Origin of the sequence: Cryobacterium sp. 10S3 (assembly GCF_034344045.1) — a bacterium.
Classification (GTDB): Bacteria; Actinomycetota; Actinomycetes; order Actinomycetales; family Microbacteriaceae; genus Cryobacterium; species Cryobacterium glucosi.
On the sequence record NZ_CP133773.1, the window covers coordinates 973,089 to 1,030,759 of the forward strand.

The 57,671-nt window shown below is 67.9% G+C and carries 47 protein-coding genes and 3 rRNA genes (2 of these 50 cut by a window edge); 44 read left to right on the forward strand and 6 right to left on the reverse strand.

The window, feature by feature from the left end; genetic code table 11:
• The 10 genes from RHM57_RS04490 to dapF all read left to right on the forward strand — a co-directional run.
• Nucleotides 1-1,728: the 3' portion of an FtsK/SpoIIIE family DNA translocase gene (locus RHM57_RS04490; RefSeq protein ID WP_134559741.1), read on the forward strand. The gene continues 1,269 nt to the left of window position 1, outside the view; the window shows 1,728 of its 2,997 coding nt (coding positions 1,270-2,997); its start codon lies off the left edge, out of view; its stop codon occupies nt 1,726-1,728.
• Between the two features lie 2 nt (nt 1,729-1,730).
• Nucleotides 1,731-2,330: a CDP-diacylglycerol--glycerol-3-phosphate 3-phosphatidyltransferase gene (pgsA, locus tag RHM57_RS04495; RefSeq protein WP_134446947.1), complete on the forward strand. Its 600-nt coding sequence runs from the start codon at nt 1,731-1,733 to the stop codon at nt 2,328-2,330.
• 69 nt (nt 2,331-2,399) lie between these two features.
• The gene (locus RHM57_RS04500; RefSeq protein WP_134447028.1) at nt 2,400-2,912 is read left to right on the forward strand and encodes a CinA family protein; all 513 of its coding nucleotides are present in this window, start codon (nt 2,400-2,402) and stop codon (nt 2,910-2,912) included.
• 170 nt (nt 2,913-3,082) lie between these two features.
• Nucleotides 3,083-3,391 (forward strand): helix-turn-helix domain-containing protein, encoded by a 309-nt coding sequence (locus RHM57_RS04505; protein WP_134446949.1) that lies wholly within the window; start codon nt 3,083-3,085, stop codon nt 3,389-3,391.
• A gap of 46 nt (nt 3,392-3,437) precedes the next feature.
• A complete protein-coding gene (locus RHM57_RS04510; protein ID WP_134446951.1) occupies nt 3,438-3,659 on the forward strand; it encodes a DUF3046 domain-containing protein in 222 nt (73 codons plus the stop codon).
• Nucleotides 3,660-3,930: 271 nt separating this feature from the next.
• Nucleotides 3,931-5,082 (forward strand): recombinase RecA, encoded by a 1,152-nt coding sequence (gene recA / locus RHM57_RS04515; protein ID WP_134446953.1) that lies wholly within the window; start codon nt 3,931-3,933, stop codon nt 5,080-5,082.
• 2 nt (nt 5,083-5,084) lie between these two features.
• A complete protein-coding gene (locus tag RHM57_RS04520) occupies nt 5,085-5,789 on the forward strand; it encodes a regulatory protein RecX (RefSeq protein ID WP_134561837.1) in 705 nt (234 codons plus the stop codon).
• 44 nt (nt 5,790-5,833) lie between these two features.
• Nucleotides 5,834-7,555, forward strand: a complete 1,722-nt coding sequence (gene miaB, locus RHM57_RS04525) for a tRNA (N6-isopentenyl adenosine(37)-C2)-methylthiotransferase MiaB (RefSeq protein WP_166790680.1) — start codon at nt 5,834-5,836, stop codon at nt 7,553-7,555.
• Entirely contained in the window at nt 7,530-8,465 is a 936-nt protein-coding gene (miaA, locus tag RHM57_RS04530) for a tRNA (adenosine(37)-N6)-dimethylallyltransferase MiaA (RefSeq protein WP_134446960.1), read from the forward strand. Before miaB ends, miaA begins: the two co-directional genes overlap by 26 nt.
• A 64-nt stretch (nt 8,466-8,529) precedes the next feature.
• Complete coding sequence (gene dapF / locus RHM57_RS04535; protein ID WP_134446962.1) at nt 8,530-9,411, forward strand: diaminopimelate epimerase; 882 nt, start codon at nt 8,530-8,532, stop codon at nt 9,409-9,411.
• A gap of 139 nt (nt 9,412-9,550) precedes the next feature.
• Here dapF and RHM57_RS04540 read toward each other — a convergent pair whose 3' ends face one another.
• On the reverse strand, nt 9,551-10,174 hold the full coding sequence (locus RHM57_RS04540; RefSeq protein WP_134559737.1) for a class I SAM-dependent methyltransferase: 624 nt from the start codon (nt 10,172-10,174) through the stop codon (nt 9,551-9,553).
• A 41-nt stretch (nt 10,175-10,215) separates the two neighbouring features.
• Between RHM57_RS04540 and hflX the strand changes: the two genes are divergently transcribed.
• From hflX to metE, 3 genes are all read left to right on the forward strand, one after another.
• Nucleotides 10,216-11,766 (forward strand): GTPase HflX, encoded by a 1,551-nt coding sequence (hflX, locus tag RHM57_RS04545; RefSeq protein WP_322189598.1) that lies wholly within the window; start codon nt 10,216-10,218, stop codon nt 11,764-11,766.
• A gap of 205 nt (nt 11,767-11,971) precedes the next feature.
• Nucleotides 11,972-12,961: a methylenetetrahydrofolate reductase gene (locus tag RHM57_RS04550; protein WP_134559734.1), complete on the forward strand. Its 990-nt coding sequence runs from the start codon at nt 11,972-11,974 to the stop codon at nt 12,959-12,961.
• 173 nt (nt 12,962-13,134) lie between these two features.
• Nucleotides 13,135-15,474, forward strand: coding sequence for a 5-methyltetrahydropteroyltriglutamate--homocysteine S-methyltransferase (gene metE, locus RHM57_RS04555; RefSeq protein WP_134561838.1), 2,340 nt, complete (start codon nt 13,135-13,137; stop codon nt 15,472-15,474).
• A 112-nt stretch (nt 15,475-15,586) separates the two neighbouring features.
• Here the strand turns inward: metE and lexA are convergent, their stop codons facing one another.
• On the reverse strand, nt 15,587-16,210 hold the full coding sequence (lexA, locus tag RHM57_RS04560; RefSeq protein ID WP_241975417.1) for a transcriptional repressor LexA: 624 nt from the start codon (nt 16,208-16,210) through the stop codon (nt 15,587-15,589).
• A gap of 418 nt (nt 16,211-16,628) precedes the next feature.
• Between lexA and RHM57_RS04565 the strand changes: the two genes are divergently transcribed.
• The 8 genes from RHM57_RS04565 (at nt 16,629) to RHM57_RS04600 (ending at nt 26,859) form a co-directional block, all read left to right on the forward strand.
• A complete protein-coding gene (locus RHM57_RS04565) occupies nt 16,629-17,003 on the forward strand; it encodes a LysM peptidoglycan-binding domain-containing protein (protein WP_134446971.1) in 375 nt (124 codons plus the stop codon).
• Between the two features lie 117 nt (nt 17,004-17,120).
• Nucleotides 17,121-18,200 carry a histidinol-phosphate transaminase gene (locus tag RHM57_RS04570; protein WP_370294541.1) on the forward strand — a complete coding sequence of 360 codons (1,080 nt, stop codon included), beginning with the start codon at nt 17,121-17,123 and terminating at the stop codon, nt 18,198-18,200.
• Between the two features lie 25 nt (nt 18,201-18,225).
• Nucleotides 18,226-18,864 (forward strand): imidazoleglycerol-phosphate dehydratase HisB, encoded by a 639-nt coding sequence (gene hisB / locus RHM57_RS04575; RefSeq protein WP_134446973.1) that lies wholly within the window; start codon nt 18,226-18,228, stop codon nt 18,862-18,864.
• Nucleotides 18,861-19,493 carry an imidazole glycerol phosphate synthase subunit HisH gene (gene hisH / locus RHM57_RS04580; protein WP_322136131.1) on the forward strand — a complete coding sequence of 211 codons (633 nt, stop codon included), beginning with the start codon at nt 18,861-18,863 and terminating at the stop codon, nt 19,491-19,493. The genes hisB and hisH overlap by 4 nt, the downstream gene beginning before the upstream one ends.
• Before the next feature lie 61 nt (nt 19,494-19,554).
• The gene (gene priA, locus RHM57_RS04585) at nt 19,555-20,295 is read left to right on the forward strand and encodes a bifunctional 1-(5-phosphoribosyl)-5-((5-phosphoribosylamino)methylideneamino)imidazole-4-carboxamide isomerase/phosphoribosylanthranilate isomerase PriA (protein ID WP_322189599.1); all 741 of its coding nucleotides are present in this window, start codon (nt 19,555-19,557) and stop codon (nt 20,293-20,295) included.
• Nucleotides 20,279-21,109: an SseB family protein gene (locus RHM57_RS04590; RefSeq protein WP_322189600.1), complete on the forward strand. Its 831-nt coding sequence runs from the start codon at nt 20,279-20,281 to the stop codon at nt 21,107-21,109. Before priA ends, RHM57_RS04590 begins: the two co-directional genes overlap by 17 nt.
• 51 nt (nt 21,110-21,160) lie before the next feature.
• Nucleotides 21,161-26,071, forward strand: a complete 4,911-nt coding sequence (locus RHM57_RS04595) for a DEAD/DEAH box helicase (RefSeq protein WP_322189601.1) — start codon at nt 21,161-21,163, stop codon at nt 26,069-26,071.
• A gap of 8 nt (nt 26,072-26,079) precedes the next feature.
• The gene (locus RHM57_RS04600; RefSeq protein ID WP_322189602.1) at nt 26,080-26,859 is read left to right on the forward strand and encodes a DNA-formamidopyrimidine glycosylase family protein; all 780 of its coding nucleotides are present in this window, start codon (nt 26,080-26,082) and stop codon (nt 26,857-26,859) included.
• 82 nt (nt 26,860-26,941) lie between these two features.
• On the opposite strand, the gene RHM57_RS04605 is transcribed toward RHM57_RS04600, so the two are convergent.
• The gene (locus RHM57_RS04605) at nt 26,942-27,289 is read right to left on the reverse strand and encodes a DUF1844 domain-containing protein (RefSeq protein ID WP_134446984.1); all 348 of its coding nucleotides are present in this window, start codon (nt 27,287-27,289) and stop codon (nt 26,942-26,944) included.
• Nucleotides 27,290-27,566: 277 nt separating this feature from the next.
• Here RHM57_RS04605 and infC point away from each other — a divergent pair, with 277 nt between their 5' ends.
• The 3 genes from infC to rplT are packed head-to-tail and all read left to right on the forward strand — an operon-like array spanning nt 27,567 to nt 28,752.
• Nucleotides 27,567-28,151 (forward strand): translation initiation factor IF-3, encoded by a 585-nt coding sequence (infC, locus tag RHM57_RS04610; RefSeq protein WP_134446986.1) that lies wholly within the window; start codon nt 27,567-27,569, stop codon nt 28,149-28,151.
• Nucleotides 28,144-28,338, forward strand: coding sequence for a 50S ribosomal protein L35 (rpmI, locus tag RHM57_RS04615; RefSeq protein WP_134446988.1), 195 nt, complete (start codon nt 28,144-28,146; stop codon nt 28,336-28,338). Before infC ends, rpmI begins: the two co-directional genes overlap by 8 nt.
• Nucleotides 28,339-28,365: 27 nt before the next feature.
• Nucleotides 28,366-28,752 carry a 50S ribosomal protein L20 gene (rplT, locus tag RHM57_RS04620; protein ID WP_134446990.1) on the forward strand — a complete coding sequence of 129 codons (387 nt, stop codon included), beginning with the start codon at nt 28,366-28,368 and terminating at the stop codon, nt 28,750-28,752.
• 123 nt (nt 28,753-28,875) lie between these two features.
• On the opposite strand, the gene RHM57_RS04625 is transcribed toward rplT, so the two are convergent.
• Entirely contained in the window at nt 28,876-31,083 is a 2,208-nt protein-coding gene (locus tag RHM57_RS04625) for a glycosyltransferase family 39 protein (RefSeq protein ID WP_322189603.1), read from the reverse strand.
• Between the two features lie 135 nt (nt 31,084-31,218).
• Between RHM57_RS04625 and RHM57_RS04630 the strand changes: the two genes are divergently transcribed.
• The 15 genes from RHM57_RS04630 to RHM57_RS04700 all read left to right on the forward strand — a co-directional run bounded on the left by RHM57_RS04630 (nt 31,219) and on the right by RHM57_RS04700 (nt 48,095).
• The gene (locus RHM57_RS04630; protein WP_134446993.1) at nt 31,219-32,019 is read left to right on the forward strand and encodes a TrmH family RNA methyltransferase; all 801 of its coding nucleotides are present in this window, start codon (nt 31,219-31,221) and stop codon (nt 32,017-32,019) included.
• A gap of 70 nt (nt 32,020-32,089) precedes the next feature.
• Nucleotides 32,090-32,878 carry an amino acid ABC transporter ATP-binding protein gene (locus tag RHM57_RS04635; RefSeq protein WP_134446995.1) on the forward strand — a complete coding sequence of 263 codons (789 nt, stop codon included), beginning with the start codon at nt 32,090-32,092 and terminating at the stop codon, nt 32,876-32,878.
• 71 nt (nt 32,879-32,949) lie between these two features.
• On the forward strand, nt 32,950-33,816 hold the full coding sequence (locus tag RHM57_RS04640) for a glutamate ABC transporter substrate-binding protein (RefSeq protein ID WP_134559719.1): 867 nt from the start codon (nt 32,950-32,952) through the stop codon (nt 33,814-33,816).
• Between the two features lie 106 nt (nt 33,817-33,922).
• Nucleotides 33,923-34,570 carry an amino acid ABC transporter permease gene (locus RHM57_RS04645; protein WP_134446999.1) on the forward strand — a complete coding sequence of 216 codons (648 nt, stop codon included), beginning with the start codon at nt 33,923-33,925 and terminating at the stop codon, nt 34,568-34,570.
• Entirely contained in the window at nt 34,567-35,391 is an 825-nt protein-coding gene (locus RHM57_RS04650) for an amino acid ABC transporter permease (protein WP_134447001.1), read from the forward strand. Before RHM57_RS04645 ends, RHM57_RS04650 begins: the two co-directional genes overlap by 4 nt.
• Before the next feature lie 11 nt (nt 35,392-35,402).
• Nucleotides 35,403-36,461 carry a phenylalanine--tRNA ligase subunit alpha gene (gene pheS / locus RHM57_RS04655; protein ID WP_134447003.1) on the forward strand — a complete coding sequence of 353 codons (1,059 nt, stop codon included), beginning with the start codon at nt 35,403-35,405 and terminating at the stop codon, nt 36,459-36,461.
• A complete protein-coding gene (gene pheT, locus RHM57_RS04660; RefSeq protein ID WP_134559717.1) occupies nt 36,461-39,040 on the forward strand; it encodes a phenylalanine--tRNA ligase subunit beta in 2,580 nt (859 codons plus the stop codon). The genes pheS and pheT overlap by 1 nt, the downstream gene beginning before the upstream one ends.
• A gap of 231 nt (nt 39,041-39,271) precedes the next feature.
• Nucleotides 39,272-40,318 (forward strand): N-acetyl-gamma-glutamyl-phosphate reductase, encoded by a 1,047-nt coding sequence (gene argC / locus RHM57_RS04665; protein WP_322189604.1) that lies wholly within the window; start codon nt 39,272-39,274, stop codon nt 40,316-40,318.
• Nucleotides 40,315-41,487 (forward strand): bifunctional glutamate N-acetyltransferase/amino-acid acetyltransferase ArgJ, encoded by a 1,173-nt coding sequence (gene argJ, locus RHM57_RS04670; RefSeq protein WP_134561846.1) that lies wholly within the window; start codon nt 40,315-40,317, stop codon nt 41,485-41,487. The genes argC and argJ overlap by 4 nt, the downstream gene beginning before the upstream one ends.
• Nucleotides 41,488-41,627: 140 nt before the next feature.
• Nucleotides 41,628-42,479: an acetylglutamate kinase gene (argB, locus tag RHM57_RS04675; protein ID WP_241984934.1), complete on the forward strand. Its 852-nt coding sequence runs from the start codon at nt 41,628-41,630 to the stop codon at nt 42,477-42,479.
• A 40-nt stretch (nt 42,480-42,519) separates the two neighbouring features.
• Complete coding sequence (locus RHM57_RS04680) at nt 42,520-43,782, forward strand: acetylornithine transaminase (protein ID WP_134447013.1); 1,263 nt, start codon at nt 42,520-42,522, stop codon at nt 43,780-43,782.
• Nucleotides 43,783-43,817: 35 nt separating this feature from the next.
• Nucleotides 43,818-44,750, forward strand: a complete 933-nt coding sequence (gene argF, locus RHM57_RS04685; protein WP_134447015.1) for an ornithine carbamoyltransferase — start codon at nt 43,818-43,820, stop codon at nt 44,748-44,750.
• Between the two features lie 33 nt (nt 44,751-44,783).
• Nucleotides 44,784-45,983 (forward strand): argininosuccinate synthase, encoded by a 1,200-nt coding sequence (locus RHM57_RS04690; RefSeq protein ID WP_134447017.1) that lies wholly within the window; start codon nt 44,784-44,786, stop codon nt 45,981-45,983.
• Between the two features lie 10 nt (nt 45,984-45,993).
• Nucleotides 45,994-47,430: an argininosuccinate lyase gene (argH, locus tag RHM57_RS04695; protein ID WP_322189605.1), complete on the forward strand. Its 1,437-nt coding sequence runs from the start codon at nt 45,994-45,996 to the stop codon at nt 47,428-47,430.
• Nucleotides 47,431-47,483: 53 nt separating this feature from the next.
• A complete protein-coding gene (locus tag RHM57_RS04700) occupies nt 47,484-48,095 on the forward strand; it encodes a DNA-3-methyladenine glycosylase (protein ID WP_322189606.1) in 612 nt (203 codons plus the stop codon).
• A gap of 61 nt (nt 48,096-48,156) precedes the next feature.
• Here the strand turns inward: RHM57_RS04700 and RHM57_RS04705 are convergent, their stop codons facing one another.
• On the reverse strand, nt 48,157-48,756 hold the full coding sequence (locus RHM57_RS04705) for a hypothetical protein (protein ID WP_322136125.1): 600 nt from the start codon (nt 48,754-48,756) through the stop codon (nt 48,157-48,159).
• On the reverse strand, nt 48,753-49,436 hold the full coding sequence (locus RHM57_RS04710; protein WP_134559704.1) for a winged helix-turn-helix transcriptional regulator: 684 nt from the start codon (nt 49,434-49,436) through the stop codon (nt 48,753-48,755). Before RHM57_RS04710 ends, RHM57_RS04705 begins: the two co-directional genes overlap by 4 nt.
• A gap of 166 nt (nt 49,437-49,602) precedes the next feature.
• On the opposite strand from RHM57_RS04710, the gene tyrS reads away from it, so the two are divergent.
• The 5 genes from tyrS to RHM57_RS04735 all read left to right on the forward strand — a co-directional run.
• Nucleotides 49,603-50,904 (forward strand): tyrosine--tRNA ligase, encoded by a 1,302-nt coding sequence (gene tyrS / locus RHM57_RS04715; RefSeq protein ID WP_241975411.1) that lies wholly within the window; start codon nt 49,603-49,605, stop codon nt 50,902-50,904.
• Nucleotides 50,905-51,612: 708 nt separating this feature from the next.
• Nucleotides 51,613-53,132 (forward strand): 16S ribosomal RNA (locus RHM57_RS04720).
• A gap of 446 nt (nt 53,133-53,578) precedes the next feature.
• Nucleotides 53,579-56,707 (forward strand): 23S ribosomal RNA (locus tag RHM57_RS04725).
• A 123-nt stretch (nt 56,708-56,830) separates the two neighbouring features.
• Nucleotides 56,831-56,947, forward strand: a 5S ribosomal RNA gene (gene rrf, locus RHM57_RS04730).
• The 16S, 23S and 5S rRNA genes sit together here, the layout of an rRNA operon.
• A gap of 115 nt (nt 56,948-57,062) precedes the next feature.
• Nucleotides 57,063-57,671: the 5' portion of a primosomal protein gene (locus RHM57_RS04735; protein ID WP_322189607.1), read on the forward strand. Its footprint extends 1,572 nt past the window's final position; 609 of the gene's 2,181 nt are visible here — the first part of the coding sequence; it begins with the start codon at nt 57,063-57,065; its stop codon lies beyond the right edge, outside the window.

Below are 57,671 nucleotides of genomic sequence, written 5' to 3' on the forward strand. Positions count from 1 at the left end.
CTGGGTGCCGCAGGGGCGACCGGTGCGGTGCCCGGCGAGGACGGGCATCCGCTGCACCCGGACACCGGCGATCACCCGGCCGTGCCGTACGAGCTGCCGTCGAACACGACCCTGACCGCCGGACCTCCCGCGAAGGCGCGCTCGGCGGCGAACGACGTCATCGTCACGTCGATCACCGAGGTGCTCACCCAGTTCCAGGTCGACGCCCGGGTGACCGGGTTCTCCCGCGGCCCGACCGTGACCCAGTACGAGATCGAACTCGGCCCCGGCGTCAAGGTCGAACGGGTCACCGCCCTCAGCAAGAACCTCTCGTACGCGGTCGCGTCCAACGAGGTGCGCATCCTCTCGCCGATCCCCGGCAAGAGCGCGATCGGCATCGAGATCCCGAACACCGACCGCGAGATCGTCACCCTCGGCGACGTGCTCCGCTCGGCGGCGGCCACGAACAGCACCCACCCGATGACCATCGGCGTCGGCAAGGACGTCGGCGGCGGATTCGTCGTGGCCAACCTCGCCAAGATGCCCCACCTGCTCGTCGCCGGTTCGACCGGTTCCGGTAAGTCGAGCTTCGTGAACTCGATGATCACGAGCCTGTTGATGCGCGCCCAGCCGAGCGACGTGCGCATGGTGCTGATCGACCCGAAGCGGGTCGAACTCGCCGCATACGCCGGCGTGCCCCACCTCATCACGCCCATCATCACGAGCCCGAAGAAGGCCGCCGAAGCGCTGCAGTGGGTCGTCAAAGAGATGGACATGCGCTACGACGACCTGGCCAGCTTCGGCTTCCGCCACATCGACGACTTCAACAAGGCCGTCGTCGGCAACGAGATCGTGCTTCCGGCCGGGAGCGCCCGCACCCTCAAGCCGTACCCGTACCTGCTCGTCGTCGTCGACGAGCTCGCCGACCTGATGATGGTCGCCCCGCGCGACGTCGAAGACTCGATCGTGCGGATCACGCAGCTCGCCCGTGCCTCCGGCATCCACCTCGTGCTCGCCACCCAGCGTCCGAGCGTCGACGTCGTCACCGGCCTGATCAAGGCCAACGTGCCGTCCCGCCTCGCGTTCGCGGTGACGAGCGTCACCGACTCCCGGGTCATCCTCGACCAGCCGGGCGCGGACAAGCTCATCGGCCAGGGCGACGCGCTCTTCCTGCCGATGGGCGCATCCAAGGCCATCCGCGTGCAGGGCGCCTGGGTCAGCGAGGCGGAGATCGAACGGGTCGTCAAGCACGTCACCCAGCAGGCCCGCCCCGACTACCGGCCGGACGTCTCGATGGAGGCGCCGCGCAAGGAGATCGACTCCGACATCGGAGACGACCTCGAGGTGCTCCTCGCCGCCGCCGAACTCGTCGTGTCGACCCAGTTCGGCTCGACCTCGATGCTGCAGCGCAAGCTGCGCGTCGGCTTCGCCAAGGCCGGCCGGCTGATGGACCTGCTCGAGTCCCGCGAGATCGTCGGCCCGTCCGAGGGGTCGAAGGCCCGCGACGTGCTCGTCACCGTCGAACAGCTCCCGAGCGTGCTCGCCCTGCTCCGCGGCTCCGACGACGAGCACCACGCCGCAACGGCGGCCCGCCAGGCCAACGCCGCCCACGAGGCGGATGCCCGCCGCGATTCCCAGCCCGACCCCCGCTACGCCGGCGACCCGGTCGCGAAAATGAGCGAGGGCTACCCTGAGGAAGAGGCGTCGTCAGCAGACGAGGATGCCTGGAACCTCACCGGCAGGGACTGATCATGGCCACAGCATCCGAACCCGTCGCACACCCCAGCAACTGGAACCTGCCCAACCTCATCACGGTCGTGCGGATCCTGCTCGCCCCGCTGTTCATCTGGATGCTGCTCGCCGACGCCGGCCAGGACGGCGCGCTGCGCTGGGCGGCCGCCGTGCTGTTCATCCTCGCGATCGCCACCGACGGGATCGACGGAGCGATCGCCCGCAAGTACAACCTCGTCACCGACCTCGGCAAGCTGCTCGACCCGATCGCCGACAAGGTGCTCACCGGGGGAGCGCTCGTCGCCCTCTCGATCCTCGGCGAACTGTGGTGGTGGGTCACGATCGTGATCCTGGTCCGCGAGCTCGGCATCACGGCGTTCCGCTTCGTGATGCTCCGCGACCGGGTCATCCCGGCCTCCCGCGGCGGCAAGCTCAAGACGATCATGCAGTCCGTCGCGATCTCGCTCTTCCTCGTGCCGCTCTGGCTCGTGCTCGGCGACTGGATCCACTGGGTCAACTACGCGGCCATGGCCGTCGCGCTCGTGCTGACCGTGTCGACCGGCATCGACTACCTCGTCGCCGCCCGGCGTGTCTCGCGCCAGTCCCGGCACGACGGCTGACCTGCCGTGACCATCCATACGACCGATGTGCCCGATCCGACTGATGTGCCCGAGCCGACCGATGTGACGGTGAATGCGACCGAAGCGGATGATCCGACCGCGGCCCTGATCTTCGAACTCACCAGCCGGGGCCTCACCATCGCCGTGGCCGAGTCCCTGACCGGGGGAGCACTCGCGGCCGAACTCATCAGGATCCCCGGGGCATCCGTCGTCGTCGCCGGCGGCATCGTCGCGTACCAGACCGAACTCAAGCACACCCTCCTCGGCGTCGACCCCGCACTCCTCGCCGCGCACGGCCCCGTCGATCCGGAGGTCGCGCGCCAGATGGCCGCGGGCGCGCGCAGGCGGCTCACCCTCGGCGGCCGCGGCGCGGATATCGGGGTCGCGACGACCGGTGTCGCCGGTCCGGACCCCCAGGGCGACCGGCAACCGGGGACGGTCTATCTCGGCCTCTCAATCGGAACCGAATCCTCGGCGGTCCTGCTCACCCTCACCGGTGACCGCGCCGCGATCCGGGCGAAAACGGTCCGGGCGGCCGTCGAAGCTGTGCGTGGGCTGATAGCCACGTTACCGACGGAATAGTTCGCGTAAACGCTGGGTTACGCAGTACATATTCACAAGCAAACCCCAGTCGTTCTGGGTAGTCTGCAGGAGTCGGGTGGATGTAGTACTGTTATCCATCCGCCACCGGCATGACCGAAGTAGCTTTACTTGATAAGGCTGCACTTGATAAGTAATAGAAGGAGGTTCCGATGATTCTTGTACGACAGGAAATCGGCGATGTGCTCAGGGACTTCCGACTTCAGAAAGGGCGCACACTGCGTCAGGTCGCCAGCAAGGCCAGCGTGGCCCTGGGTTACCTGAGCGAAGTGGAGCGCGGCCAGAAGGAAGCGTCATCCGAGATTCTGGCGTCCGTCGCTGACGCGCTGGACACCCCGATCTCGGTCATCATGCGTGAGGTGGGAGACCGCCTCGCCGTCATCGAGGGAATCGATCGTTTCCCCGACACCGTTCCCGACGAGCTCGTCGCGACGTACGACACCGGCATGATGGTTCGTTGACCCCGGCCTTCCCCATCCCCTCCTTCCCCGCCGTTGAGGTGGCTTCGTGAGACTCAGTGAATTCCGTCAGGCGTTGAAAGACGAATTCGGCGAGTCGTACGGTCGTGTGCTGACCCGCGACCTCGTGCTCACCTCGCTCGGGAACACCGCCGACCAGGCCCTGGCCGGCGGTGTTCCGGCGCGCGACGTCTGGCTCGCGCTGTGCGCGGAGACCGACGTGCCCAAGAGCCGTTGGTTCGGCGCAGGGGTGCCGGCGCCGCGCCCGTAGTCTTCCTCCGGACTTCGACGACGCACCCGTTTCGGCGCGTCGGTGCTCGAATACGTGTTCGACCTTTGGTAGGCTCCTCACCAGCAGGAGTCAGTGCAGAAGTGTCCACCGTCGTAGCGCTTCCCGATCAATGTCGGGGGTGCGGCGTACAGTCGCCTTCGTCAGTGACAGACAGCGAATGCCTTGTCCCAGAGCACGCACCGGGGTCCTCCCGGTGAGTGTTTCGCGACAGCCTATAGGCGCCGAAACGCACGACCGAAGGAGACCCACCATGGCATCAGCAGCAGACCGCGAGAAGGCGCTCGACACCGCGCTCGCCCAGATCGACCGCCAGTTCGGCAAGGGTTCGATCATGCGCCTCGGCAGCGACGACCGGGCACCGGTCGAAACCATTTCCACCGGTTCGATCGCACTGGACGTGGCCCTCGGCATCGGCGGGCTCCCGCGCGGGCGCATCGTCGAGATCTACGGTCCGGAGTCCTCCGGTAAGACCACGCTCACCCTGCACGCCATCGCCAATGCCCAGAAGGGCGGCGGCATCGCCGCGTTCATCGACGCCGAGCACGCGCTCGACCCTGATTACGCAAAGAAGCTCGGCGTCGACATCGATGCCCTCCTCGTCTCCCAGCCCGACACGGGGGAGCAGGCGCTCGAAATCGCCGACATGCTCGTGCGCAGCGGCTCGATCGACCTCATCGTCATCGACTCCGTCGCCGCCCTCGTGCCCCGCGCCGAGATCGAGGGCGAGATGGGCGACTCCCATGTCGGCCTCCAGGCCCGGCTGATGTCGCAGGCCCTCCGCAAGCTCACCGGCGGGCTCAGCCAGACCAACACCACGATGATCTTCATCAACCAGCTCCGCGAGAAGATCGGTGTCTTCTTCGGCAGCCCGGAAACCACCGCGGGCGGCAAGGCACTCAAGTTCTACGCCTCGGTTCGCCTCGACATCCGCCGGATCGAGACCCTGAAGGACGGCACAGAAGCCGTCGGTAACCGCACCAGGGTCAAGGTCGTCAAGAACAAGATGGCGCCGCCCTTCAAGCAGGCCGAGTTCGACATCATCTACGGCATCGGCATCTCCCGCGAGGGCAGCCTGATCGACTTCGGTGTCGAACAGGGAATCGTGAAGAAGTCCGGCGCCTGGTACACCTACGACGGCGACCAGCTCGGGCAGGGCAAGGAGAACTCCCGGAACTTCCTGCTGAAGAACCCGGACATGGCCAACGAGATCGAGAGCAAGATCCTCTTCAAGCTCGGCATCTCGCCGGAAGGCGCAGCCGCCAAGAAGGCCGCCGCCGCCGCGGAAGCTGCGACGGAGCTCGCCGCGAAGGAGGCCGCGACCGCTGCCCGCGCGGCGGCAGGGGACGACGTGACTCAGCCGAAGACCACCCAGGCCAGGCTCGCCGCCCGGAAGGGCGCGTAAGCATGGTGCACTTCGAACCCAAGGCCGAGCCGGACATCAAGCCGGCCGCCGCGGCGGCCACCGGAGCCCCGGCCAAGCGTCGGGGCACTCTCGCGACGGTGAGCTACCTGCCGGGCGCCCAGGCATCCTCCTCTGCCGGGGACGTCTCCGAGGTTGACTCCGGCGGGGTCGCCTCGGGTGCGGTCGATACCGGAGACCTCGACCACGCCGTCGACCCGGACAGCGAACACGCCGAGCAGGTCCTCCTGCAGCGGCTTCGCGGTCGCTCGTTGTCCATCTCCGAGGCCCGCGGCGTGCTCGTCGGACTCGACCTTCCGGAGAGCGAGATCGAAGAGATCGTCGAACGGTTCATCCGCCTCGACTATCTCGACGAAGCGAAGCTCGCCGAGCAGATCGTTTACAGCCAGCACGAGCGCAAGGGCCTTGGGCGCTCCGGCGTCCAGGCCGAGATGCGCCGCCGCGGCCTCGACAAGGAGCTCATCGCGGAGACGCTCGACGCCATGCCCGACGACGAGACCGAACGGGCCATCGAGGTCGCGATCAAGCGCGTGCAGCAGCTGGGCCGCCTCGACGATCGCACCATCGATCGCCGGCTCAATGCATTTCTGATGCGCAAGGGTTACCCGTCCTCGGTCGTGCGCGAAGCGGTCCAGGCCGCGCTCGACTCGCGCAACGGCGGCGGCTCGTCCGGCGTGCGGTTCCAGTAGCCGAATCGGGAAGGTCCGGCGCGGTCGCGTAAACTGGAGTCACTATGACCCTGAGCACGAAGACCCTGATCGCCCCGTCGCCGGCGGCCCGCGACGACGACGGCCGGGCACGCACCTATGAGGTGCGCACCTTCGGCTGCCAGATGAACGTGCACGACTCCGAACGGCTGAGCGGTTCCCTCGAGGCGGCCGGGTACGTTCCCGCCGACGGGGCCGAAGCCGACATCGTCGTCCTCAACACCTGCGCGGTGCGCGAGAACGCCGACAACAAGCTCTACGGCAACCTCGGCCAGCTCGCGTCGATCAAACGGCGCCACGCGGGCATGCAGATCGCCGTCGGCGGCTGCCTCGCCCAGAAGGACAAGGACGTCATCCTTGGGAAGGCGCCGTGGGTCGACGTCGTCTTCGGAACCCACAACATGGGTGCGCTGCCGAGCCTGCTCGAACGCGCCCGGCACAACGGCGAGGCCCAGCTCGAGATCCTCGACGCCCTCGAGACCTTCCCCTCGACACTGCCGACCAAGCGCGACTCGAGCTACAGCGGCTGGGTCTCCATCTCCGTCGGCTGCAACAACACCTGCACCTTCTGCATCGTCCCCGCCCTGCGTGGCAAGGAGAAGGACCGTCGGCCGGGCGAGATCCTCGCCGAGATCCAGGCCCTCGTCGACGACGGAGCCATCGAGGTCACGCTGCTCGGCCAGAACGTCAACTCCTACGGCGTCGAATTCGGCGACCGCCTCGCCTTCGGCAAACTTCTCCGCGCCGCCGGGAAGATCGAGGGACTCGAGCGCATCCGCTTCACGAGCCCGCACCCCGCCGCGTTCACCGACGACGTCATCGAGGCCATGGCCGACACTCCCGCCGTGATGCCGCAGTTGCACATGCCGCTGCAGTCCGGTTCCGACCGGGTGCTCAAAGCCATGCGCCGGTCCTACCGATCCGAGCGTTTCCTCGGAATCCTCGACCGGGTTCGTGCGCGGATGCCCGATGCGGCGATCAGCACCGACATCATCGTCGGCTTCCCCGGCGAGACGGAGGAGGACTTCCAGGAGACCCTCCGTGTCGTCGAACGGGCACGGTTCGCGACGGCCTTCACCTTCCAGTACTCGATCCGCCCGGGCACACCGGCCGCGGAGATGGCCGACCAGGTGCCCAAGGAGATCGTCCAGGATCGGTACGAGCGCCTCGCAGTGCTTCAGGAACGCATCTCGTGGGAAGAGAACCAGGCCGTGATCGGCCGGGAGCTCGAACTGCTCGTCGCGAACGGGGAGGGCCGCAAGGACTCGGACACCCATCGGATGAGCGGGCGTGCGCCCGACAGCCGCCTCGTGCACTTCGACGTGCCGGACGGTTCGGAGCGCCCGCGTCCCGGGGACCTCGTCACGGTGACGGTGACCCAGGCCGCACCGTTCCACCTCATCGCCGACTCCCCGGACGGGGCGCCGCTGCGCATCCGCCGGACCACGGCCGGCGACGCCTGGGACCGTGCCGAGGCGGATGCCTGCGGCGTGCCGAGCCACGCCGGCACCTCCGCTGCTGGTTCCGTCTCGCTCGGGATGCCCACGCTCGGCCTTCGTCCCGCGGCCCCGCACGCCGCGTCGCACTCTGCCACGCCGCACTCTGCCACGCCGCATCCTGTTGCGGCCTCCGCCGCGGCCCAGGGCCCTGCTCCGGTGCCCGCCGTTCCGACCGCTTCCGGCCGGATCCCGGCGGTCAATGCCAGCTCGACGGTACCGATCTATGCCGTCGACGACGGTGAGCGCTAACCGGGTGCTTGTCGTCATCGTCGGACCGACCGGCACCGGCAAGAGCGAGCTCTCGCTCGACCTCGCCGAGAGCCTCAGGGCAGAGGGCACCCCGGCCGAAATCGTCAACGCGGACGCCATGCAGCTCTATCGCGGCATGGACATCGGCACCGCCAAGCTTGGAGCCGACGAGCAGCGGGGGATCCCGCACCACCTGCTCGACGTGCTCGCCGTGACCGACGAGGCCGCGGTCGCCCGTTACCAGACCGAGGCCCGTTCGTCGATCGAGGACATCGCCGCCCGCGGGGCCGTGCCCATCCTCGTCGGCGGATCCGGGCTCTACGTCTCCTCCGTGGTCTTCGACTTCCAGTTCCCGGCGACCGACCCGGTACTGCGCGCCCGGCTCGAGGCCGACCTGGTCGAGCAGGGCCCCGGCGTCCTCTATGCGCGCCTGAAGGTCGTCGACCCCGGCGCCGCCTCCCGGATCGGCGCGAGCAACGGCCGCCGCCTCGTGCGCGCGCTCGAGGTCGTCGAACTCACCGGAGCGCCGCACCTCGCCGCCCTACCGGGGGAGCCCGTGTACTGGCGTCCGGCCGTGACCCTCGGCCTGAGGGCGCCGCGCGAGGAACTCACCGCGCGCCTCGATGCCCGTGTCGACCGGATGTGGGCCGGCGGTCTCCTTGACGAGGTGCGGGGCCTCATCCCGGCCGGCCTCGAAACCGGGGTGACCGCGAGCCGCGCCATCGGCTACGCGCAGGCGCTCGGCCAGCTCAGCGGCCGGCTCAGCCAGGCCGAGGCGATCGAGCAGACCCAACAGCTCACCCGTCGCTACGCGCGCAGGCAGGTCAGCTGGTTCAAGCGCTCACAGGACACGCACTGGATCGACTACGACGCCCCCGACCGCGTCGAGGCTGCCCGCTCGCACCTCTGACCCGGAACCGATTCGACGGGGAGTGTGGGTCTGTGGTGCCCGGTCTGCTCCCTACACTGGTCTGATGGGCATCGATCTCAACTTCACCAAGGGCCAGGGCACGGGCAACGACTTCGTGTTGTTCGCCGATCCGGACGGGGAGATCGAGCTGACCCCGGCGCAGATCCGCGCGATCTGCGACCGCCGCTTCGGCATCGGCGCCGACGGCATCATCCGCGCGGTCCGCTCGCGCAGCCTCGAGGCCGGCGCCCCAGCCCTCGCGGAGGACGACCAGGCCGAGTGGTTCATGGACTACTGGAACGCCGACGGGACGCTCTCCGAGATGTGCGGCAACGGCATCCGTGTCTACGCCCGGTTCCTCGCCGAACAGGGCCTCGCCGACGTGCCCGGCGGGGACACCCTCGTCGTCGGAACGCGCGCGGGCGTCCGTGACGTGCAGCGGAACGCTGCGGGCTACCAGGTCGACCTGGGCCGCTGGCGGCTCGACGGCGGCGAACCGCTCGTCCGTGCCAGGAACCTCGCCGTCGCCCGGCCCGGTCTCGGGATCAACGTCGGCAACCCGCACGTCGTGGTCGCCCTCGCGGACCTCGGTGAACTCGAGAGCGCGGACCTCGGCTACATCCCGCAGCTCGACCCCGAACCGGCCGACGGGGCCAACGTCGAATTCGTGGTGCCGGGCGACCCCCTGGTCGTCGACGGCGTCGGACACATCCGGATGCGCGTCCACGAACGCGGCAGCGGCGAGACGCTCTCCTGCGGCACGGGAGCCGCAGCGGCCGCCCTCGCGACCCGGCACTGGGCGGGCGCGGGAGCCCCGAACCAGTGGCGCGTCGAGGTGACCGGCGGCACGCTCGGCGTGCGGATGTTCCCTGCAGAGGACGGCGAGCACGTCGCGCTCTCCGGGCCGGCCGAGCTCGTCTACGACGGCGTCTTCCGCCTCAACTGACCAAGGCCCCCAGGTCGGGGATTCGCCCGTCCCTGCCGCGAGAGTACGAATATGGCCCCTTCGCGGTCCGCGAAAGGGCCATATCTCCGCTCTCGCGGAACCTTGCGGGCGCGGGCTCAGCGGGGGAGTGCTCTCGCGGTTAGAGGGTGGGGTCGCCGTGGCGCTTGACGCGGAGGACCCGGAAGCCCTTGCTGATCGCGAAGCGGGAGACCGCGAAGTCGTGGGGGAGTTCGCCGTCGAGCCAGCGCTGCAGGGAATCGGACCCGAGGTTGCGCTGCACGACGAGCCAGGCATCCGAATCGGGCTCGAGGCGCGGTAGCCAGCTACTCAGCAGGTTGTGCAGCTCGTTCTTGCCGACCCGGATCGGCGGGTTCGACCAGATCGTGCGGAACTGCACGTGCGAGGGAACCTGGTCGGGTGTGACGGCCGTGATGTTCGTCAGCCCGAGCTTCTCGGCATTCAGCCGTACGAGGTCGAGGGCGCGCTCGTTGACGTCGACCGCCCAGATCGTGGCGCGCGGCGAAGCGAGCGCGAGGTGGAAGCTGATCGGACCCCAGCCGCAGCCGAGGTCGAGGAAGTCGCCCCCCGGCGGCGGCGCCGGCGTGTTCTCGAGGAGCACCTTGGTACCCGTGTCGATGTGGTCGGGACTGAACACCGAATTGGCGGTCGTGACCTCCCGCGCCTGACCGCCCAGGTGCACGGTCACCTGCTGCAGCCTGAGCTTGCTGTCGGGGGCAGGGGTGAAGTAATGGTCGGAGGGCATAGAGGGAACCTACCGCTCTTCGAGGAAGTAAGGTTAAAGGAATGATTGAACCAGTTGAAACGCCGGACGACGACGTTGTGGCACGGGTCCTTGCCAGTGCCGATTCCAAGGCCGCCGGCTACTCCCTGTTCCGCAGCGGGAGCGCCCAGGCCCTCGACGCCGAGCCCCGCTCCGACGAACACGATGACGGCCATGACGGCGCCCAGCTCGACCGCGAAGACCGCAACGCCCTCCGCCGCGTTCCCAGCCTCTCCACCGAGCTCGAGGACGTCACCGAGGTCGAATACCGGCAGCTGCGCCTCGAGAACGTCATCCTGATCGGCCTCTACACCCAGGGCACTGTCGCGGACGCCGAGAACTCCATGCGCGAACTCGCTGCCCTCGCCGAGACCGCGGGCGCCACCGTGCTCGACGGCCTCATGCAGCGCCGCGCCACCCCGGACACGAGCACCTACCTCGGCAAGGGCAAAGCGCAGGAACTCGCCGGCATCGTCAAGGCGCTCGGCGCCGACACCGTCATCGCCGACACCGAACTCGCGCCCAGCCAGCGACGCGCCCTCGAGGACGTCGTCAAGGTCAAGGTCATCGACCGCACCGCCACGATCCTCGACATCTTCAGCCAGCACGCCAAGAGCAGGGAGGGCAAGGCGCAGGTCGAACTCGCCCAGCTCGAATACCTGCTGCCCCGCCTCCGCGGCTGGGGTGACTCCATGTCGCGCCAGGCCGGTGGCCAGGTCGGCGGAACCGGTGCCGGAATGGGTTCCCGCGGCCCCGGCGAGACGAAGATCGAACTCGACCGTCGTCGCATCCACACCCGGATGTCCCGGCTGCGCAAGCAGATCCTGGCCATGAAGCCGGCCCGCGAGGCCAAGCGCGCCAACCGCAAGCGCAACGCCGTGCCCTCCGTCGCCATCGTCGGCTACACCAACGCCGGCAAGTCGAGCCTGCTCAACCGGATCACGCGCGCCGGCGTGCTCGTCGAGAACTCCCTCTTCGCCACGCTCGACGCGACCGTCCGGAAGTCGACAACGAGCGACGGCCGGCTGTACACGCTGACCGACACCGTCGGCTTCGTCCGCAACCTGCCGCACCAACTCGTCGAGGCCTTCCGGTCGACCCTTGAAGAGGTCGCCGACGCCGACGTCATCGTGCACGTCGTCGACGCCTCCCACCCCGACCCGGCGAGCCAGCTCGCGACGGTCCGCGAGGTCATCGGTGAGGTCGGCGCCCGGGAGATCCCTGAGCTCGTCGTCTTCAACAAGAGCGACCTCGTCACGGACGACGATCGTCTCGTGCTGCGCGGCCTCTGGCCGAAGGGCATCTTCGTCTCCACCCGCACGGGTGAGGGCGTCGACGAGGTGCTCGACGCGATCGCCGGACTGCTTCCGCGCCCGTCCATCGAACTCGACCTGCTCATTCCCTACGAGCGTGGCGACCTGATCGCGATGCTGCACGCCCAGGGCACGGTGCTCACGACGGACTACGCCGAAACCGGCACCCGGGTGCGCGCCCTCGTCACGACGGAGATCCAGTCCCAGTTCGCACCGTTCGCCGTCGCACCGGCGGCCGCCGTGCCCGCCGTCGCAAGCTGAACCAGGTAACGAACGGTCACACTCGTGCAATCCGATTAAGGGATTGCTAGAGTTTTCTTCAATCGTTGCCGACGGATTTCTTCCGCCGGCATGGAGCGACAGCCGAGCCCGGCACCCGCCCGCGAACACCCGCCAAGGCTTTCTGGCGGTCCGCGGCCGCCCGGCCATTCAGTGCACACACTGGCTACTGTCGAATGAGGAATGAATGTCCACTCCAACGGACTCCGCCCGCACACGGCGCATCCCCTTTTCGTTCGAGCTGTATCCGCCGAAGACGGATGCCGCAGCATCCGCTCTCGCGACGACGATCGACCATCTCGCAGCGGCGGGCCCCGACTTCCTCTCGGTCACCTACGGGGCCAACGGATCCTCACGCCGCTCCTCGCTCGACGTTCTCAGCCGAATCCTCCGCACGACGAACGTCGAAGCGATGGCCCACCTCACCTGCGTCGGCTCCACCCACGACGAGGCGAACCGGCTGATCCGCGAATTCCTCGACGCCGGAGTGCGCAGCTTCCTCGCCCTCCGCGGCGACCCCCCGGCAGGCACGAAGGAGGGCGAGGCGTTCCTCGGCGACTTCGGCAGCGCCGCCGAACTCGTGCAGCTCATCCACCGGGTTCAGGCCGAGAAGTCCCCGTACCGCGAGACGATCATCCCCGGTATCCCCGCCGCACGCGCCGTCAAGCCCGGCCACGAGAAGGTGCGGATCGCCGTTGCGGCGTTCCCGAACGGCCACCCCCGGTCACGTTCATCGGCGCAGGATATCGACACCCTGCTCGCCAAGCAGGCCGCGGGCGCGAACCTCGGCATCACCCAGCTCTTCTTCCACGCCGACCACTTCCTCAGCTTCGTCCAGCGCGCCAGGGAAGCCGGAGTGCTCTTCCCGATCCTGCCCGGCATCATGCCGGTGACCAGCCCGGCCAGGCTGCGGCGGATCATCGAACTCTCCGGTGAGCAGATGCCGGCAGACCTGTCCATCCGGCTCGAGATCGAACCGACCAAGGAAGGACAGCGTGAGATCGGCATCCAGCACGCCGTCGACCTCGCCAGCCAGGTGATCGCCGGGGGAGCGCCCGGTCTGCACCTCTACGCCTTCAATCAGCACGAGACCGTACTGGAGGTGCTCGACGGCTGCGGCCTGCTCGGCGCGCCGGCTCCGGTCCGGACGCCGACGGCACTGCCCACGATCGTGTAACCCGGCCTGGCGCCCCGCCCCGCCCCGGACGCCATCGCCGCTCCCGCTCCACCGACCGCCATACGGGCGCCTCGGGTTTCCGTCGCGCCCGAAAGCACCCTGCACGCCGCGGCATCCGCCCCACACACCACCCGCCAGCATCCGCTGCACCGCCCAACCGCAAAGGAAACGTTATGACCAGCACTGCCCCGTTCCCCGCAGGCACGATCCTCGGCTATCCGCGCATCGGCCCGCGCCGAGAACTCAAGAAGGCCGTCGAATCCTTCTGGGCCGGCACATCGAGCGCCGTCGAACTCGAGGCCGCTGCGGCCGGACTCCGTCAGGCCACCCGCGACCGCCTCGCCGCCCTCGGCCTCGGCCGCACCGACTCCGCCATCCCGGAGTCGTTCTCCTACTACGACCAGATGCTCGACGCGCTCTGCACGGTCGGCGCCGTGCCCGCCCGCTTCGCCGGACTCGTCGACGCCGACGGGCACATCGACCTCGCCGGATACTTCACCCTCGCCCGCGGCGAGGGGGACAGCCTCCCGCTCGAGATGACCAAGTGGTTCGACTCGAACTACCACTACCTCGTGCCCGAGATCGGGCCGGAAACGGAGTTCTCCCTCTCGAGCGACCGGATCGTGCGCGAATTCGAGGAGGCACGCGCCGCCGGCTTCCTGACCCGGCCCGTCATCGTCGGCCCGGTCACGTTCCTGCTGCTCAGCAAGCCGAGCGACGAAGCCCCTGCGGGCTTCGAGCCCCTCGACCGGCTCGATGACCTCATTCCGGTGTACGCGACCCTGCTGCAGCGCCTCGCCGACGCCGGTGCCGAGTGGGTGCAGCTCGACGAACCCGGCCTCGTCAGCGAGAGCATCCACGTGCCCCGCGCCGAGACCCTCAGCGCCGTGCAGTGGGCGTACGGGACCCTCGGGCACCTCGCCCAGCGTCCGGCGATCTTCGTCGCTGCCCCCTACGGCAGCCTCGACGACGCCCTGCCCGTGCTCGCCGGCGCACCGATCGAGGCCATCGGCCTTGATCTCGTCCGCGGCACGCTCCCCGAGACCGCCCCAGGGCTGGACGGGAAGACCCTCGTCGCCGGTGTCATCGACGGGCACAACATCTGGCGCGGTGACCTGGCGGATGCCTTCGCTCAGGTCACCGGGGCCGGCGCACTGTCGCCGCGGATCGCCGTCTCGACCTCGACGAGCCTCCAGCACGTCCCGCACACCGTCGCGGACGAGACCGCGCTCGGCGCCGAACTCGTGAGCTGGCTCGCATTCGCCGACGAGAAAGTCGGCCAGGTTGTGACCCTCGCCCGCGGCCTGGCCGACGGACGGGAGGCCATCAGCGCCGAACTGGACGCTGCGACCGGCGCACTCGCCGCCCGCAGCGCCGCCCCCGGCGTCCGCGACGGTGCCGTGAGGGCCCGTGCCGCGGAGCTCACCGACGCCTCGTACAGCCGAGGGGTTTACGCCGACAGGCTCGCCGCCCAGGAGGCCGCACTCGCGCTGCCCTTCCTGCCGACGACGACCATCGGCTCCTTCCCGCAGACCGGGGAGATCCGCCGTGCCCGCGCCCGTTTCCTCACCGGAGTGCTCAGCGACGCCGAATACCGCGACCTGATGCGCGCGGAGATCGCCAGGGTCGTCGCCCTGCAGGAGGAGATCGGCCTCGACGTGCTCGTGCACGGCGAACCCGAGCGCAACGACATGGTGCAGTACTTCGCCGAGAACCTCGACGGCTTCGCGGTCACCGAGAACGGCTGGGTCCAGTCCTACGGCAGCCGCTGCACCCGCCCGTCCATCCTGTGGGGCGATGTCTCCCGCCCGAAGCCGATCACCGTCGACTGGTCGACCTACACGCAGGGGCTGACGGCGAAGCCGGTCAAGGGCATGCTGACCGGCCCGGTCACCATCCTCGCCTGGTCCTTCGTGCGCGACGACCAGCCCCTCGGCGAGACGGCGCGCCAGGTCGCCCTCGCCCTCCGCGACGAGATCGCCGACCTCGAGGCCGCCGGAATCGGCATCATCCAGGTCGACGAGCCGGCCCTGCGCGAACTGCTTCCGCTCAAGAAGGCCGGCCACGCAGACTACCTCGACTGGTCCGTCGGCTCGTTCCGGCTCGCGACCGCCGGGGTGCGGGACGCCACCCAGATCCACACCCACCTCTGCTACTCCGAGTTCGGTGTCGTGCTCGAGGCGATCCGCGCTCTCGACGCCGACGTGACGAGCATCGAGGCGGCCCGCTCCCGGATGGAGGTCGTGACGGACATTCAGGCCAATGGCTTCGACCACGGCATCGGCCCGGGCGTCTACGACATCCACTCACCGCGGGTGCCGGGCGTTGCCGAGCTGACGGAGCTGCTCGACCGTGCCGTCGCCGCCATCCCGGCCGGTCAGGTCTGGGTGAACCCGGATTGCGGGCTCAAGACCCGCGGCTACGCGGAGACGGTCGAGTCTCTCGGAAACATGATCGAGGCGACCCGCATCGTGCGCGCCCGCCTCGCCGCAGGCGTGCCCGCCCTCGCCTGATCCTCCTCGCGGCGAACACCCGCCGCGCGCGACGCGCCGTTTGCGCCGCTTCGCGCCAGGCTTGCCTGGCGCGAAGCGGCGCAGTTGGCGCGCACGGGGGATCTACAGTGAGCTACAGGGAACGCAGGACGGCGACGATCTTGCCGAGGATCTCGGCGTGGTCACCGAGGATCGGCTCGAAGTTGGTGTTCCTCGGCAGCAGCCAGGTGTGGCCGTCACGCTGCCGGAAGACCTTCACCGTCGCCTCGCCATCGAGCATCGCGGCGACGATCTCGCCGTTCTCCGCGGTCTTCTGCTGGCGGACGACGACCCAGTCGCCGTCCATGATCGCGGCGTCGATCATCGATTCGCCGACGACCTTGAGCATGAACAGCTCGCCCTTGCCGACGAGCTGGCGCGGGAGCGGGAAGATCTCGTCGACCTGCTGGTCGGCCATGATCGGAACACCGGCCGCGATCCGCCCGACGAGCGGCACCATTGCCGCGTCGCCCACCGGGGTACCCTGCTGGAAGTTCTCGGCGGCGCCGGCCGCGGTGTCCTCCGGCGACTGCGGCAGCTCGATCAGGACCTCGAGCGCCCGGGGCCGGTTCGGGTCCCTGCGCAGGTAGCCGCTCAGCTGGAGCTGGTTGAGCTGGTGGGTGACGCTCGACAGCGACGACAGGCCCACGGCGTCACCGATCTCCCGCATGCTCGGCGGATAGCCGCGCTGGCCGACAGAGCGCTGGATCACGTCCATGATCGCGCGCTGCTTGTCGCTGAGGCTCTTCCTCCGACGTGTTCCGCCTCGTTCGGGGGAACTGCCGGCGAACGGGGTCACGCTGTCCGGGGTCTCGCTGTCCGGGGTCACGCTGTCCTGGGTCACGATGTCGCTCCTGTCGGTGGCGGTGGGCGGTGGCGGGCGGTCGCCCCGGTGGATGCCGTGAGGCGACCGTATCCGAATGTCAGTGGTCGCTGGTTGAGTTCACACCAGTCAATCGAAACTGTAACCAGCCTGGGGCGAAGTGCAGACATTCATTCGAGTGTGTCGTGTACTTCACCCCAATAATAACCGGAGAAAGTCTTGATTGTTCGAACAATCGAATATATATTCGGAACATAGCTTCGTATCCAGCTCTCCCGGCCGAGAGTCGGATACGAATACACAGGAGGCAGACATGAGCACAACAATCGAGCTGGTCCCGGGGGCGCACACCCGGCTGCGCATCACCCGGCGCGGTCGTGCCGTGCTGACCGCGATCGCCGGCGTCCCCCTCGTCGTCGGCGCGCTTGCCCTCGCCCTCAACGGCGGCCTCGCCGCCGCAGACGGCAGCACCTTGAGCGGCAGCGGCATGAGCGCCGACGCGGGTGGAAGTGCGACGACCTTCGACTACGTCACGATCCAGTCGGGCCAGTCGTTGTGGCAGCTTGCCGAGCGCATCGCCCCTTCTGCCGATCCGCGCGAGGTCATCGCCGAGATCGTCAACCTGAACCAGCTGCCCTCCGAGAGCGTGCAGCCGGGCCAGCGCTTGGCTCTCCCTGCCGAATACTGAGCAAGCCGGATACTGAGCAAGCCGGATACTGAACCACCGGAGTACTGAGCAAGCCAAATACTGAACCACGGGCAATATGACCCGCCGGTGCTGAGGCCCATCGGTAACATGGGGGGAGTGACCAGTCTCAACGACCTGCCCCTCCGCGACAATCTTCGCGGGCTCACTCCCTATGGGGCGCCGCAGCTGCACGTGCCGGTCGCGCTCAACGTGAATGAGAACACCCACGGCATCCCCGAGGACGTGGCCGTCGACATCGCCGCAGCACTGGCCGCCGCTATCCGGGGGATCAACCGGTACCCGGACCGGGAATTCACGGAACTGCGCGAGGCGATGGCCCGCTACCTCGGACACGGTCTCACCCGTCAGAACATCTGGGCGGCCAACGGCTCCAACGAGGTTCTCCAGCAGGTGCTGCAGGCCTTCGGCGGGCCGGGACGCACCCTCCTCGGTTTCGCCCCCACCTATTCGATGTACCCGTTGCTCGCCTCGGGAACCGGAACCCGCTGGGTCGCCGGTGACCGCGACGCCGACTTCGAACTCACCCCGGAACGCGCCGTCGACTGGGTCAACCGGGTCAATCCCGACCTCGTCTTCCTGTGCTCCCCGAACAACCCGACCGGCACCCCGCTCTCTCTCGACGTGATCGCCGCCGTCTACGACGCCTGTGACGGCATCGTGGTCGTCGACGAGGCCTACGCCGAATTCGCTCCGGTGGGGACGGCATCCGCTCTCACCCTGCTGCCCGGCAGGGAACGCCTGCTGGTCTCGCGCACGATGAGCAAGGCCTTCGCATTCGCCGGGGCCCGGGTGGGCTACCTCGCCGCCGACCCGGCCGTGACTGATGCGCTGCGGCTCGTGCGCCTGCCGTACCACCTCTCCGCGCTGACCCAGGCCGCGGCCGTCGCCGCTTTCGCGCACACGCCGGAGATGCTGCGCATGGTCGACGACATCCGCGGCCAGCGCGACCGCCTCGTCACCGAGCTGCACCGGCTGGGCTACCGCCCCTTGCGGAGCTGGAGCAATTTCGTGCTGTTCGGCGGGGTCTCCGACCCGCGCGGAACCTTCGAGGCGCTGCTCGCCGAGGGCATCCTCGTGCGCGACGTCGGGATCCCCGGCCACCTGCGGGTCACGGCCGGCACCGAGCGCGAGACGAGCGTATTCCTCGACGCCCTCGAAGCACTGGGCCACGCGTAACCGCCCGGGCCAATAAACTAGCCGCATGAGCTCACAGTCACCGGCCGCACAGTCATCGACCGCACAGGCCCGCATCGCGCACCTGCAGCGGGAGACGAGCGAGTCGAGCATCGACCTGACGATCAACCTCGACGGCACCGGCGTCTCCGACATCCACACCTCGGTGCCGTTCTACGACCACATGCTCACCGCGTTCGCCAAGCACTCGCTGACCGACCTCACCGTGCGGGCGTCGGGGGACATCGAGATCGACGTGCACCACACCGTCGAAGACGTCGCCATCGTGCTCGGACTCGCCATCCGGCAGGCGCTCGGAGACAAGTCCGGCATCTCCCGCTACGGCGACGCGCTCGTGCCCCTCGACGACGCCCTCGCCCAGGCTGTCGTCGACATCTCCGGCCGCCCGTACCTCGTGCACACCGGGGAGCCTGCCGGCTTCGAGTTCCACCTCATCGGCGGACACTTCACCGGCTCGATGGTGCGCCACGTCTTCGAGGCGATCGCATTCAACGCGGCCCTCACCGTGCACGTCACCGTGCTCGGCGGCCGCGACCCGCACCACATCGCCGAGGCCGAATTCAAGGCCTTCGCCCGCGCCTTCCGCCAGGCCAAGGCCTACGACCCGCTCGTCTCCGGCATCCCCTCGACCAAGGGCGCCCTGTGACGAGCGTCGTCGTCTTCGACTACGGCACCGGCAACGTGCACTCGGCCGTCAAAGCCCTCGAACTCGCCGGCGCCGACGTGACCCTGACGAGCGACCGCCGCACCGCCCTCGAGGCTTCCGGCCTCGTCGTGCCCGGCGTCGGAGCGTTCAGCGCCGTGATGAGCGCCCTCACCGCCGTGCGCGGCGACGAGATCGTCGACCGCCGCATCGCCGGGGGACGGCCGGTGCTCGGCATCTGCGTCGGCATGCAGGTCCTGTTCGAGCACGGCGTCGAACGCGGCTCGGACACCGAGGGACTCGGCGAATGGCCCGGCACCGTCGCCCAGCTGCCCGCCAAGATCCTGCCGCACATGGGCTGGAACACCGTCACCCCCGACCCGGACTCGCGCCTCTTCGCCGGCATCGAGGACGAGCGGTTCTACTTCGTGCACTCCTTCGCCGCCCAGGAGTGGACGCTCGAGGTCACGCCGCCGTTCCCGCGGCCCCGGCTCACCTGGGCGGAACACGGCGGACCGTTCCTCGCCGCTGTCGAGAACGGACCGCTCTCCGCGACCCAGTTCCACCCGGAGAAATCGGGCGAGGCCGGCATCCGCCTGCTGAAGAACTGGATCGGTACCCTGCGGGACTGACCGTCCCCTCTCGCTTTTGTTCGGCGGCCCGGCCGCACCCATCCCTGATCTGAGGACTACCGTGACTGAAACCACCCCCCGCCTCGTCCTGCTCCCGGCTGTCGACGTCGCAGACGGCAAGGCCGTGCGCCTCACCCAGGGCGAGGCCGGGACCGAGACCAACTACGGCGACCCCGTCGACGCCGCCCTCGACTGGGCGAGGCAGGGCGCCGAGTGGATCCACCTCGTCGATCTCGACGCGGCCTTCGGGCGCGGCACGAACACCGACGTGATCAGCCGGGTCATCCGCGAGGTCTCCGGAGTCAAGATCGAACTGTCCGGCGGGATCCGCGACGACGCCTCCCTGCAGGCGGCGCTCGGCGCGGGCGTCAGCCGGATCAACCTCGGCACGGCGGCCCTGGAGAACCCGGACTGGGCTGCCCGCGTGATCGCCGAACACGGTGACCAGGTCGCCGTCGGCCTGGACGTGCGCGGCACGACCCTTGCCGCCCGCGGTTGGACGAAGGAAGGCGGCGACCTCTGGGAGGTGCTCGCCCGCCTCGAGGAAGTGGGCTGCTCCCGTTACGTCGTGACCGACGTCACCAAGGACGGTACTCTGCAGGGTCCGAACCTCGACCTGCTCCGGCAGGTGCTCGCGCACACCGACCGTCCCGTCGTCGCCTCCGGCGGCATCTCGAGCCTGGCCGACCTCGTCGCCCTGCGCGAGCTGGTCCCGCTCGGACTCGAGGGCGCGATCGTGGGCAAGGCGCTCTACGCCGGCGCCTTCACCCTCGGTGAGGCCCTGGATGTCGCCGGCCGTTAATCTCGGATCGACCGGCCTCCCCGGGGGCCCAGAAGGCCAGGGAGGCCCCGGTCGCGCCAGCGTCCCTGCCGACTCCGCCGGGCAGCCCTGGGCCGGCCGTGCCTTCGAAGCCAACGACCACGCCGACGACGACGGATCGGCCCCGCTCGACCTCCTCGCCGCCCTCGCCCGCTACCGCGACAGGGAGTCCGGGGAGGAGGCCGTCGTCGACGCGATCCGCTCGTCCCGGCTGCTGATCCCGCTCGTGACGGCGCTCGGCGACTCCGGGCACACCGACGCCGGTCTCCTCGTCGACAAGACCCAGGAACTCTCGGTCATCACGGTCGCCGGACCGGACGGTCGGAACGTGCTCCCGGTGTTCACCTCGGCCGAAGCCATGGCCGCGTGGAACAGTGCGGCGCGGCCGGTGCCGGCCGACGGCATTCGGATCGCCCTCGCCGCGGCACAGGAGAACACCGACCTCGTCGTGCTCGACCCGACCGCGCCGACCGAATATGTCGTGCGGAGGCCGGCCCTGTGGGCGATCGCGCAAGGCCAGCCCTGGACACCGAGCTACGCGAGCCGCGCCGTCGCCGACGCCTTCGCGGCGTCGATCACGAGCGAGCTGAGCGTGCTCGGCGTCGCGCTCTCCGCCGGCGACCCGCTCGGCCGGTTCGCCGGGCCAGAGCTCGTGGTGCGCCTCGAGCTCGTCGACGGCCTGACCCGCGCCGAACTCGACGCGACGCTCGCCCGGCTCGCCGCGCGGTGGTCGGCGAGCGACACGATCGCCACCCAGGTCGATTCCCTGCGCGTGCAGCTCGCCGCGTCACGCTGACCGGGCCGGTCGCTGGGGCCGATTGTCAGGGGTGGGCGGGAAGATGGAGAGATGACCGAGGTCCTGCAGAGATTCTCGCCCGCCACCCGGGCCTGGTTCGGCCAGGCCTTCGCCGCGCCGACCGAGGCCCAGCTCGGCGCCTGGGACGCCATCTCCCGTGGCTCGCACGCGCTCGTCGTGGCCCCGACCGGCTCGGGCAAGACCCTCGCGGCCTTCCTGTGGGCCATCGACCGGCTGGCGACGCCGGCCCCTGAGTCTTCCGCGGCCACGGATGCCGCAGGGACGGTCGCCGCCCCGCTGCCGCGCACCCGGGTGCTCTACATCTCCCCGCTCAAAGCGCTCGGCGTCGACGTGGAACGGAACCTCCGCGCTCCGCTCGTCGGCATCACCCAGGCGGCGGCCCGGCTCGGCTTCCCTCCGGTCACGGTGACCGTCGGCGTGCGCTCGGGGGATACCCCGGCCGCCGACCGGCGCAGCCTCGTCAAGACGCCCCCCGACATCCTGATCACGACCCCCGAGTCGCTCTTCCTGATGCTCACCTCCGCCGCCCGTGACTCCCTGCGGGGTGTCGACACCGTCATCATCGACGAGGTGCACGCCGTCGCGTCGAGCAAGCGCGGCGCCCACCTCGCCGTCTCTCTCGAACGCCTCGACGAGCTGCTCGCGCGGCCGGCGCAGCGGATCGGTCTCTCTGCGACCGTCCGCCCGGCCGCGGAGGTCGCCCGGTTCCTCGGCGGCGCCGCCCCCGTGCAGATCGTCAATCCTGCCGCGGGCAAGCGCTTCGACCTCCGCGTCGTCGTCCCCGTCGACGACATGACGCAGCTGGGCCCCGTTCCCGAACGGGAGGGGTCGACAGCGGCCGCCGCGCCGCAGGCCGGTTCGATCTGGCCGCACGTCGAAGAAGCCATTGTCGACGAGGTGCTCGCGCATTCCTCGTCCATCGTCTTCGCGAACTCGCGCCGCCTCGCCGAGCGACTGACCGCGCGCTTCAACGAGATCTACGCCGGGCGCCTGGCGGATGCCGCGGAGCAGGCCGCGGGCGAGCTCGCGCCGGTCGGGGCAGGGGTCGCACCGGCATCCGCTGCCGAGGGCGCTGCAGCGGGCGCAGCCGGTGCGGGCTCAGACGGTGCGGGCTCAGTCGGTGAAGGCTCAGCACGCGGTTCAGCGGGCCCTGCACGGCCGCCGGCAGACCTGATGGGAGCGAGCGGCCAGAGCGCAGGGGCCGAGTCGCTGCTCGCCCGCGCGCACCACGGCTCGGTGAGCAAGGAACAGCGTTCGATGATCGAGGAGGACCTCAAGGCCGGGCGGCTGCGCTGCGTCGTCGCGACGTCGAGCCTCGAACTCGGCATCGACATGGGCGCCGTCGACCTCGTCGTGCAGGTCGAGTCTCCGCCCTCTGTTGCGAGCGGGCTGCAGCGGGTCGGCCGCGCCGGGCACCAGGTCGGCGAGATCTCCCGCGGCGTCATCTACCCCAAGCACCGTGCCGACCTCATCCACGCCGCCGTCGCCGCCGAGCGGATGGTCGCCGGACTGATCGAGTCGATCGCGGTGCCCTCGAACCCGCTCGACATTCTCGCCCAGCAGACCGTCGCGGCGGTGGCGCTCGAGCCGATCCAGGCCGAGGACTGGTTCGACATCGTGCGCCGCAGCGCCCCGTTCCAGGGCCTGCCCCGCTCGGCATACGAGGCAACGCTCGACCTCCTCGCCGGGCGGTACCCCTCCGACCAGTTCGCCGAGCTCCGCCCCCGGATCGTCTGGGATCGCGACACCGGCCTGCTCACCGGGCGTCCCGGCGCGCAGCGCCTCGCAGTCACAAGCGGCGGCACCATTCCCGACCGCGGGCTTTTCGGCGTCTTCATGGTCGGCGGCGAGCAGACCACAGGGCGTCGTGTCGGCGAACTCGACGAGGAGATGGTCTACGAATCCCGGGTCGGCGACGTCTTCGCACTCGGCACGACGAGCTGGCGGATCCAGGAGATCACCCACGACCGGGTGCTCGTGCTCCCGGCGTTCGGCGAGCCGGGGCGGCTGCCGTTCTGGAAGGGTGACGGCCTGGGCCGGCCGGCGGAACTCGGCGAGGCCGTCGGCGCCTTCGTCCGGGAGGTCTCCGCGTTGCCGGAGGCCGCCGCCCGGGTCCGCTGCGCGGCCGGGGGGCTCGATGAGCGCGCCGCGAACAACCTCCTGGTCTTCCTCGCCGACCAGCGCGCGGCCACCGGCCAGCTGCCGACCGACCGCACCCTCGTCGTCGAACGGTTCCGCGACGAACTCGGCGACTGGCGGGTGATCCTGCATTCCGCATACGGCATGCAGGTGCACGCGCCGTGGGCGCTCGCGGTCGCCGCCCGGGTGCGGGAACGCTACGGGCTCGACGGCGGGTGCGTCGCAAGCGACGACGGAATCGTCGCGCGCATCCCCGACACCGACGCCGAACCGCCCGGCGCCGAACTCTTCGTCTTCGAGGCGGAGGAGATCGAGCAGCTCGTGACCGATGAGGTCGGCGGCTCCGCCCTCTTCGCCGCCCGGTTCCGTGAGTGCGCCGCCCGCGCCCTGCTGCTCCCGAAGTACAACCCCGGCACCCGGTCGCCGCTCTGGCAGCAGCGGCAGAAGGCCGCCCAGCTGCTCGAGGTCGCCCGCACGTTCCCCACTTTCCCGATCATCCTCGAGACCGTGCGGGAATGCCTGCAGGACGTGTACGACCTGCCGGCCCTGCTCGACCTCACCCGCAAGATCAACAGCCGCACGATCCGCCTCGTCGAGACCCGCACGGAGACCCCGAGCCCCTTCGCGAGCACCCTGCTCTTCGGTTACGTCGCCGCGTTCATGTATGAGGGCGACTCACCGCTCGCCGAGCGCCGGGCCACGGCGCTGTCCCTCGACTCGAGCCTCCTCGCGGAGCTGCTCGGCAGGGTCGAACTGCGAGAGCTCCTCGACCCCGCCGTGATCGAGCAGACGGATGCCGAACTCCAGCGCCTGCCCGCCGACCGGCACGCGCGGGGCGTCGAGGGTATCGCCGACCTCCTCCGCCAGCTCGGGCCCCTCACGACCGAGGAGGTCGCCGCCCGGCTCGATACCCACGACGGCCCCGACGCCGAAACCGGCCTGCTCGAGCTCGTCGCCGCACGCAGGGCACTCAGGGCCGGGTTCGCCGGCCGCCAGTGGTGGGCCGTGATCGAGGACGCCAGCCGGCTTCGCGACGCCCTCGGCGTTCCGGTGCCGCTCGGGGTGCCCGCCGCCTTCACCGAGGCCGTGCCAGACCCGCTCGGCGACCTGGTCAGCAGGTACGCGCGGACGCACGGCCCGTTCACGGTGGCGGATGTCGCCGACCGCTTCGGTCTCGGTCCGGTCGTCGCCCTCGGGGCGCTGCGACGTCTCGCCGGCACCCGCCGGGTGATCGAGGGCGAGTACCGGCCGCACGGCACCGGCAGCGAATGGTGCGACGCCGAGGTTCTGCGCCGGCTCCGCAGGCGGTCCCTCGCGGCGCTCCGCCACGAGGTCGAGCCCGTCGATCAAATCACGATGGGCCGGTTCCTGCCGTCCTGGCAACATGTAGGCGGACGGCTGCGCGGCGTCGACGGCGTCGCATCCGTCATCGAACAGCTCGAGGGGGCCCGCATCCCGGCGTCCGCCTGGGAATCGCTCGTGCTGCCCGCCCGGGTGAGCGACTACCGGCCGGCGATGCTGGACGAACTCACCAACGCGGGCGAGGTGCTCTGGGCGGGGGCAGGCACCCTCGCGGGCAACGACGGCTGGATCAGCCTGTACCTCGCCGAGACCGCCGCGCTCACCCTGCCGCCGCCAGCCCCCGTCGAGACCACGGAGCTGCAGCGCGAGGTGCTCGCGACCCTCGGCGGCGGGGGAGGGTTCTTCTTCCGGCAGCTCGCCGACGCGGTCGGCAGCCAGGACGACGTGCTCCTCGCCGATGCCCTCTGGGACCTGGTCTGGGCCGGCCTCGTCGGCAACGACACCTTCGCCCCGGTGCGGGCGCTGCTTTCCGGAGGCCGCACGGCGCACAGCGCCCGGAGGGCGGTGCCTCGGGCACGCCTGCACGGCGGCCGCGGGTTTGCCCGGTCGGCGATGCCGTTGCGCGGCGGACCGCCGACGGTGTCCGGCCGCTGGTCGATCGTGCCTGTCGCCGACGATTCACCCACCCGCCGCGCCCATGCCCTCGGCGAGACCCTGCTCGAACGCTACGGGGTCGTCACCCGCGGCGCCGTCGTGGGGGAGGGCGTCACCGGCGGCTTCGCGCTCGTCTACCGCACCCTGAGCGGCTTCGAGGAATCCGGCCGCTGCCGGCGCGGCTACTTCATCGACGGGCTCGGCGCCGCACAGTTCGCGACCGCCGGAACGATCGACCGGTTGCGTTCCTTCACCGAGTCGGAGTCCGGCGCGCACGGTGGCCGGGGAGCGGGTCCCGCCGCGGCAGGGCAGGGGGCGCCGGTCGTCGTCACGCTCGCCGCGACCGACCCGGCCAACCCGTACGGGGCCGTGCTGCCGTGGCCGGCCCTGCCGGCCGGCACCACTCACCGTGCTGCCCGGAAGGCCGGCGCGATCGTCGTGCTCGTCGACGGCGCCCTCGCGCTCTACGTCGAACGCGGCGGCAAGACCGTGCTCGCCTTCGACGGAAGCCAGGTCGGAGGGGCCGACGATGTCGACGCCGGCGCCGTGCCGGCGGGTAACCGCGCCGATGCCGACGATGTCGACGCCGGCGCCGTGCCGGCGGGTAACCGCGCCGATGCCGACGATGCCGTTGGTGCTGCCATCGGTGCCGACGTCGCCGCCGCCCGTGACGCACTCTTCGCGGCCGCGGCCGGTGCCCTCGCCGCCACGGTGACGAGCGGCCGGATCGCCAAACTCGGCGTCGAGACGGTCAATGGCGCCTTCGTGATCGGCACCCCGTTCGGCCGCGCGCTCCAGGCCGCCGGATTCGGCGTGACGCCGAAGGGACTGAAGCTGCATGCCTGAGGCCGACCGTGCCTGAGGGCGACACCGTCTGGCTGACCGCGCACAACCTCGACACGGCGCTGCGCGGGGCCGTCCTGACCCGCTGCGACATCCGCGTGCCGGCCTATGCGACCGTCGATCTCACCGGCGACACCGTGCACGAGGTCACGAGTCGCGGCAAACACGTGCTGATCCGGGTGGGGGAGGCCAGCATCCATTCACACCTGAAGATGGAGGGCGCCTGGCACCTCTACCGGCACGGCTCGGCCTGGAAGCGGCCGGCCTTCCAGGCCAGGGCCGTGCTCGAGACGGCCGACTGGATCGCGGTCGGCTTCGAACTCGGGGTGCTCGAGGTGTTGCCCATCGGGGAGGAAGGCGCCAGGCTCGACTACCTCGGCCCCGACCTGCTCGGCGCCGACTGGGACCCCGCCGAGGCCGTGCGCCGCCTGGAGGACCGGCCCGAGCGTCCGATCGCGGTCGCACTCGCCGACCAGGCGAACCTCGCGGGTCTCGGCAACGAGTACGTGAACGAGCTCTGCTTCCTGCGGGGCGTGCTGCCCACCCGGCCGGTGGCCGACGTGACGGATGTCGCCGGTCTCGTCGACCTCGCGCACCGGCTGATCGTCGCGAACCGCGGCAGGACCGACCGGATCACCACGGGTTCCGCCCGCCGCGGCGAACAGTCCTGGGTCTACGGCCGTACCGGCCGGCCCTGCCGACGCTGCGGCACCCGCATCCGCCAGGGGACGCTCGGCCGCTCTGAGCTCGAGCAGCGGGTCACCTACTGGTGTCCCCGCTGCCAGACCTGACGTGCCGGCTCAGGTGTCGCATATCGACGTTCGCGGGTCGCGGGAACGTCGATATGCGACACCTCAGGGAAGGGTGATCGGGCTAGTTGACCGGGCCGGTGTACTTCTCGCCTGGGCCCGCCCCGATCGGGTCCGGGATCGCGGAGGCCTCGCGGAACGCGAGCTGCAGCGAACGCAGCCCGTCGCGCAGGCTCCGCGCGTGCATGTCGGCGATGTCGGGGGCGGCCGCCGTCACGAGCCCGGCGAGGGCGTTGATGAGCTTCCGGGCCTCGTCGAGGTCGATCTGCGTGTCGGGGTCGTCGGCGAGCCCGCACTTCACCGCAGCGGCGCTCATCAGGTGCACGCACGCCGTCGTGATGATCTCCACGGCGGCCACATCGGCGATATCGCGGGTTTCCTGGCTGGCATCCTGGCTTGTGCTACTGGTCACTGCATTCCTCTGTTAGACTCGTCCGGGCTCCGAGGTATTTATCTCGGTACGAAAGTGGATAATCTCCCACCCGCGCATACCGCTTCACAAAGGTTACCGGGTTGTTTGCACTCCGCCGTCGTGGCACTGGAAACAGTGGCGCGAAGGTAGACAGGGTGCCGTACGCAGTGTTTGAGCAATAACGCTCCACCATTTCGCACGCGATTTTCCTCTCTTCGTCGCCAGGCGGCATCCGTTGCCTGGCTGTAGTCACGATGCATGAGAGAAGGAGAGACGCATCAGCGATCCCCGTACAAATGACCGTATCCGCGTCCCTGAAGTCCGTCTTGTCGGCCCCGCCGGCGAGCAGATCGGGGTCGTGGCCATTGACGTCGCACTGCGCATGGCACAGGAGGCGGATCTGGACCTCGTCGAGGTTGCCCCTACCTCCAAGCCGCCGGTCGCAAAGATCATGGACTACGGCAAGTTCAAGTACGAGGCTGCGCAGAAGGCCAAGGAGGCCCGGCGCAACCAGGCGAACACCATTCTTAAGGAAGTTCGGTTCCGCCTCAAGATTGACACGCACGACTACGAGACCAAGCGCAAACGCGCCGAAGGCTTCCTCAAGGCCGGCGACAAGGTCAAGGCCATGATTCTTTTCCGTGGCCGTGAACAGTCCCGTCCCGACCAGGGCGTACGACTGCTCCAAAGATTTGCCGAGGATGTCGCGGAATTCGGTTCGGTCGAATCGAGCCCGACTATCGACGGTCGAAACATGGTCATGGTGATTGGCCCACTGAAGAACAAATCAGAGGCCAAGGCAGAGGCCAATGCACATAGAGCTGCTGATAAGGCAGCGAAACAGGAGGAAAAAAATGCCTAAGATGAAGACCCACTCCGGGACTAAGAAGCGCTTCAAGGTAACCGGCAGCGGCAAGATCATGAAGCAGCAGGCCGGTTTGCGCCACAACCTCGAGGTCAAGAGCACCCAGCGCAAGTCCCGCCTGAACCACGACCAGGTGTTGGCCAAGGCCGACGCCAAGGTCATCAAGAAGCTTCTCGGTCGCTAGACCCCGTACCCCTAAAGGAACAAGAAAATGGCAAGAGTAAAAAGAGCGGTCAATGCTCACAAGAGCCGCCGCGTCATCCTCGAGCGCGCCAAGGGTTACCGCGGCCAGCGCTCCCGTTTGGTCACGAAGGCCAAGGAGCAGCTCACTCACTCCTTCACATACAGCTACCGTGACCGTCGTGCACGCAAGGGTGACTTCCGTCGCCTGTGGATCCAGCGGATCAACGCTGCGTCCCGCCAGAACGGCCTGACCTACAACCGCCTCATCCAGGGCCTCGCCCTGGCCGGCATCGAGGTCGACCGTCGTATCCTCGCCGACCTCGCGGTCAACGAAGCGGCCACCTTCGCCGCCATCGTCGAGAGCGCCAAGGCAGCACTGCCCGCCGACACGTCCGCACCGAAGGTCAAGGCCTAGCCTTCACGCTTCAGCGCCGTTCAGTTCGCGAGCAGATCGTTCCACCAGCACTCCGCATCACCCAAAACGGGAGCGGGCCCCAGGGCCCACTCCCGTTTTTGCGTTCCCGCGCCCGGAACCGGGTCAGGCGGCGGGGGTCGAGAGGTCGTAGACCGTCGAGCCGCCGACCGTGGTCGCGGTGTATGTCGCGGCCACCCAGGTCGCGATGGCCGTCGCGGTGCTGTCGCCGCCGCCCATGCCGCCGCCCTGGCTTCCGGAGATGTAGTAGCCGACGTCACCGGCCGCGACGTACGCCTGGAACTCGGCGAGGGTCGGCGTCGGGTCACTGCTCCAGCCGCCGATCGCCATCACGGCGACGCCGGTGGACAGTTCGAGCGTCGCAGCGGACTGCGATCCGTCGACCGCCGCGGCCCAGCGAGCCGTCGAGGCCGTGAGCAGGGCGGTGAGCTCGGACGAGGTCGCGGAATCCGAACCCGCGCCGGAGGGAGCGGAGCCGGAGTCGCCGGCGTTCGCCGCGGCATCCGTGCCCGTGTCGCTCGTGCCGGAGCCGGTATCGGTGCCCGTCGTTCCGGTCGTGCCCGAGCCGTCCGGACCGCCGGTGCCTCCCGTCGGGGGAGTGCCGCCTGCGCCGTCCGGCGCCGTGCCGCCATCGGGCCTCGTGCCGCCGCCGTCGCCTGTGGGGGCACCGCCCATCGCGCCGCCCGCGCCGCCGCCCATTCCGCTCGAGGACGAGACAGAACCGACAGCGGGAATCGAGCCGTTGTGCGCGACCGAAGCCGTCGCGATCGCGTATGCCGCGCTCCCGCCGAGGCCGCCGAGCATGCCGACCAGAACCGCGACGGTCGTGAGGCGGCGCCAGCTCAATGCGGCACCGACGACGAAACCGGCCGCGCCGAGCAGGGTCACCGTGAGCAGCGTCCAGCGCAGCCACGGCAGCCAGTCCGCGTTCTCGGACAGGAGCACGAAGCCCCAGGCGCCGGCGGCCGCGATCATCGCGGCGAGGCCGAGCCGGCCGAACCAGTGCGAACGGCCGTGCCAGAGCACGACGCCGCCGGTTCCGACGAGGCCCGCGATCGCCGGGGCGAGGGCGACGGTGTAGTACGGGTGGATGGTGCCACTCATATAGCTGAAGACGAGTCCCGTCACGAGCAGCCAGCCGCCCCAGATCACGAGAGCAGCGCGGGCGCCGTCGGTACGGTGCCGCTTCCGGGTGGCCCAGTGACCGAGGACCAGGGCGAGCAGCGCCGTCGGCAGCAGCCACGAGATCTCGAGGCCCATCTCGCTGCTGAACAGGCGGCTGAGCCCGGTCGCGCCGCCGAAGCTCGAGCCGGCCGCGGCTGTCGTGCCGCCCCCCGCGTTTCCGCCGCCGCCTGCGGTCGCCCCGAAGATCCGACCGAGGCCGTTGTAGCCGAAGACGAGGTCGAGCACGGTGTTGTCCGTGGACCCGCCGATGTATGGGCGAGCGGATGCCGGCCACAGGGCGACCGCGAGCACCCACCACCCCGCCGACACGACGAGGGCGCCCGCGGCGACGCCGAGGTGTGCGAGGCGGCGCCAGACGGTCGTATTCGCCAGGAGCAGGTAGGCGAGGCCGAAGGCCGGCAGCACGAGGAGGCCCTGGAGCATCTTGGTCAGGAAGGCGAAGCCGAGGGCGACGCCGGCGAGGGCGAGCCAGCGCCAGCTCGCGGCGGGCAGCGCGCGGACCACGCAGTACGCGGCAGCCGTCATCAGCACCGTCAGGAGTGCATCGGGGTTGTCGAAGCGGAACATCAGCGCCGCGGCGGGCGTGAACGCGAGCACCGCGCCGGCCACGAGCCCGCCGACGGCGCCCAGCCGTTGGCCGAAGGCCACGAGGCTGCGCCGCACGGTCGCGAAGACGAGGGCGACGGCCGCGACGCCCATCAGCGCCTGCGGCACGAGCACACTCCAGCTCGAGAAACCGAAGATCCGCGCCGAGAGCCCCATCACCCAGAGCGATGCCGGCGGCTTGTCGACGGTGATGAAGTTCGAGGAGTCGAGAGATCCGAAGAACAGGGCGGTCCAGCTCCTGGACCCTGCCTGCACCGCGGCGGCGTAGAAGCTGTTCGCCCAGCCGCTCTCGCTCAGGTTCCAGAGGTAGAGCAGGCCGGTGACGATCAGGAGCGCCCAGAACGACGGCCGGATCCAGGCGGCGTCCGTGCGCTCTCCGAGAATGATCCGGGCGATCAGTCCGCGGCGCGCCGTCGACGGCGCTGCGGCGCCGGACGTGCTGGACCCTGTGGTCGCGCCGGATGTGCGCGGCACGGATACGGGTGGGCGGGTCACGTGACCCGGAACGATGTGGCCGGTCATGGCTCCTCCAAAGGTTGATCCTTTGAGCTTGCCGAGTGCGTCCATGGGCCAGCTATGCCGGCGCTATGAGATGGCTATGGCCGGCTGTCAGCGCGGCAACCGCGCCGCCACAGCCCCGGCAAGTAGGCTGGGAGCATGTTAGATAATCCCCGTTCTCCGCGCGTGCGGGCCGTTGCGAAGCTGTCGAACCGGGCCGCGCGCTCCGAGACCGGGCTGTTCCTTCTCGAGGGCCCGCAGGCCGTCGCCGAGGCCCTGAACTTCCGTCCGGAGCTCGTCGTCGAGCTGTACGCAACCCCGACGGCCCTCGAGCGCCACCCCGAGATCGCCGAAACCGCCGTCGATGCGGGCGTCGACGTCGAATTCGTCACCGAGCAGGTCCTCGAGACGATGGCGGACACCGTCACCCCGCAGGGCTTCGTCGCGGTCTGCCACCAGTTCCCCACCTCGGTCAAGGAGATCTTCGCCAAGGAACCGAAGCTCATCGCGATCCTCGAAGAGGTGCGCGACCCGGGCAACGCCGGCACGATCATCCGGGCAGCGGATGCCGCCGGCGCCGACGCCGTGATCTTCACCGGTCGCAGCGTCGACCTCTACAACCCCAAGGTCGTGCGCTCGTCCACGGGCTCGATCTTCCACCTGCCCGTCGCCGTCGGCGTCACCCTTGACGACGTCCGCGAGCGCGCCCGCTTCGCCGGCCTCCAGATCTTCGCCGCCGACATCAAGGGCACCGACCTGCTCGCCGCCCGCAATGAGGGACTCCTTCTCGCGCCGACGGCCTGGCTGTTCGGCAACGAGGCCCGCGGCCTGACCGATGAGGACCTGGCCCTCGTCGACCGCTCGATCACCGTGCCGATCTACGGCCACGCCGAATCGATGAACCTCGCGACCGCGGCATCCGTCTGCCTGTACGAAAGCGCCTTCGCGCAGCGCAGCTAGTCGCGGGAACCGGGCCCGCCGGCGTGCGGATTGGTTTGCGCTGCTAACAATTTCCCCTAGATTGGGGGATATGGAGCCTACAGATCCCACGCCGGCTACGTCGAACATCACGGTGCGTCGGGGCGAGCCCCTCGTGGTCGTTACCGATGTCAACAAGCACTTCGGCGAGCTGCACGTCCTCAAGAACATCAACGCCGTCGTCACCCGTGGCGAGGTCGTCGTCGTCATCGGCCCGAGCGGGTCGGGCAAGTCCACGCTCTGCCGGGCTATCAATCGCCTCGAGACGATCGACTCCGGCGTCATCACGATCGACGGTCAGGCCCTTCCCGAAGAGGGCAGGGGCCTGGCCCGGCTGCGGGCAGACGTCGGCATGGTCTTCCAGGCGTTCAACCTGTTCGCGCACATGACGGTGCTGCAGAACGTCACCCTCGGGCCGATCAAGGTGCGCGGGCTGTCCAAGGCCGACGCCGAGACCCGGGCGATGGCCCTCCTCGAGCGGGTCGGCGTCGCCGACCAGGCCCACAAGATGCCCGCCCAGCTCTCCGGCGGCCAGCAGCAGCGCGTCGCGATCGCCAGGGCCCTCGCCATGGAACCCAAGGTCATCCTCCTCGACGAGCCGACGAGCGCACTCGACCCCGAAATGATCAACGAGGTTCTCGAGGTCATGATCGATCTCGCCAACGACGGAATGACCATGATCGTGGTCACCCACGAGATGGGCTTCGCCCGCAGGGCCGCCAACCGGGTCATCTTCATGGCCGAGGGCGAGATCGTCGAGGAATCGACCCCGGACCGTTTCTTCACCAACCCGCAGACCACCCGCGCCAAAGACTTCCTTTCGAAGATCCTCGCGCACTGAGGATCCTCTTCCCGCAGTACTTGCCGGTCACACGACCGGCGATCCCCGCACACAGCACCCAGGAGGACACCATGCGACTCAATAAAGGTCTAGTGATTTCTGCCATTGCCCTCGCGAGCGTTCTCACGCTCAGCGCCTGCACCGACTCCGGTGCATCCCCCTCTGCGGCCCCCGTCGCCGCCACCCCGACGTTCGCGCCGGGCACGACAATGGCCAAGCTCGCCGAAGCAGGCAAGATCACCATCGGCACCAAGTTCGACCAGCCGTTGTTCGGACTCAAGGGCCCGAACGGCCCCGTCGGATTCGACGTCGAGATCGGCAAGCTCATCGCGGCCAAGCTCGGCATCGCAGCGGACAAGATCAACTGGGTCGAGACCGTGTCGGCCAACCGGGAACCGTTCATCACGAACGGCCAGGTCGACATCGTCATCGCGACCTACACGATCAACGACAAGCGCAAGGAGGTCGTCTCCTTCGCCGGCCCGTACTACGAAGCCGGACAGGACCTGCTCGTGCTCGCCGGGAACCCGAACAAGATCACCGGGCCAGAGGACCTCACTGGGAAGCCGGTCTGCACCGTGAGCGGCTCGACCTCGGAGAAGAACATCGCCGCGTACACGACCAACGTGATCGCGACGGACACTTACTCCAACTGCCTCGGCCCGCTGCGCAGCGGTGAAGTCGTCGCGGTCACGACCGACAACGTCATCCTCGCCGGTCTCGCCGACCAGAACTCCGGCGAATTCGAGGTCGTCGGCAAGCCATTCACCAAGGAGCCGTACGGCATCGGGCTGAAGAAGGACGACACCGAATTCCGCGCCTTCATCAACGACACCCTGGACGCCTCCTTCACCGACGGAACCTGGGCAGCGGCCTGGGAGGCCACCGCAGGCAAGGTCCTCGACACCCCCACCCCGCCGACCATCAACCGCTACTAGAACCCGCGCGACGCCGGGCGGATGCCTGATGCGGCATCCGCCCGGCCTCGCGTTCGAATGCACCCACCGACACCCACAGACACAGACATAGAAGAGGAGTTGAGGCATGGACGCAGTCATCGATAACCTGCCGGTCTTCCTCGAAGGCTTTCGAAACACCCTCGGCCTGCTCGTCATCTCCGGGGTGGGCGCACTCATTCTCGGCCTGATCGTTGCCGGCCTGCGCATCTCGCCCATCGGCTCGTTCCGCGGCTTCGCCACGGTCTACACCGAGATCATCCGCAACACACCCCTGACCCTGATCCTCTTCTTCTGCGCGTTCCTGCTGCCATACCTGCAGTTCTCGCCCGGCTACTTCACGCTCGCAGCGATCGGCCTCACCGTCTACACCTCGCCGTTCGTCGCCGAAGCCGTGCGCAGCGGTATCAACGGCGTGCACGTCGGCCAGGCCGAGGCCGCCCGCAGCATCGGGCTCGGCTTCGGCCAGTCGCTCGCCTTCGTGATCCTGCCGCAGGCGCTGCGGATGGTCGTGCCGCCCCTGATCAACGTGTTCATCGCCCTCGCGAAGAACACCTCCGTCGCCGGCGCCTTCTTCGTCTTCGAACTCTTCGGCGCCGCCCGCCAGGTCACCAACGACCGCGGCGACCAGGTCCTCGCAATCCTGCTCGCGGTGGCCGTCTTCTACCTGCTGATCACCGTGACCCTCGGCATCATCGCCGGCCGGGTCGAGAAGAGAGTGGCGGTGCTCCGATGACCTCGGTCCTCTACGATGCGCCAGGCCCCAAGGCCCGGCGGATGTCCCGCATCATCTCCTACGTCGGCGTCGCCGTGATCGCCGTCGGTGTCGTCGCCCTCGTGCTCGCCCTGGGAGCCCCGAAGGCGAGCGCCAACGGCGCCGTACAGCCCGGACTCTGGGACCTGAGCCGCTGGGACGTCTTCAACGACCTCGAGGTCTGGCGCTCGCTCGGCCGCGGCGCGCTCGCGACCCTCGAGATGGCCGGTGTCGCGGCCGTCCTCGCCCTCGTCCTCGGTGTGCTGTTCTCCTTCGGCCGCGCCTCCGACACGGCCTGGATCCGGGTGCCGACCACGGTCGTCCTCGAATTCTTCCGCGGCATGCCCGTGCTGCTGATGATGCTGTTCGTCCTGCTCGTCTTCTCAACCGGATCGTTCTGGGCCGGCGTCGCCGCCCTCGCCGTCTACAACGGCGCGATCATCGGCGAGGCCCTCCGGGCCGGTATCAAGGCGCTCCCACGCGGCCAGCGCGAAGCCGGTCTCGCGATCGGCCTGACCCCCATCGCGACGCGACTCCGGATCGAATTCCCGCAGGCTTTCCGGCAGATGCTGCCGATCATCATCGCCCAGCTCGTCGTGCTGCTCAAGGACACCTCGCTCGCCTTCGTGGTGGGATACTCCGAACTCCTGCGCAGCATGCGTGACCTGACCAACTTCTTCGGCAACCGATACTCCTTCTCCTTCTTCTTCGTCGTGCTCGTCATCTACCTCGCGATGAACCTGTCGCTGTCGTGGCTGGCCCGGCGGATCGCCCGGCGGAGCGGTTCGAAGCCCACGCACTAAACTTGGGACTTGTGTCTGAATCCACCGAAAACCCCGCACCGGCCGAAATCTCCGAAGCGGCCGTGACCGCGGCGGTCACCGCCGCCCTGGCCGCCATATCCGCCGCCGCCGACTCGTCCGCCCTCAAGGCGGCCCGGAGCGAACACGCCGGTGAGGCGTCTCCGCTCTCCCGCCTGAACGCACTGATGCGTTCGGTGTCGAAGGAACAGAAGGCGGCGGCCGGCAAGCTCGTCGGCCAGGCCAGGGCCCGGGTCAACCAGGCCCTCTCCGCCCGCGAGGCGGAGATCGGCGCGGCAGAGGCCGCCGCACAGCTCGCCGCTGAAACGGTGGATGTCACGGCAGCGGCGTCGACCTGGCACGCCGGGGCGCGGCATCCGCTCGCCCTGCTGCAGGAACGCGTCGCCGACGTCTTCGTCGCGATGGGCTGGGAGGTCGCGGAAGGCCCCGAGCTCGAAAGCGAGTGGTTCAACTTCGACGCGCTCAACTTCGACGAGGACCACCCGGCGCGCGCGATGCAGGACACCTTCTTCATCGACCCGCCCGAGGCACACCTCGTGCTGCGCACGCACACCTCGCCCGTGCAGATGCGCGCCCTGCTCTCCCGCGAGCTGCCGGTCTACGTCGTCGCGCCCGGCCGGGTGTACCGCACCGACGAGCTCGATGCGACCCACACTCCCGTGTTCCACCAGATCGAGGGCATCGCCGTCGACAAGGGGCTCACGATGGCGCACCTCCGCGGCACCCTCGACCACTTCGTGCAGGCCCTCTTCGGCCCGGAGGCGAAGGTGCGGCTGCGGCCGAACTACTTCCCGTTCACCGAACCGAGCGCCGAGCTCGACGTCTGGCACCCGACCTTCAAGGGCGGCGCGCGCTGGATCGAGTGGGGCGGCTGCGGCATGGTCAACGCAAACGTGCTCCGCTCCGCGGGGATCGACCCCGAGGTCTACTCGGGCTTCGCGTTCGGCGTCGGCGTCGAACGAGCACTGATGTTCCGCAACGATGTGAAGGATATGCACGACATGGTCGAAGGCGACGCACGGTTCAGCCAGCAGTACGGGATGACCGTCTGATGCGCGTTCCCCTGAGCTGGCTCGGCGAATTCGTCGACCTCGAACCCGGCACGACCCCCGAAGCCGTACACGCCGCCCTCGTGAGCGTCGGCCTCGAAGAAGAAGAGATCCACCGCTTCGAGCTGACCGGCCCGATCGTCGTCGGCGAGGTGCTCGAGTTCGTCGGAGAGCCGCAGACCAACGGCAAGATCATCAACTGGTGTCAGGTGCGCGTCGCGCCCGGCGACGAAACCGCGGCCGACGGCGGCCCCGCCGTGCACGGCATCGTCTGCGGCGCCCACAACTTCGTCGTCGGCGACAAGGTCGTCGTGACCCTGCCCGGCGCGGTGCTCCCCGGCCCGTTCCCGATCGCGCCCCGCAAGACCTACGGCCACGTCTCCGACGGCATGATCGCCTCGGCCCGCGAGCTCGGCCTCGGCGACGAGCATGATGGCATTCTGCTCCTGAAGAACCTCGGCCTCGACGACGCCCCGGTCGGCACCGACGCGATCGCCCTCCTCGGACTCGACGACACCGCCGTCGAGGTCAACGTGACCCCCGACCGCGGCTACGCGTTCTCGATCCGCGGCATCGCCCGCGAATACTCGCACGCGACAGGGGCCGCCTTCCGCGACCCCGCCCTCGCGACGGTGACCGCGGTTTCCACGATTGATTTCCCCGTCACGCTCGCCGACGCTTCCCCCATCCGCGGTCGCGTGGGCGCGAGCGTCTTCGTGACCCGCGCCGTGCGCGGCGTCGACCCGTCCCGGCCCACTCCGGCCTGGATGATCACCCGGCTCGCCCTCGCGGGCATGCGGTCCATCTCGCTCGTCGTCGACGTGACCAACTACGTCATGCTCGAACTCGGCCAGCCGCTGCACGGCTACGACCTCGACGCCCTCGCCGGCGGCATCCTGGTGCGCCGGGCGGAACCGGGGGAGAAGCTCACGACCCTCGACGGCGTCGTGCGCGCCCTGCACTCCGAGGACCTCCTGATCACCGACGAGTCCGGTGCCATCGGCCTCGCCGGCGTGATGGGCGGCCGCAGCACCGAGATCGGTGCATCCACCACGAACGTGCTCATCGAGGCCGCGAACTTCGACCCGGTGTCGATCGCCCGCAGCGCCCGCCGCCACAAGCTCCCGAGCGAGGCCTCCCGTCGCTTCGAACGCGGAGTGGACCCTCAGGTCGCCGCCGTGGCAGCTGCCCGCGTCGTGCAGCTGCTCGTCGACCTCGCCGGCGGAACCGCGGACGGCCTCGGCTCCGCGCTCGACTCCTCCGTGCCGCCCGTCGCGATCGAGCTCCCGCGCGACTTCATCTCCGGCTTGATAGGGCGCACCTACTCGGACGACGAGGAGCGCTCAGCCCTCGCCGAGATCGGCGGCCTGCTCGTCGAAACCCCGACCGGACTCTCGGTGACCCCGCCGACCTGGCGCCCCGACCTCACCGACAAGTGGACCCTCGCAGAGGAGGTCGCCCGCATCGTCGGCTACGACAGCATCCCCTCTGTGCTCCCGGTCGCCCCGCCCGGCCGCGGCCTGACCCTCGTGCAGCGCCTGCGCCGCACGGTCGCGCAGACCCTCGCGGCCACCGGCCACACCGAGGTGCTCGCCTACCCGTTCGTATCCGAGGCCGACAACCGCCTCTTCGCACCGCTCGCGACCACGACGGATGCCGCCGGTGCCGCCGCCGGCATCCCCGCCGTCGCCGAGGTCCCCCAGATCCGCGTAGCCAATCCGCTCGACGGCGAGGCGCCTTTCCTGCGCACCTCGATCCTCCCTGGCCTGCTGCGGATCGCGCACCGCAACCGTTCTCGCGGGATCACCGACCTGGCCGTCTTCGAACAGGGACTCGTCTTCCGGCCGGTGGCGGGCATCCGCTACGGCAGCCTCGTCGTACCGGCGGGTGCCACCCGCCCCAGCACGGCACTCGAGGCCGAGCTCAACGCGGGCATCCCGCCGCAGCCGTACTCCGTCGCCGTCGCTCTCACCGGGAACACCGTGCGGCACCAGCCCGGCCGGGCGCCGATCGCCGCAGGCTGGCAGGACGCCCTCGCCGCCGTGCAGCAGGTCGCGCTCGCGACCGGCGTGCCGATCCTGGTGCGCCAGGGAGTGCACCCGGCGATGCACCCCGGCCGCACCGCCGAGTTGTTCGTCGCCACCGCAGACGGGGAGCTGAGCGTCGGCTTCGCGGGCGAACTGCTGCCCGCCGTCGCGACCGGCTTCGACCTGCCCGCCGTGGTCGCCGTCGCCGAGATCACCCTCTCCGACGTCTTCGCCCAGGCCGGTTCCGAACTGCACGCCGCACCGATCAAGACGATGCCCGCAGCGACCCAGGACCTCTCGCTCGTCGTCAGCGCCACGGTGCCCGCAGCCGAGGTGCTCGCGGCAGTGGCTGAAGGGGCCGGCGCGCTGCTCGACCACATCGAGCTCGTCGACGACTACCGCGGCACCGGGATCGAGCCCGGCCGCAAGTCGCTGACGTTCGCGCTGCGATTCCGGGCCCCCGACCGCACCCTGACCGCCGCGGAAGCGAGCGACGCGAAGCTCGCCGGCGTGGCCGTCGCGGCCGCCCGCTTCGACGCGACCCTCCGCGAGTAAGACTCCGGGGTGCGCGCCACGTGCGCCGTTTCGCGCCAGGCACGCCTGGCGCGAAACGGCGGAAATGGCGCGCGATCGGGCGCGATTGGCGCGTCGCGGCGGAGGTGGCGCGCAACTTTCTTGCGTGCGCAGCTGACGTGCGCTCGGGTGGCCGGGTGCGGATGCCGGCGGGAACCGACCCGATGTCGCCCGGATTCCCGGGGGCGCGGGGCAGCGCGATAGGTTTGTCACATGGCTTTTTCGGTAGCAATTGCAGGCGCGAGCGGTTACGCGGGCGGAGAATTGCTGCGAATGCTCGCCGGACACCCTGAATTCGAGGTGCGCACGGTGACCGCGCACAGCAACGCGGGCCAGCGATTGATCGACGTGCAACCGCACCTTCGCGGCCTCGCGCACCTCACCCTCGTGGACACGAACGCCGTCAACCTCGCCGGGCACGACGTCGTCTTCCTCGCCCTGCCGCACGGGGCATCCGGTGCCCTGAGCGCGGAGCTGTCGCCCGACACGCTCGTGATCGACTGCGGCGCGGACCACCGGCTGGAGGATGCAGCGGACTGGGCGGCGTTCTACGGCGGCGACTACTTCGGCTCGTGGGCGTACGGCGTCCCCGAACTCCCGATCCCCGGTGGCGGCAAGCAGCGCTCCCGCCTGGTCGGAGCCCGCCGGATCGCCGCGCCCGGGTGCAACGCGAGCACGGTCGCACTGGCCCTCGCGCCCGGCATCCACGCCGGCGTGATCGAACCGGCCGACCTCGTCGCCGTGCTCGCCGTCGGACCCTCGGGTGCGGGCAAGAGCCTCAAAGTCCCGAACCTCGCCGCAGAGGTGCTCGGATCCGCCAACCCGTACGCGGTCGGCGGCACCCACCGGCACATTCCCGAAATCCAGCAGAGCCTGCGCTGGGCGGGCGCCGTGAATCCGACCATCTCCTTCACGCCCGTGATCGTGCCGATGTCCCGCGGCATCCTCGCGACGGCGACGGCGCGCCTCGTGCCCGGCACCTCCGCAGCCGCCGTGCGCGCAGCCTGGGAGAGCGCATACGCAGACGAACCGTTTGTGCACCTGCTCCCGGCCGGACACTTCCCCCGCACGAGCGACGTGCTCGGCGCCAACACCGCACTGATCGGCCTCGCCGTCGACGAGGCCGTCGGCCGCGTCGTCACGGTGACCGCCGTCGACAACCTCGCCAAGGGCACCGCCGGTGCCGCGATCCAATCCGCAAACCTGGCCTTCGGGCTGCCCGAGACCCTGGGCCTCAGCATGAATGGAGTCGCCCCGTGAGCGTCACAACCCCCGCCGGATTCGCGGCAGCCGGCGTCACAGCCGGCCTCAAGAAGTCCGGCGGACTCGACCTCGCCGTCGTGCAGAACCTCGGCCCGCTCTCCAGTGCCGCGACCGTGTTCACGAGCAATCGCTGCAAGGCGAACCCGGTGATCTGGAGCCAGCAGGTCATGCGCGGCGGCAGCGTCCGCGCGATCGTGCTCAACTCGGGCGGTGCGAACTGCTACACCGGCAGCATCGGCTTCCAGACCACCCATGCGACCGCGGAGGCCGTCGGTGACCGCCTCGGCGTGTCCGCCGGGGAGGTGCTCGTCTGCTCGACCGGCCTGATCGGCGAACAGCTCGACCTGGACAAGATCACCGCAGGCATCTGGGACGCCACCCTCGCCCTGCGCACGGACGACTCGACGTCCGCCGAAGCGGGCCTGTCCGCCGCCAGGGCCATCATGACGACCGACACCACTCCGAAGCAGTCCGCCGTGACCGCGCCGGCCGGCTGGTCGATCGGCGGGATGGCCAAGGGCGCAGGCATGCTCGCCCCCGGCCTCGCGACAATGCTCGTCGTGATCACGACCGACGCCGTCCTCGACTCCGCCCAGCTCGACAGGGCGCTCCGGGTCGCGACCCGGATCACCTTCGACCGCCTCGACTCCGACGGATGCATGTCGACCAACGACACCGTGAGCCTGCTCGGCTCTGGCGCGAGCGGCATCGCGCCGGACGAAGCCGAATTCGCCGCCGCGCTCACCGCGATCTGCCAGGACCTCACCCTGCAGCTGCAGGCCGACGCGGAGGGCAGCGCCCACGACGTCGCCATCACCGTGCGCAACGCCGAGACCGAAGCCGACGCCGTCACCGTGGCCCGCGCTGTCTCCCGCAGCAACCTGTTCAAGACCGCCATCTTCGGCAACGACCCGAACTGGGGCCGCGTGCTCGCCGCCGTCGGCACGACGGATGCCGCCTTCGACCCGTACAACATCGACGTCACGATCAACGGGGTGCAGGTCTGCACCGCGGGGGAGCCGGACCAGCCCCGCGAACTCGTCGACCTCACGCCACGCTCCGTCACGGTGCTGATCACGCTGCACGCGGGGGACGCGGAAGCGACGATCTGGACCAACGACCTCACGCACGCCTACGTCGAAGAGAACAGCGCGTACTCGAGTTGACCCGTCACACGCACGGCAAGGCCTCGCACCGGCATCCGCTCGCGGACACCGGCACAGGAACGCACGCGAGCGACGCAGAGGTCGACACGACCGAGGCCGAGTCGAACACCCGGGCCGAGGCCGCGGTCAAGGCCGAGACCCTGATCGAGTCGCTGCCCTGGCTCAAGCACTTCCACGACAAGATCATCGTCGTCAAGTTCGGCGGTAACGCCATGGTCAGCGAGGCGCTGCAGCGCAGCTTCGCCGAGGACATGGTCTACCTGCGTTATGCCGGCCTCCGCCCCGTCGTCGTGCACGGAGGCGGCCCGCAGATCTCGGCGATGCTCGACCGCCTCGGCATCCAGAGCGAATTCCGCGGCGGCTACCGCGTGACGACCCCCGAGGCGATGGACGTCGTGCGGATGGTGCTCACCGGCCAGATCAACCGCGAGCTCGTCAGCCACATCAACGAGCACGGCCCCCTCGCGGCCGGCCTCTCCGGCGAGGACGCCGGACTCTTCCAGGGCCGCCGCCGCGGCACGATGATCGACGGCGAGGAGGTCGACCTCGGCCTCGTCGGCGACGTGATCGGCGTCGACCCAGAGGCCGTGCACGCCCAGCTCGACGCGGGCCGCATCCCGGTGATCTCCTCGATCGCGCCAGACACGGATGTCCCGGGCCAGTCCCTGAACATCAACGCCGACGCCGCCGCCGCGTCCCTCGCCATCGCGCTCGGGGCCGAGAAGCTCGTCATCCTCACCGATGTCGCCGGGCTCTACAGCGACTGGCCGAACCGGGACTCCCTCGTCTCGATCATCGAAGTGCCCGAGCTCCGCGCCCTGCTGCCCGACCTGGAATCCGGGATGATCCCCAAGATGACCGCCTGCCTCGACGCCGTCGAGGGCGGCGTCGCCAAGGCGGCCATCATCGACGGGCGCGTGCCGCACTCGATCCTGCTCGAGGTCTTCACCGGGAGCGGGATCGGCACCGAAGTAGTACCCCGGGCGAACTGAAGCCCAACCGCACCACAGCACCGACACGACGGATTTGAGAATGACAGGCGAAACGATCACCGACTCACCGGCAACCTACGCGGGCACGACCGACGCGGCCACGCTCGCGGAACGCAGCGAGGGCTGGCGGGACCGATACACCGCGGCGATGATGCTCACCTTCGCGCCGCCGCGCGCGATGCTCGTCCGCGGCGCCGGCTGCTACGTCTGGGACGAGAACGGCACCGAATACCTCGACTTCCTCGCGGGCATCGCCGTCAACTCCCTCGGGCACGCCCACCCCGAGATGGTCGCCGCCGTGTCCGCCCAGGTCGGCACCCTCGCGCACATCTCCAACTACTTCGCGTCTCCCTCGCAGATCGAGCTCGCCGAACGGCTCAAGCGCATCACCGGGGCCGGCCCGGCCGGCCGCGTCTACTTCTGCAACTCGGGCGCCGAGGCCAACGAGGCGGCCTTCAAACTCGCCCGCCTCAATATCGGGAGTGAGCCCGGTCGGCCGCGCACCCGCATCCTCTCGTTGCACGAGTCCTTCCACGGCCGCACCATGGGCGCCCTCGCCCTGTCAGGCAAGCCCGCCATGCGGGCGCCGTTCCTGCCGGTGCCCGGCGGCGTCGAGCACATCCACGCGACCTTCGAGGCCCTCGAGGCCGCGATCGACGACACCGTCGCGGCCCTGTTCCTCGAGCCCGTGCAGGGGGAAGCCGGCGTCATCGACCTGCCGGACGGCTTCCTGCGCCGCGCCCGAGAGCTCTGCACCCGGCACGGGGTCCTGCTCATCCTCGACGAGGTGCAGACCGGTGCCGGACGCACCGGAGACTGGTTCGCGTACCAGCACGACGGCATCCTGCCCGATGCGATCTCGATCGCCAAGGGCATCGGCGGCGGGGTACCGATCGGCGCCCTCGTCACCTTCGGTGCGACGTCCGAGCTGTTCCAGCGCGGCCAGCACGGCTCGACCTTCGGCGGGAACCCGCTCGCGACCACGACCGCCAACACCGTGCTCGGCATCATCGAGCGGGACGGCCTCGTCGCCAACGCCGCCCGCCGCGGCGAGCAGCTCCGCGACCTGATCCTCGGCTTCGACTCCCCGCACATCCTCGAGGTGCGGGGCCGCGGCCTGCTGCTCGGAATCGGACTCGCCGAGCCCGTGGCCCTGAAGCTCGCCGACGCGGCCCTCGAGGCCGGCCTCATCATCAACGCCGCAAACGAGTCCACCATCCGGCTCGCGCCGCCCCTCATCGTCGGCGAGGCCGAGCTGGCCGAATTCGGGCGCCGATTCGGGCTCGCCCTGGCCAGCCTCTAGGCTGAAGAATCCCCCATTCCAGCGAAAGTGACCCCGTGACCCGCCATTTCCTGCGCGACGACGACATCTCCCCGGCCGAACAAGCCGAGATCCTCGACCTGGCCGTTGAGCTCAAGCGCGACCGATTCCAGGCGAAACCCCTCGCGGGCCCCCAGACCGTCGCCGTGATCTTCGACAAGTCGTCGACCCGCACCCGGGTGTCCTTCGCCGTCGGCATCGCCGACCTCGGCGGAAGCCCGCTGATCATCAGCACCGCCAACAGCCAGCTCGGGGGCAAGGAGACCGCGGGCGATACCGCCCGCGTGCTCGAACGCCAGGTCGCCGCGATCGTCTGGCGCACCTACGGCCAGGCCGGCCTCGAGGAGATGGCCCTCGGCACCACCGTGCCCGTCGTCAACGCGCTCTCCGACGACTTCCACCCCTGCCAGCTCCTCGCCGACCTGCTCACCATCCGCGAACACCGCGGCGAGCTCGCCGGCCTCACCCTGACCTTCCTCGGCGACGGCGCCTGCAACATGGCGCACTCCTACCTCCTCGCCGGCGCGACGGCAGGCATGCACATCCGTGTCGCCTCCCCGGCCGGCTACACCCCGCAGCCGCAGGTGCTGGCGGATGCCGAGGCCATCGCCGCGAAGACCGGCGGCTCGATCACCCTCTACACCGACCCCGCGGAAGCGGTCACCGGCGTCGACGTCGTCGTCACGGACACCTGGGTGTCGATGGGTTTCGAGGAGGAGAAGGCCGCACGCGTCGCCTCCCTCGGCGCCTACCGCGTCGACAGCGCGCTGCTCGCCCGCGCCAAGCCCGACGCGCTCTTCATGCACTGCCTCCCCGCCGACCGCGGTTACGAGGTCACCGCGGACGTCATCGACGGGCCGCAGAGCATCATCTGGGATGAGGCCGAGAACCGCCTGCACGCGCAGAAGGCGCTGCTGGTCTGGCTGCTCGGCCACAACACCAACCCGTAAACTGAGACTTAGTAGATATTTAGAGGGAGAACCATGGCTGAACGTGTTGTGCTCGCATACTCCGGTGGACTGGATACCTCGGTCGGCATCGGCTGGCTGAAGGATGCGACCGGCAAGGAGGTCGTAGCACTCGCCATCGACGTCGGGCAGGACGGCGAAGACATGGAGGCCATCCGCCAGCGTGCGCTCGACTGCGGCGCCGTCGAGGCCATCGTCGTCGACGCGAAGGACGAATTCGCCAACGACTACATCGTCCCGGCCCTCAAGGCCAACGCGCTGTACCAGAAGCGCTACCCGCTCGTCTCCGCGCTCAGCCGCCCGCTGATCGCCAAGTACCTCGCCTCCACCGCCAAGGCGCTCGGCGCCGACAGCGTCGCCCACGGCTGCACCGGCAAGGGCAACGACCAGGTCCGGTTCGAGGCCGCCGTCGCCGCGCTCGCTCCCGACCTGATCTCCCTCGCCCCGGTCCGGGACTTCGCGCTGACCCGCGACAAGGCCATCATCTACGCCGCGGAGCACAACCTGCCGATCAAGCAGTCCGCGAAGAGCCCGTACTCGATCGACCAGAACGTCTACGGCCGCGCGGTCGAGACCGGCTTCCTCGAAGACCCGTGGAACGCGCCGATCGAGGACCTCTACACGTACACCCAGGACCCCACGGTCACGCGGGACGCGACCGAGGTCGTCATCCGCTTCGACCAGGGCGTCCCCGTCGCGATCGACGGCAAGCCCGTCACGCCTCTGCAGGCCATCGAGATCATGAACAAGCTCGCCGGCGACCAGGGCGTCGGCCGGATCGACATGGTCGAAGACCGCCTCGTCGGCATCAAGAGCCGCGAGGTCTACGAGGCCCCCGCCGGCATCGCCCTCATCGCCGCGCACGAAGAGCTCGAGAACATGACCATCGAACGCGACCTCGCCCGCTACAAGCGCGGCGTCGAGGCCAAGTGGGCAGAACTCGTCTACGACGGGCTCTGGTTCTCCGGCCTCAAGCGTGCCCTCGACGTGTTCATCGACGAGACGCAGAAGTACGTGACCGGCGACATCCGCCTCAAGCTGCACGCCGGCACCGCGGTCGTCACCGGCCGCACGAGCCCGCAGAGCCTCTACGACTTCAACCTCGCCACCTACGACACCGGAGACACCTTCGACCAGAGCATGGCCAAGGGGTTCATCGAGCTGTGGTCGCTGCCGAGCAAGATCTCCGCACGCCGCGACCTGGCCGGCAAGTAGGGTCCGGAGCATGACAGGCGATTCTCCGGTCAACCGCGCCGGTGAGGCGGGCGCCCTCTGGGGTGGCCGCTTCGCCGGGGGACCGAGCCCCGAGCTCGCACGGTTGAGCAAGTCGACCCAGTTCGACTGGCCACTCGCGCCATACGACATCCGGGGTTCCCGGGCTCACGCCCGTGCCCTGGCCGCCGCTGGTTACCTGAGCGCCGAAGAACTCGCCGCCATGATCGCCGGGCTCGACCGGCTCGACGCCGCCATCAACGATGGAAGCTTCCAGCCTGCCGAGAGCGACGAGGACGTGCACTCCGCCCTCGAACGCGGCCTGATCGACATCGTCGGCGCCCCGCTCGGCGGCAAGCTCCGCGCCGGGCGCAGCCGGAACGACCAGGTCGCCACCCTGATTCGGATGCTGCTCCGCGACAAGGCCGCGAGCATCTCCGCGCACCTGATCACGGTGATCGACGCCCTCGCCGCCCAGGCCGAGGCCAACGAGACCGCGATCATGCCCGGGCGCACCCACCTGCAGCATGCGCAGCCGGTGCTCCTCGCCCACCACCTCTTCGCGCACTGCTGGCCGCTCGTGCGCGACCTCGAACGCTTCACCGACTGGGGCAAGCGCGCGGACTACTCGCCGTACGGTTCCGGCGCCCTCGCCGGGAACACCCTCGGCCTCGACGCCCGGCTCGTCGCGACCGACCTCGGCTTCGGCCACGTCGTCGAGAACTCGATCGACGGAACCGCGAGCCGCGACCTCGTCGCCGAGTTCGCGTACATCACCGCCCAGATCGGCATCGACATCTCCCGCCTCGCCGAGGAGATCATCCTCTGGAACACCCGCGAATTCGGTTTCGTCACCCTCGACGACGCGTACTCGACCGGGTCCTCGATCATGCCGCAGAAGAAGAACCCCGACATCGCCGAACTCGCCCGCGGCAAGTCCGGTCGCATGATCGGCAACCTCACCGGCCTGCTCACGACCCTCAAGGGTCTCCCGCTCGCGTACAACCGCGACCTGCAGGAGGACAAGGAACCCGTCTTCGACTCGATCGACACCCTCGAGGTGCTCCTGCCCGCCTTCGCCGGCATGATGGCGACGCTGACCTTCCACACCGAGCGGATGGCGGAACTCGCCCCCGCGGGCTACTCCCTGGCCACCGATGTCGCCGAATGGCTCGTCAAGCAGCGTGTGTCGTTCCGGGACGCGCACGAGATCACCGGGCTCCTCGTGAAGTACGCCGAGCAGAACGAACTCGAACTCCACGAGGTCGACGATGACGCGCTCCTCACGATCTCCGCGCACCTGACCCCCGAGGTGCGCAGCGTGCTGAGCATCCACGGGTCCGTCGAGGGTCGCGACGGCCAGGGCGGCACCGCCCCGGTTCGCGTTGCCGAGCAGCGTGCCGTGCTCGTCGCCCGGGTGCGCGTGCTCGCCTCGGCACTCGCGCTCTAGCGGGCGCCACGGGTGAACGCCGCGCGGGAACTGCGACGTGACGGGCGCCGCCGGTGAGCCTCGACCGGGAGCTGCTCGCACGGCCGGCGGTCGAACTCGCCCCGCTCGTGCTCGGTGCGGTTCTCCGCCACGGCGGGGTCGCGCTGCGCATCACCGAGGTCGAGGCTTACCTCGGCGACGGAACCGACCCGGGCTCGCATGCCTTCCGGGGTCGCACCCGGCGTAATGCGGCCATGTACGGCCCGCCCGGGCACCTCTACGCGTATTTCAGCTATGGGATGCACGTCTGCGCCAACATCGTCTGTTCCCCGGAGGGTGCCGCGTCAGCGCTCCTGCTCCGCGGAGGCGAGATCGTCGACGGACTGGCCGAAGCCCGGTCGCGCCGCACGACCTCGAAGACCGACGGCGATCTGGCCAGGGGACCGGCGCGGCTCACGATCGCCCTCGGTATCGGGCTCGGCGACGACGGCGCCGATCTCGGCGCCCTGCCGTTCGAGCTGACCCTGCCCGCCATTCCCGCGCCTGCGGTACGCACCGGTCCGCGCACCGGCGTCAGCGGCCCAGGCGGGGGAGTGGCGTTCCCGTGGCGATTCTGGCTCCCGGGCGAGCCGACCGTGTCGCCCTACCGGCGGCATCCGCAGCTTCGAAACGCGTCGGGGGTTTGAGTCACGGACAAAACACCCTCCCGATCGCGCAGAGGGGCCGTAACTCAGCGCACGCAGTCGCTCAGCTCGTCGCGATCTTCACGAGGGCGGCGCACGCGCAGGCCCAGATCAGGCTCGCGAAGGTACCGATGATGAAGCGCTCACGGGTTTCGGCCTCGGTGAGTTCGGTGAACCGGCCGACGCCCTTGATGGCGACGACGACGGCGATCGCCTCGGGGAACCCGGCAAGGATCGCCCCCGCGACCGCGAGCCGTTCGAGGATGCCGATCATGAGACCGCCGCGGAGCACCTCGTGCACGGCACCGGCCGCGCCGGGTACTGCGGGCGTCGCGCCGTCGTCGACGAGGATGCCGCCGTGCTGGCCGGGACGCGCGGAATCGTGGGTGGCGAAGTCGAGTGCGAGCAGGGCCATCGGACCGCCGCCGACGACGGCGAGGGCGAGTGCTATCAGTCCGAGGATGACGCCGAAGGTGTCGCTGCCGCCCGGAGCGGGGGCCGCCGCGATCAGCAGGGCGCCGGCGAGGCCGCCCGCCGAGATGATCGCGAAGGTCTGCTTCCGCCACCGGAACGCGAGCACGGCGCAGACGAGCGAGCCGATCGTCACGAGCAACAGCAGCATCCAGTACAGCGTGGCGAGGATCTGGAAGGACTGGATCGTCATCCGGCGGTGTCCGTTTCTGTCGAAGTCTGCTCGAGGTCTTCCACGAGCCTAACGAGTGCGGGGTGTGCAGCCTCCTCGACCCTCCAGAGCGAGGACTTGATCCGCTGGCTCACCGCGGCGGGCGTGATCCCGAGCCGGGCGGCGATGTCGACCTGGCTGAGCCCGCCGCGCAGCAGGTCGACCGCCGCCCAGCCCTCCGGCGAACGGCGCTGGCGGAGCAGGAGCACGGTCGCGATGAGCGCCTCGACCTCGGCGCCGGCCAGAATCGGTGCGCCAGCGGGCAAGCCGGGGTGGGGCCGGCCGGCGGATGCCCCGGCCGCCGTGGCCCCGGACCCGTCTGCGTCGAGGGCGAAGCGGGCATCCGCTTTCTTGGCTCGCGTCACGGCGGCCCGCGCGGCGATGAATGCCGCGCCGGAGGCCTGCCGGGTGGCGTGGGGGAGCGGCACCCGGACCGGGCCGATGCCGAGGCCGATGCTCCAGTGCCCCGACCGGTGCAGCGCGAACACGACGTCGAGCGCGGTCGCGGCGTCGGTGAGCAGCGCCTGGATCTCGTCGCCGGAGGTCTGGTCTGGCGGCAGGAGGAAGGCGGGGCCGAAGTCGGCGGCGAGGCGGGCGATCATCTCGCCGGCCCGGTCCCGGTCGTGGCGGCTGTCGATCTGGTCTGCGGTGATCACGAACATGAGCGCGCCCTCCGGTGCGATTGCTGTGCAGCGCGGGAGTTCGCCCGCATAAAGTAAGCGTACACACTATATATCTGAATATTCATTCTTCAGGCTTAATTATTCACGATGAAGGCTCAGGCCTGTCCTCCCGGCCCGGCACGGCCGCGCTGGTAATCTGGGCTGCGTGTCAGATCCCGTGATCCTCAAGCAGCAGTCCAACGACGTCACCTTCGAGAATGTCTGGGAGGAGATCTCCTGGCGTGGCCTCGTGCAGGTGTCGACCGACGAGGCCGAGCTGCGCGCGCTGCTCGCGGGGGAGCCGATCACCTTCTATTGCGGGTTCGACCCGACCGCGCCGAGCCTGCACCTCGGAAATCTCGTCCAGCTCCTGCTGATGCGCCGCCTGCAGCTCGCCGGTCACCGGCCGCTCGGCCTCGTCGGCGGTTCCACCGGTCTGATCGGCGACCCGCGGCCCACCGCGGAGCGGGTGCTGAACACCAAGGACACCGTCGGCACCTGGGTCGGCTACCTGCAGGCGCAGGTGTCGCGCTTCCTGAGCGCGGAGGGCGACAATCCCGTCACCCTGGTGAACAACCTCGACTGGACCGGTCCGCTCAGCGCGATCGACTTCCTGCGCGACATCGGCAAGTACTTCCGGGTCGGCACCATGCTCAAGAAGGATGCGGTGAGCGCGCGGCTGAACTCCGACGCCGGCATCAGCTACACCGAGTTCAGCTACCAGGTGCTGCAGGGCCTGGACTTCCTCGAGCTCTTCCGCGCGCACGGCTGCGTGCTGCAGACCGGGGGCAGCGACCAGTGGGGCAATCTCACGAGCGGCACGGACCTGATCCGCAAGGCGGAGGGTGCGAGCGTGCACGCCATCGGCACACCCCTGATCACGAACAGCGACGGCACCAAGTTCGGCAAGAGCGAGGGCAACGCCGTCTGGCTCGACCCCACTCTGACGAGCCCATACGCCTTCTACCAGTTCTGGCTCAACACCGACGACGCCGATGTGATCCTGCGCCTCAAGATCTTCACGTTCCTGACGCGGGCCGAGATCGAGGGCCTCGAGGAATCGGTTGCCACGGAACCCTTCAAGCGGCTCGCCCAGCGCACCCTCGCCGTCTCGGTGACGAGCCTCGTGCACGGGCGGGCGGCGACGGATGCTGCCATCCACGCCGCGCAGGCCCTCTTCGGCCAGGGTGACCTCGCCGACCTCGACGAGGAGACCCTCGAGGCCGCCCTGCGTGAACTCCCCAACACGACAACGGCCCCGCACGCACCTGTCATGCAGTTGCTCGTGGACACCGGACTCACGACGAGCCTGAGCGAGGCCCGGCGCGCGATCAAGCAGGGCGGGGTGTACCTGAACAACGTCAAGGTCCTCAGCGAGGACCAGACCATCGAGGGGGCCGTGCTCCCCGGTGGTGTCGCCGTGCTCCGCCGCGGCAAGAAGACCCTGGCCGGCGTCTTCGTCGAGTAGTCTCCGCCCGGCGTCTTCGTCGAGCAGTCCCCGCCGCGAGAGTACGATTTTGGCCCTTAAACCGCGGGTTTAAGGGCCAAATGTGTACTCTCGCGGATGCTCGTGGGCGGGCATCGGCAGGGTGGTGACACGCCCGGGGTGGTCCGGGTTTTGACGGGGGTGGTGGAGGCACGTAATGTCTTCACGTACCCCAAAGGTGCGGAAAAGCCGCAGTGCTTTCCGGCCTCACGTGGGACCGAAGTTTTACGCTCTTCTCACTCTCGAATCCTTGATTCGGATGTGCGAGGCGTAGGCTTGAAAGTCTTCCTCCCGTAAGTTTTGTCGGATTGGTTGAACTCCTTTTGTGGACGCGTTTTCGTGTCGAGAAGCGGGGTTCCGGCCGATTTGACAGGGGCTGCGGGGGAGGTTAGGTTAGACAAGTTGCCTCGGAGCGACAGCCACTAAGCCGGTTACGGTGTGGCCTGAAGCCGGGTGCGTCCGATCCTTGAGAACTCAACAGCGTGCACAATGTCAAATGCCAAAAACCTCGTGGTTTGGATCCGTTTCTAGCGGTGAAGGGCCAGGAGATTCCTTTGGAAAACATTTATAACAACAAAGCAAGTCAGTAATGATTTGTTCTGTCAGTTTCAAACTTGTGTCTGGTCCGCCCATTCCGGCGGTCAGTCACACTAGATGTGCCGGGGCTTTCGGGTCTTGTGCAATCAAACATTTACGGAGAGTTTGATCCTGGCTCAGGACGAACGCTGGCGGCGTGCTTAACACATGCAAGTCGAACGATGATGGAGAGCTTGCTCTTCGGATTAGTGGCGAACGGGTGAGTAACACGTGAGCAATCTGCCCTTGACTCTGGGATAAGCGTTGGAAACGACGTCTAATACCGGATACGACCCTTGGAGGCATCTCTGGGGGTGGAAAGAATTTTGGTCAGGGATGAGCTCGCGGCCTATCAGCTAGTTGGTGAGGTAATGGCTCACCAAGGCGACGACGGGTAGCCGGCCTGAGAGGGTGACCGGCCACACTGGGACTGAGACACGGCCCAGACTCCTACGGGAGGCAGCAGTGGGGAATATTGCACAATGGGCGAAAGCCTGATGCAGCAACGCCGCGTGAGGGACGACGGCCTTCGGGTTGTAAACCTCTTTTAGTAGGGAAGAAGCGAAAGTGACGGTACCTGCAGAAAAAGCACCGGCTAACTACGTGCCAGCAGCCGCGGTAATACGTAGGGTGCAAGCGTTGTCCGGAATTATTGGGCGTAAAGAGCTCGTAGGCGGTTTGTCGCGTCTGCTGTGAAAACCCGAGGCTCAACCTCGGGCCTGCAGTGGGTACGGGCAGACTAGAGTGCGGTAGGGGAGATTGGAATTCCTGGTGTAGCGGTGGAATGCGCAGATATCAGGAGGAACACCAATGGCGAAGGCAGATCTCTGGGCCGTAACTGACGCTGAGGAGCGAAAGCATGGGGAGCGAACAGGATTAGATACCCTGGTAGTCCATGCCGTAAACGTTGGGAACTAGATGTGGGGACCATTCCACGGTCTCCGTGTCGCAGCTAACGCATTAAGTTCCCCGCCTGGGGAGTACGGCCGCAAGGCTAAAACTCAAAGGAATTGACGGGGGCCCGCACAAGCGGCGGAGCATGCGGATTAATTCGATGCAACGCGAAGAACCTTACCAAGGCTTGACATATAGAGGAAACGGCTGGAAACAGTCGCCCCGCAAGGTCTCTATACAGGTGGTGCATGGTTGTCGTCAGCTCGTGTCGTGAGATGTTGGGTTAAGTCCCGCAACGAGCGCAACCCTCGTCCTATGTTGCCAGCACGTAATGGTGGGAACTCATGGGATACTGCCGGGGTCAACTCGGAGGAAGGTGGGGATGACGTCAAATCATCATGCCCCTTATGTCTTGGGCTTCACGCATGCTACAATGGCCGGTACAAAGGGCTGCAATACCGCAAGGTGGAGCGAATCCCAAAAAGCCGGTCTCAGTTCGGATTGAGGTCTGCAACTCGACCTCATGAAGTCGGAGTCGCTAGTAATCGCAGATCAGCAACGCTGCGGTGAATACGTTCCCGGGCCTTGTACACACCGCCCGTCAAGTCATGAAAGTCGGTAACACCCGAAGCCGGTGGCCTAACCCTCACGGGAAGGAGCTGTCGAAGGTGGGATCGGTGATTAGGACTAAGTCGTAACAAGGTAGCCGTACCGGAAGGTGCGGCTGGATCACCTCCTTTCTAAGGAGCACAGCAGTGCCGTCTGTATACAGCGGAGTAACACTGCCAAGCCATACGAAGACGAATGTTCTTCGATGGCGCTCATGGGTGGAACATTGACATTGATATGCAGAGATCATCTCTGGATCCAGTACGCCTGGTACCGCTTGCGGTGCCTCGTTGGAAAGGTCCGGTTATGAAGGAAACATATATGCACGCTGTTGGGTCCTGAGGGACCGGAACAACTGGGTTTTGCCTGGTTGGACTGTTCCTCTGGACCTTTTCTTGTTCACATCAATCGTGGGCAGGTGAGGGTACCGCCCGTACTTTGAGAACTACACAGTGGACGCGAGCATCTTAAATTTGACAGTCTTCGGACTGCAAATTACAAAGATCTATTTATAGATCATTGGTCAATTTCGATTCTGAATTTATTCAGAATACTTAATCGATTCAAACTCATGTGATTTCAAATTTCTAAGAGCAAACGGTGAATGCCTTGGCATGTAGAGCCGAAGAAGGACGTAGTAATCTGCGATAAGCCTCGGGGAGTTGATAAACGAACTGTGATCCGAGGATGTCCGAATGGGGAAACCCCGCCAGGCCCGTAAGGTGACCTGGTGACTCCCGCCTGAATATATAGGGCGGGTAGAGGGAACGTGGGGAAGTGAAACATCTCAGTACCCACAGGAAGAGAAAACAATAGTGATTCCGTTAGTAGTGGCGAGCGAACCCGGATGAGGCTAAACCGATCATGTGTGATAGCCGGCAGGCGTTGCATGGTCGGGGTTGCGGGACTTTTCTGCTGATTCTGCCGAACAGTGAGGGTTAGAGCGTTGTATAGACGAACAGGATTGAAAGCCTGGTCATAGAGGGTGCGAACCCCGTAGTCGAAATGCAGTAATCGCCCGAAGAGTATCCCAAGTAGCACGGGGCCCGAGAAATCCCGTGTGAATCTGTCAGGACCACCTGATAAGCCTAAATACTCCTACATGACCGATAGTGAACAAGTACCGTGAGGGAAAGGTGAAAAGTACCCCGGGAGGGGAGTGAAATAGTACCTGAAACCGTTTGCTTACAAACCGTTGGAGCCAGTCTGATTCTGGTGACAGCGTGCCTTTTGAAGAATGAGCCTGCGAGTTAGTGATATGTGGCGAGCTTAACCCGAGAGGGGAATGCGTAGCGAAAGCGAGTCTGAATAGGGCGATTCAGTCGCATGTCCTAGACCCGAAGCGAAGTGATCTATCCATGGCCAGGTTGAAGCGACGGTAAGACGTCGTGGAGGACCGAACCCACTTCAGTTGAAAATGGAGGGGATGAGCTGTGGATAGGGGTGAAAGGCCAATCAAACTTCGTGATAGCTGGTTCTCTCCGAAATGCATTTAGGTGCAGCGTTGCGTGTTTCTTGCCGGAGGTAGAGCTACTGGATGGCCGATGGGGCCTAAAAGCTTACTGACGTCAGCCAAACTCCGAATGCCGGTAAGTGAGAGCGCAGCAGTGAGACGGTGGGGGATAAGCTTCATCGTCGAGAGGGAAACAACCCAGACCACCAACTAAGGTCCCAAAGCGCGTGCTAAGTGGGAAAGGATGTGGAGTTGCACAGACAACCAGGAGGTTGGCTTAGAAGCAGCCACCCTTGAAAGAGTGCGTAATAGCTCACTGGTCAAGTGATTCCGCGCCGACAATGTAACGGGGCTCAAGCACGCCACCGAAGTTGTGGCATTGATATTTTTGGTAAGCCGCACACTTGTTGTGTTGGTTCAGCCGTGTTGATGGGTAGGAGAGCGTCGTGTGGCCAGCGAAGCGGCGGTGTAAACCAGCCGTGGAGGCTACACGAGTGAGAATGCAGGCATGAGTAGCGAAAGACGGGTGAGAAACCCGTCCTCCGAAAGATCAAGGTTTCCAGGGCCAGGCTAATCCGCCCTGGGTAAGTCGGGACCTAAGGCGAGGCCGACAGGCGTAGTCGATGGACAACGGGTTTATATTCCCGTACTGGCGAAAAACCGTCCAAGCTAATCCAGTAATGCTAAGCATCTGAATCCTCTAGATGGATCCCTTCGGGGTGAAGCGTGAGGCCTAGCGTGCGACCCTATGCTGGTGCGGTTAGCGTATTAACAGGTGTGACGCAGGAAGGTAGCTGAGCCGGGCGATGGTTGTCCCGGTCTAAGGATGTAGGCCGAGAGATAGGCAAATCCGTCTCTCATATAAGGCTGAGACCCGATGGGTAGCCCGTAAGGGCGAAATCAGTGATCCTATGCTGCCAAGAAAAGCATCGACGCGAGGTTTTAGTCACCCGTACCCCAAACCGACTCAGGTGATCAGGTAGAGAATACTAAGGAGATCGAGAGAATCGTGGTTAAGGAACTCGGCAAAATGCCCCCGTAACTTCGGGAGAAGGGGGGCCGGAGGCGTGAAGGGATTTACTCCTGGAGCGTTCGAAGGCCGCAGAGACCAGTGGGAAGCGACTGTTTACTAAAAACACAGGTCCGTGCCAAGTCGCAAGACGATGTATACGGACTGACGCCTGCCCGGTGCTGGAAGGTTAAGAGGAACGGTTAGCCGCAAGGCGAAGCTGAGAATTTAAGCCCCAGTAAACGGCGGTGGTAACTATAACCATCCTAAGGTAGCGAAATTCCTTGTCGGGTAAGTTCCGACCTGCACGAATGGCGTAACGACTTCCCAGCTGTCTCAACCGCGAACTCGGCGAAATTGCATTACGAGTAAAGATGCTCGTTACGCGCAGCAGGACGGAAAGACCCCGTGACCTTTACTACAGCTTGGTATTGGTGTTCGGTGTGGCTTGTGTAGGATAGGTGGGAGACTGTGAAGCTTGGACGCTAGTTCAGGTGGAGTCAACGTTGAAATACCACTCTGGTCATATTGGATATCTAACTTCGAACCGTGATCCGGTTCAGGGACAGTGCCTGGTGGGTAGTTTAACTGGGGCGGTTGCCTCCTAAAAAGTAACGGAGGCGCCCAAAGGTTCCCTCAACCTGGTTGGCAATCAGGTGTCGAGTGTAAGTGCACAAGGGAGCTTGACTGTGAGACTGACAAGTCGAGCAGGGACGAAAGTCGGGACTAGTGATCCGGCAGTGGCTTGTGGAAGCGCTGTCGCTCAACGGATAAAAGGTACCTCGGGGATAACAGGCTGATCTTGCCCAAGAGTCCATATCGACGGCATGGTTTGGCACCTCGATGTCGGCTCGTCGCATCCTGGGGCTGGAGTAGGTCCCAAGGGTTGGGCTGTTCGCCCATTAAAGCGGTACGCGAGCTGGGTTTAGAACGTCGTGAGACAGTTCGGTCCCTATCCGCTGCGCGCGCAGGAAATTTGAGAAGATCTATCCCTAGTACGAGAGGACCGGGATGGACGAACCTCTGGTGTGTCAGTTGTTCCGCCAGGAGCACCGCTGATTAGCTACGTTCGGAACGGATAACCGCTGAAAGCATCTAAGCGGGAAGCCGGCTTCGAGATGAGATTTCCATCCCTTCGGGGGAGAGGCTCGCAGCTAGACTACTGCGTTGATAGGCCGGATGTGGAAGAGGGGACTAAAGACCCTTGGAGCTGACCGGTACTAATAAGCCAATAATTTGATAACACACCAGTTTGAATAAGCTGCAAGCGTCCACTATGTGGTTCTCGACGTACGGTCGAGAACAACCCCGGCATAACAGCCGGGGTCTATAACTGAAAAATATAGAATCGATCCATCGAAAGATGTTTCGGCGGCTATAGCGAGAGGGAAACGCCCGGTCACATTCCGAACCCGGAAGCTAAGACTCTCAGCGCCGATGGTACTGCAGGGGGGACCCTGTGGGAGAGTAGGACACCGCCGGACTTAACTTAGCAACACCAGAAATACACAAAATGGCCACCTAACGGGTGGCCATTTTGCGTTAAGCCGTAGGCTTGACGAGTCTGCCTTCGAGGCAACCAATTACACAGGAGACACAGTGAGCCCTTCAGGAACTAACGGTAATGACGCACGCGACGGCGGACGCCCGCCCGGGGCTCGCGGCAACAACGGCTCCGGCGGCTATCAGGGCCGCTCCGATCGCCCTCAGCGCGACGGTGAGCGTCCTCCCTATAAGGGCAACTCCGACCGTCCCCAGCGTGACGGCGAACGTCCCCCTTACCGTGGCACCAACGACCGTTCGCAGGGTGGCGAACGTGCACCGTACCGCGGAAACAATGACCGTCCCCAGGGCGACCGCCCCCAGTACGGCGACCGTCCCGCCTATCGCGGCAACACCGACCGCCCGCAGAGCGGCGAGCGTGCCCCGTACCGCGGGAACAGCGAGCGCCCCCAGGGCGATCGTCCCCAGTACCGTGCAAACAGCGACCGTCCGCAGCGCGACGGCGACCGTCCTCCGTACCGCGGCAACAACGAGCGTCCGCAGAGTGGCGAGCGTGCCCCCTACCGTGGCAATTCCGATCGTCCGCAGCGTGATGGTGAGCGTCCCCCCTACCGCGGGAACTCCGACCGTCCCCAGGGCGACCGTGCTCCGTACCGTGGCAACTCCGATCGTCCGCAGTCCGGTGAGCGCGCGCCCTACCGCGGC

Bases quoted from the DNA above. Each gene is read 5' to 3' on its own strand.
- pgsA (WP_134446947.1), top strand. From the start codon at position 1,731: ATGGCCACAGCATCCGAACCCGTCGCACACCCCAGCAACTGGAACCTG.
- RHM57_RS04505 (WP_134446949.1), top strand. From the start codon at position 3,083: ATGATTCTTGTACGACAGGAAATCGGCGATGTGCTCAGGGACTTCCGA.
- recA (WP_134446953.1), top strand. From the start codon at position 3,931: ATGGCATCAGCAGCAGACCGCGAGAAGGCGCTCGACACCGCGCTCGCC.
- RHM57_RS04520 (WP_134561837.1), top strand. From the start codon at position 5,085: ATGGTGCACTTCGAACCCAAGGCCGAGCCGGACATCAAGCCGGCCGCC.
- miaB (WP_166790680.1), top strand. From the start codon at position 5,834: ATGACCCTGAGCACGAAGACCCTGATCGCCCCGTCGCCGGCGGCCCGC.
- miaA (WP_134446960.1), top strand. From the start codon at position 7,530: ATGCCGTCGACGACGGTGAGCGCTAACCGGGTGCTTGTCGTCATCGTC.
- dapF (WP_134446962.1), top strand. From the start codon at position 8,530: ATGGGCATCGATCTCAACTTCACCAAGGGCCAGGGCACGGGCAACGAC.
- RHM57_RS04540 (WP_134559737.1), bottom strand. From the start codon at position 10,174: ATGCCCTCCGACCATTACTTCACCCCTGCCCCCGACAGCAAGCTCAGG.
- hflX (WP_322189598.1), top strand. From the start codon at position 10,216: ATGATTGAACCAGTTGAAACGCCGGACGACGACGTTGTGGCACGGGTC.
- RHM57_RS04550 (WP_134559734.1), top strand. From the start codon at position 11,972: ATGTCCACTCCAACGGACTCCGCCCGCACACGGCGCATCCCCTTTTCG.
- metE (WP_134561838.1), top strand. From the start codon at position 13,135: ATGACCAGCACTGCCCCGTTCCCCGCAGGCACGATCCTCGGCTATCCG.
- lexA (WP_241975417.1), bottom strand. From the start codon at position 16,210: ATGGACGTGATCCAGCGCTCTGTCGGCCAGCGCGGCTATCCGCCGAGC.
- RHM57_RS04565 (WP_134446971.1), top strand. From the start codon at position 16,629: ATGAGCACAACAATCGAGCTGGTCCCGGGGGCGCACACCCGGCTGCGC.
- hisB (WP_134446973.1), top strand. From the start codon at position 18,226: ATGAGCTCACAGTCACCGGCCGCACAGTCATCGACCGCACAGGCCCGC.
- RHM57_RS04590 (WP_322189600.1), top strand. From the start codon at position 20,279: ATGTCGCCGGCCGTTAATCTCGGATCGACCGGCCTCCCCGGGGGCCCA.
- RHM57_RS04595 (WP_322189601.1), top strand. From the start codon at position 21,161: ATGACCGAGGTCCTGCAGAGATTCTCGCCCGCCACCCGGGCCTGGTTC.
- rpmI (WP_134446988.1), top strand. From the start codon at position 28,144: ATGCCTAAGATGAAGACCCACTCCGGGACTAAGAAGCGCTTCAAGGTA.
- rplT (WP_134446990.1), top strand. From the start codon at position 28,366: ATGGCAAGAGTAAAAAGAGCGGTCAATGCTCACAAGAGCCGCCGCGTC.
- RHM57_RS04625 (WP_322189603.1), bottom strand. From the start codon at position 31,083: ATGACCGGCCACATCGTTCCGGGTCACGTGACCCGCCCACCCGTATCC.
- RHM57_RS04630 (WP_134446993.1), top strand. From the start codon at position 31,219: ATGTTAGATAATCCCCGTTCTCCGCGCGTGCGGGCCGTTGCGAAGCTG.
- RHM57_RS04635 (WP_134446995.1), top strand. From the start codon at position 32,090: ATGGAGCCTACAGATCCCACGCCGGCTACGTCGAACATCACGGTGCGT.
- RHM57_RS04640 (WP_134559719.1), top strand. From the start codon at position 32,950: ATGCGACTCAATAAAGGTCTAGTGATTTCTGCCATTGCCCTCGCGAGC.
- RHM57_RS04645 (WP_134446999.1), top strand. From the start codon at position 33,923: ATGGACGCAGTCATCGATAACCTGCCGGTCTTCCTCGAAGGCTTTCGA.
- RHM57_RS04650 (WP_134447001.1), top strand. From the start codon at position 34,567: ATGACCTCGGTCCTCTACGATGCGCCAGGCCCCAAGGCCCGGCGGATG.
- pheT (WP_134559717.1), top strand. From the start codon at position 36,461: ATGCGCGTTCCCCTGAGCTGGCTCGGCGAATTCGTCGACCTCGAACCC.
- argC (WP_322189604.1), top strand. From the start codon at position 39,272: ATGGCTTTTTCGGTAGCAATTGCAGGCGCGAGCGGTTACGCGGGCGGA.
- RHM57_RS04680 (WP_134447013.1), top strand. From the start codon at position 42,520: ATGACAGGCGAAACGATCACCGACTCACCGGCAACCTACGCGGGCACG.
- RHM57_RS04690 (WP_134447017.1), top strand. From the start codon at position 44,784: ATGGCTGAACGTGTTGTGCTCGCATACTCCGGTGGACTGGATACCTCG.
- argH (WP_322189605.1), top strand. From the start codon at position 45,994: ATGACAGGCGATTCTCCGGTCAACCGCGCCGGTGAGGCGGGCGCCCTC.
- RHM57_RS04705 (WP_322136125.1), bottom strand. From the start codon at position 48,756: ATGACGATCCAGTCCTTCCAGATCCTCGCCACGCTGTACTGGATGCTG.
- RHM57_RS04710 (WP_134559704.1), bottom strand. From the start codon at position 49,436: ATGTTCGTGATCACCGCAGACCAGATCGACAGCCGCCACGACCGGGAC.